The 57671-nt window shown below is 60.6% G+C and carries 52 protein-coding genes (2 of these 52 running past the window's edge); 22 read left to right on the top strand and 30 right to left on the bottom strand.

What is annotated here, in order from left to right; all coding sequences use genetic code 11:
* The 11 genes in view from DEH84_RS08800 to DEH84_RS08750 are tightly spaced (at most 17 nt apart) and all read left to right on the top strand, a layout consistent with a single transcriptional unit that may run on beyond the window.
* A protein-coding gene (locus DEH84_RS08800; RefSeq protein WP_109036517.1) for a nitrate reductase cytochrome c-type subunit crosses the window boundary here: on the top strand, positions 1-84 show its end. 381 nt of this gene lie to the left of the window's left edge; only the last 84 of its 465 coding nucleotides appear in the window; its start codon lies beyond the left edge, outside the window; the stop codon is at positions 82-84.
* Between the two features lie 17 nt (positions 85-101).
* The gene (locus tag DEH84_RS08795; RefSeq protein WP_109036516.1) at positions 102-683 is read left to right on the top strand and encodes a NapC/NirT family cytochrome c; all 582 of its coding nucleotides are present in this window, start codon (positions 102-104) and stop codon (positions 681-683) included.
* Entirely contained in the window at positions 683-1318 is a 636-nt protein-coding gene (gene ccmA, locus DEH84_RS08790) for a cytochrome c biogenesis heme-transporting ATPase CcmA (protein WP_109036515.1), read from the top strand. Before DEH84_RS08795 ends, ccmA begins: the two co-directional genes overlap by 1 nt.
* Positions 1273-1986, top strand: coding sequence for a heme exporter protein CcmB (locus tag DEH84_RS08785; RefSeq protein WP_109036514.1), 714 nt, complete (start codon positions 1273-1275; stop codon positions 1984-1986). The genes ccmA and DEH84_RS08785 overlap by 46 nt, the downstream gene beginning before the upstream one ends.
* Complete coding sequence (gene ccmC / locus DEH84_RS08780; RefSeq protein WP_109036513.1) at positions 1983-2723, top strand: heme ABC transporter permease CcmC; 741 nt, start codon at positions 1983-1985, stop codon at positions 2721-2723. Before DEH84_RS08785 ends, ccmC begins: the two co-directional genes overlap by 4 nt.
* Entirely contained in the window at positions 2720-2890 is a 171-nt protein-coding gene (gene ccmD / locus DEH84_RS08775; RefSeq protein ID WP_109036512.1) for a heme exporter protein CcmD, read from the top strand. Before ccmC ends, ccmD begins: the two co-directional genes overlap by 4 nt.
* Positions 2887-3333, top strand: a complete 447-nt coding sequence (gene ccmE / locus DEH84_RS08770) for a cytochrome c maturation protein CcmE (protein ID WP_109036511.1) — start codon at positions 2887-2889, stop codon at positions 3331-3333. The genes ccmD and ccmE overlap by 4 nt, the downstream gene beginning before the upstream one ends.
* Complete coding sequence (locus tag DEH84_RS08765; RefSeq protein WP_109036510.1) at positions 3330-5315, top strand: heme lyase CcmF/NrfE family subunit; 1986 nt, start codon at positions 3330-3332, stop codon at positions 5313-5315. Before ccmE ends, DEH84_RS08765 begins: the two co-directional genes overlap by 4 nt.
* Complete coding sequence (locus DEH84_RS08760; protein ID WP_109036509.1) at positions 5312-5851, top strand: DsbE family thiol:disulfide interchange protein; 540 nt, start codon at positions 5312-5314, stop codon at positions 5849-5851. Before DEH84_RS08765 ends, DEH84_RS08760 begins: the two co-directional genes overlap by 4 nt.
* A complete protein-coding gene (locus DEH84_RS08755; RefSeq protein ID WP_109036508.1) occupies positions 5848-6243 on the top strand; it encodes a cytochrome c-type biogenesis protein in 396 nt (131 codons plus the stop codon). Before DEH84_RS08760 ends, DEH84_RS08755 begins: the two co-directional genes overlap by 4 nt.
* Positions 6240-6926 carry a tetratricopeptide repeat protein gene (locus DEH84_RS08750; protein ID WP_109036507.1) on the top strand — a complete coding sequence of 229 codons (687 nt, stop codon included), beginning with the start codon at positions 6240-6242 and terminating at the stop codon, positions 6924-6926. The genes DEH84_RS08755 and DEH84_RS08750 overlap by 4 nt, the downstream gene beginning before the upstream one ends.
* Positions 6927-7280: 354 nt before the next feature.
* On the opposite strand, the gene DEH84_RS08745 is transcribed toward DEH84_RS08750, so the two are convergent.
* The 4 genes from DEH84_RS08745 to DEH84_RS19120 are packed head-to-tail and all read right to left on the bottom strand — an operon-like array spanning position 7281 to position 10984.
* Positions 7281-7910 (bottom strand): PIN domain-containing protein, encoded by a 630-nt coding sequence (locus tag DEH84_RS08745; protein ID WP_058087136.1) that lies wholly within the window; start codon positions 7908-7910, stop codon positions 7281-7283.
* Complete coding sequence (locus DEH84_RS08740; RefSeq protein ID WP_058087137.1) at positions 7885-9054, bottom strand: XRE family transcriptional regulator; 1170 nt, start codon at positions 9052-9054, stop codon at positions 7885-7887. Before DEH84_RS08740 ends, DEH84_RS08745 begins: the two co-directional genes overlap by 26 nt.
* The gene (locus DEH84_RS08735; RefSeq protein WP_109038293.1) at positions 9051-10397 is read right to left on the bottom strand and encodes a 7-cyano-7-deazaguanine synthase; all 1347 of its coding nucleotides are present in this window, start codon (positions 10395-10397) and stop codon (positions 9051-9053) included. The genes DEH84_RS08740 and DEH84_RS08735 overlap by 4 nt, the downstream gene beginning before the upstream one ends.
* A 20-nt stretch (positions 10398-10417) precedes the next feature.
* Positions 10418-10984, bottom strand: coding sequence for a hypothetical protein (locus tag DEH84_RS19120; protein WP_058087138.1), 567 nt, complete (start codon positions 10982-10984; stop codon positions 10418-10420).
* Positions 10985-11284: 300 nt separating this feature from the next.
* Here DEH84_RS19120 and DEH84_RS08725 point away from each other — a divergent pair, with 300 nt between their 5' ends.
* Positions 11285-12667, top strand: coding sequence for a serine/threonine-protein kinase (locus DEH84_RS08725; RefSeq protein ID WP_109036505.1), 1383 nt, complete (start codon positions 11285-11287; stop codon positions 12665-12667).
* Between the two features lie 264 nt (positions 12668-12931).
* Here the strand turns inward: DEH84_RS08725 and DEH84_RS08720 are convergent, their stop codons facing one another.
* Together DEH84_RS08720 and DEH84_RS08715 are read right to left on the bottom strand one after the other, a co-directional pair.
* Complete coding sequence (locus DEH84_RS08720) at positions 12932-13210, bottom strand: hypothetical protein (protein ID WP_058087140.1); 279 nt, start codon at positions 13208-13210, stop codon at positions 12932-12934.
* A complete protein-coding gene (locus DEH84_RS08715) occupies positions 13207-14250 on the bottom strand; it encodes a PRTRC system protein D (RefSeq protein WP_058087161.1) in 1044 nt (347 codons plus the stop codon). Before DEH84_RS08715 ends, DEH84_RS08720 begins: the two co-directional genes overlap by 4 nt.
* A gap of 1403 nt (positions 14251-15653) precedes the next feature.
* On the opposite strand from DEH84_RS08715, the gene DEH84_RS08710 reads away from it, so the two are divergent.
* Entirely contained in the window at positions 15654-16661 is a 1008-nt protein-coding gene (locus DEH84_RS08710) for a phage integrase N-terminal domain-containing protein (protein WP_245932727.1), read from the top strand.
* 61 nt (positions 16662-16722) lie between these two features.
* Here the strand turns inward: DEH84_RS08710 and DEH84_RS08705 are convergent, their stop codons facing one another.
* Entirely contained in the window at positions 16723-18774 is a 2052-nt protein-coding gene (locus DEH84_RS08705) for a ParB/RepB/Spo0J family partition protein (RefSeq protein WP_109036503.1), read from the bottom strand.
* A 279-nt stretch (positions 18775-19053) separates the two neighbouring features.
* On the opposite strand from DEH84_RS08705, the gene DEH84_RS08700 reads away from it, so the two are divergent.
* Positions 19054-22467, top strand: a complete 3414-nt coding sequence (locus DEH84_RS08700) for a DEAD/DEAH box helicase (RefSeq protein ID WP_109036502.1) — start codon at positions 19054-19056, stop codon at positions 22465-22467.
* Here DEH84_RS08700 and DEH84_RS19115 read toward each other — a convergent pair.
* The 6 genes from DEH84_RS19115 to DEH84_RS08675 all read right to left on the bottom strand — a co-directional run bounded on the left by DEH84_RS19115 (position 22420) and on the right by DEH84_RS08675 (position 27033).
* Positions 22420-22872, bottom strand: a complete 453-nt coding sequence (locus tag DEH84_RS19115; RefSeq protein WP_159098917.1) for a hypothetical protein — start codon at positions 22870-22872, stop codon at positions 22420-22422. The genes DEH84_RS08700 and DEH84_RS19115 overlap by 48 nt on opposite strands.
* A gap of 30 nt (positions 22873-22902) precedes the next feature.
* Positions 22903-23622: a hypothetical protein gene (locus tag DEH84_RS08695; protein ID WP_109036501.1), complete on the bottom strand. Its 720-nt coding sequence runs from the start codon at positions 23620-23622 to the stop codon at positions 22903-22905.
* A 21-nt stretch (positions 23623-23643) separates the two neighbouring features.
* A complete protein-coding gene (locus tag DEH84_RS08690; protein WP_159098916.1) occupies positions 23644-23877 on the bottom strand; it encodes a hypothetical protein in 234 nt (77 codons plus the stop codon).
* A gap of 184 nt (positions 23878-24061) precedes the next feature.
* Positions 24062-24955 (bottom strand): hypothetical protein, encoded by an 894-nt coding sequence (locus DEH84_RS08685; RefSeq protein ID WP_109036499.1) that lies wholly within the window; start codon positions 24953-24955, stop codon positions 24062-24064.
* 79 nt (positions 24956-25034) lie between these two features.
* Positions 25035-26054 carry a glycosaminoglycan attachment site gene (locus DEH84_RS08680; RefSeq protein WP_109036498.1) on the bottom strand — a complete coding sequence of 340 codons (1020 nt, stop codon included), beginning with the start codon at positions 26052-26054 and terminating at the stop codon, positions 25035-25037.
* Positions 26055-26067: 13 nt separating this feature from the next.
* Positions 26068-27033 carry a toll/interleukin-1 receptor domain-containing protein gene (locus DEH84_RS08675; RefSeq protein ID WP_109036497.1) on the bottom strand — a complete coding sequence of 322 codons (966 nt, stop codon included), beginning with the start codon at positions 27031-27033 and terminating at the stop codon, positions 26068-26070.
* A 188-nt stretch (positions 27034-27221) separates the two neighbouring features.
* Here DEH84_RS08675 and DEH84_RS08670 point away from each other — a divergent pair, with 188 nt between their 5' ends.
* The 5 genes from DEH84_RS08670 to DEH84_RS08650 all read left to right on the top strand — a co-directional run bounded on the left by DEH84_RS08670 (position 27222) and on the right by DEH84_RS08650 (position 31923).
* The gene (locus tag DEH84_RS08670; protein WP_109036496.1) at positions 27222-28319 is read left to right on the top strand and encodes an SH3 domain-containing protein; all 1098 of its coding nucleotides are present in this window, start codon (positions 27222-27224) and stop codon (positions 28317-28319) included.
* Between the two features lie 65 nt (positions 28320-28384).
* Positions 28385-29344 (top strand): sulfite exporter TauE/SafE family protein, encoded by a 960-nt coding sequence (locus tag DEH84_RS08665; RefSeq protein ID WP_218929773.1) that lies wholly within the window; start codon positions 28385-28387, stop codon positions 29342-29344.
* Between the two features lie 912 nt (positions 29345-30256).
* Positions 30257-30763 (top strand): hypothetical protein, encoded by a 507-nt coding sequence (locus DEH84_RS08660; protein ID WP_109036494.1) that lies wholly within the window; start codon positions 30257-30259, stop codon positions 30761-30763.
* A 172-nt stretch (positions 30764-30935) separates the two neighbouring features.
* Positions 30936-31166 (top strand): hypothetical protein, encoded by a 231-nt coding sequence (locus DEH84_RS08655; RefSeq protein WP_109036493.1) that lies wholly within the window; start codon positions 30936-30938, stop codon positions 31164-31166.
* A gap of 85 nt (positions 31167-31251) precedes the next feature.
* On the top strand, positions 31252-31923 hold the full coding sequence (locus DEH84_RS08650) for a hypothetical protein (protein WP_109036492.1): 672 nt from the start codon (positions 31252-31254) through the stop codon (positions 31921-31923).
* A gap of 26 nt (positions 31924-31949) precedes the next feature.
* On the opposite strand, the gene DEH84_RS08645 is transcribed toward DEH84_RS08650, so the two are convergent.
* On the bottom strand, positions 31950-32165 hold the full coding sequence (locus DEH84_RS08645) for a hypothetical protein (protein ID WP_109038292.1): 216 nt from the start codon (positions 32163-32165) through the stop codon (positions 31950-31952).
* A 390-nt stretch (positions 32166-32555) separates the two neighbouring features.
* Between DEH84_RS08645 and DEH84_RS08640 the strand changes: the two genes are divergently transcribed.
* Both DEH84_RS08640 and DEH84_RS08635 read left to right on the top strand, forming a co-directional pair.
* Positions 32556-33137 carry a JAB domain-containing protein gene (locus tag DEH84_RS08640; protein ID WP_109036491.1) on the top strand — a complete coding sequence of 194 codons (582 nt, stop codon included), beginning with the start codon at positions 32556-32558 and terminating at the stop codon, positions 33135-33137.
* Positions 33138-33323: 186 nt separating this feature from the next.
* Positions 33324-33629, top strand: coding sequence for a DUF5983 family protein (locus DEH84_RS08635; RefSeq protein ID WP_109036490.1), 306 nt, complete (start codon positions 33324-33326; stop codon positions 33627-33629).
* A gap of 21 nt (positions 33630-33650) precedes the next feature.
* Here the strand turns inward: DEH84_RS08635 and DEH84_RS08630 are convergent, their stop codons facing one another.
* The 14 genes from DEH84_RS08630 to DEH84_RS08565 all read right to left on the bottom strand — a co-directional run bounded on the left by DEH84_RS08630 (position 33651) and on the right by DEH84_RS08565 (position 51358).
* Positions 33651-36137, bottom strand: a complete 2487-nt coding sequence (locus tag DEH84_RS08630; RefSeq protein ID WP_109036489.1) for an AAA family ATPase — start codon at positions 36135-36137, stop codon at positions 33651-33653.
* 158 nt (positions 36138-36295) lie between these two features.
* Entirely contained in the window at positions 36296-37180 is an 885-nt protein-coding gene (locus tag DEH84_RS08625; protein WP_004629222.1) for a LysR family transcriptional regulator, read from the bottom strand.
* Positions 37177-38187 (bottom strand): phosphonate dehydrogenase, encoded by a 1011-nt coding sequence (locus DEH84_RS08620; protein WP_009238667.1) that lies wholly within the window; start codon positions 38185-38187, stop codon positions 37177-37179. Before DEH84_RS08620 ends, DEH84_RS08625 begins: the two co-directional genes overlap by 4 nt.
* 24 nt (positions 38188-38211) lie before the next feature.
* Complete coding sequence (gene phnE, locus DEH84_RS08615) at positions 38212-39009, bottom strand: phosphonate ABC transporter, permease protein PhnE (RefSeq protein ID WP_009238668.1); 798 nt, start codon at positions 39007-39009, stop codon at positions 38212-38214.
* A 12-nt stretch (positions 39010-39021) separates the two neighbouring features.
* Positions 39022-39882: a phosphate/phosphite/phosphonate ABC transporter substrate-binding protein gene (phnD, locus tag DEH84_RS08610; protein ID WP_046983516.1), complete on the bottom strand. Its 861-nt coding sequence runs from the start codon at positions 39880-39882 to the stop codon at positions 39022-39024.
* A gap of 2 nt (positions 39883-39884) precedes the next feature.
* Positions 39885-40703, bottom strand: coding sequence for a phosphonate ABC transporter ATP-binding protein (phnC, locus tag DEH84_RS08605; RefSeq protein WP_020200553.1), 819 nt, complete (start codon positions 40701-40703; stop codon positions 39885-39887).
* 378 nt (positions 40704-41081) lie between these two features.
* On the bottom strand, positions 41082-41786 hold the full coding sequence (gene kdpE, locus DEH84_RS08600; RefSeq protein WP_109036488.1) for a two-component system response regulator KdpE: 705 nt from the start codon (positions 41784-41786) through the stop codon (positions 41082-41084).
* Positions 41783-44542, bottom strand: coding sequence for a DUF4118 domain-containing protein (locus DEH84_RS08595; protein WP_109036487.1), 2760 nt, complete (start codon positions 44540-44542; stop codon positions 41783-41785). Before DEH84_RS08595 ends, kdpE begins: the two co-directional genes overlap by 4 nt.
* A 5-nt stretch (positions 44543-44547) precedes the next feature.
* Positions 44548-45513: a magnesium and cobalt transport protein CorA gene (locus DEH84_RS08590; protein ID WP_109036486.1), complete on the bottom strand. Its 966-nt coding sequence runs from the start codon at positions 45511-45513 to the stop codon at positions 44548-44550.
* A 29-nt stretch (positions 45514-45542) separates the two neighbouring features.
* The gene (gene kdpC, locus DEH84_RS08585; protein ID WP_109036485.1) at positions 45543-46190 is read right to left on the bottom strand and encodes a potassium-transporting ATPase subunit KdpC; all 648 of its coding nucleotides are present in this window, start codon (positions 46188-46190) and stop codon (positions 45543-45545) included.
* A gap of 15 nt (positions 46191-46205) precedes the next feature.
* On the bottom strand, positions 46206-48290 hold the full coding sequence (kdpB, locus tag DEH84_RS08580; RefSeq protein WP_109036484.1) for a potassium-transporting ATPase subunit KdpB: 2085 nt from the start codon (positions 48288-48290) through the stop codon (positions 46206-46208).
* 13 nt (positions 48291-48303) lie between these two features.
* Entirely contained in the window at positions 48304-50079 is a 1776-nt protein-coding gene (gene kdpA, locus DEH84_RS08575) for a potassium-transporting ATPase subunit KdpA (protein WP_109036483.1), read from the bottom strand.
* Between the two features lies 1 nt (position 50080).
* Complete coding sequence (gene kdpF, locus DEH84_RS08570; RefSeq protein WP_109036482.1) at positions 50081-50170, bottom strand: K(+)-transporting ATPase subunit F; 90 nt, start codon at positions 50168-50170, stop codon at positions 50081-50083.
* 708 nt (positions 50171-50878) lie between these two features.
* Complete coding sequence (locus DEH84_RS08565; RefSeq protein WP_159098915.1) at positions 50879-51358, bottom strand: TIR domain-containing protein; 480 nt, start codon at positions 51356-51358, stop codon at positions 50879-50881.
* Between the two features lie 594 nt (positions 51359-51952).
* On the opposite strand from DEH84_RS08565, the gene DEH84_RS08560 reads away from it, so the two are divergent.
* Positions 51953-55459 (top strand): PAS domain-containing sensor histidine kinase, encoded by a 3507-nt coding sequence (locus DEH84_RS08560; RefSeq protein ID WP_109036480.1) that lies wholly within the window; start codon positions 51953-51955, stop codon positions 55457-55459.
* Between the two features lie 53 nt (positions 55460-55512).
* Here DEH84_RS08560 and DEH84_RS08555 read toward each other — a convergent pair whose 3' ends face one another.
* Together DEH84_RS08555 and DEH84_RS08550 are read right to left on the bottom strand one after the other, a co-directional pair.
* Positions 55513-57363: an ATP-binding protein gene (locus tag DEH84_RS08555; protein WP_159098914.1), complete on the bottom strand. Its 1851-nt coding sequence runs from the start codon at positions 57361-57363 to the stop codon at positions 55513-55515.
* 26 nt (positions 57364-57389) lie between these two features.
* Positions 57390-57671 carry the end of an alpha/beta hydrolase gene (locus DEH84_RS08550; RefSeq protein WP_159098913.1) on the bottom strand. Its footprint extends 387 nt past the window's final position, so only the last 282 of its 669 coding nucleotides appear in the window; its start codon lies off the right edge, out of view; the stop codon is at positions 57390-57392.

Here is a 57671-nt window from a genome sequence, read left to right as displayed (position 1 = left end):
CAGAACCCCTTGGTGGAAAACCGCTTCATTGACGTCGACACCTTGCTGAATGCCCCTGCCGGCGCGGCAAGGCCACGGAAGTAAGCCACCGGAGCGCGCGCATGTTCAGACTCATACGGCGGTATTTCACCGTGTTGGGCCGGCCCAGCCGGTACATCAGCCTGGGTGTGCTCACGGTGGCCGGGTTCGTGGCGGGGGTGCTGTTCTGGGGCGGCTTCAACACCGCGCTGGAGTTGACCAACACGGAGAAGTTCTGCATCGGCTGCCACGAGATGCGGAGCAATGTGTACGCCGAACTGCAGGGCACCATCCACTTCACCAACCGCAGCGGCGTGCGCGCCAAGTGCTCGGACTGCCACGTGCCGCACAACTGGACAGACAAGATGGCCCGCAAGATGCAGGCCTCCAAGGAGGTGTGGGGCAAGGTGTTCGGCACCATCGACACGCCCGAGAAATTCGCTGCCATGCGCCGCCAGCTCGCAGAAAACGAATGGAAGCGCATGAAGGCCAACGACTCGCTGGAATGCCGCAACTGCCATGAGTTCGACTACATGGACTTCACGCGGCAGAGCAAGCGCGCCGCCGACGCGCACTCCACCTACCTGGCCAATGGCGAGAAGACCTGCATCGACTGCCACAAGGGCATTGCCCACCGCCTGCCCGACATGAAGGGAGTGCATTGATGCTGCAACTGGACGAGGTGACCTTGTTCAGGAACGACCGCACGGTGGCTCATGGATTGAGCCTGTGCGTGAAGGCAGGTCAGGCCGCGCTCGTGCAGGGCCCCAACGGCAGCGGCAAGACGACCCTGCTGAGGACAGTCTGCGGATGGCGGCCTGCCTATGCAGGCACCATCCTCTGGCGTGGTGCGCCCCTTCGATCTGCTCTGCAGGCACTGCGCGAGGATCTGGCCTACCTGGGGCATCAGGACGGCCTTCACGACGACCTGAGTGCCCGAGAGAACCTGCGCTGGCTGGCGGCCCTGGGCGGAGAGGCCAAGACCGACCTCGATCTGGATGAGGCCCTTGAGGGCATGGGCGTGCTACACGCCGCCGCGCAGCCGACACGCGCCCTGTCACGCGGGCAGCGCCGGCGCGTGGCGCTCGCTCGCTTTCTGCTGACCCGCAAACCGCTCTGGGTGCTGGACGAACCCCTGGCCGCGCTCGATGCAGAGGCCCAGCAGCGCATCCAGACCTGCGTGGCACGCCATCTTCAGGCAGGCGGCGTCGCCCTGCTCAGTTGTCATACGGCATCGTGGCCCGATCACCCTTCATGGCACAGACTGTCCTTGTCCGCCCGGCCCGGTCTCGCACACTGAGCCGGTCCCCTTTTGCGCTGGCGCTGGCTCGCGGTCTGAGCCTGGCGTGGCGGCGGCGCGTGGACGGCGGCGTCGCCCTGCTCTTCTTCCTCCTGGTCGCCTGGCTGCTGCCGCTGGTGCTGGCCCCCGCGGCTCAAGCGCTGCCTGCGCTGGCGCCCGCCGTGGTGTGGGTGGCTGCGCTGCTCGCCATGCTGGCCGGGAGCCTCCGGCTGTTTCAGGACGATGCTGCCAATGGGGCGCTGGAGCAGATGCTGCTCGCGCCCGGCGGCAACACCCTGACTGTAGCCGGCGTGCTGGCGGCCCACTGGCTGACGGTCGCCCTGCCCGTGCTGGCCGCTCTGCCACTCATCGGCGTGATCTACGGCCTGTCGTTGCTGCAATGGCAGTGGCTCGGAGCCTCGCTGCTGCTGGGCACGCCAAGCGTGTGCTGCATCGCGGCCCTGGCAGCCGCCCTGTCACTGGGTGCACGCGGCGGGCTGATGCTGCTCACGCTGCTGAGCGTGCCGCTGGCCTTGCCCGTGGTGCTGTTCGGTGTCCGGGCCGCGCAGGGCGACGCGGCGGGCGGTTGGGCCCAAGGCGCGGTGATGCTGCTGGGCGCCACCACGTTGACGGCCATCGCGCTCGGCCCGTGGGGCGTTGCCCGCGCACTGGAGGTCGCCCTCGAATGAACCCCATCCTGCGCTACGCGTCACCGGCGCTGTTCCATCCACTGGCCGGGCGCCTGTGGCCTCTCTTCGCTGCAGCCGCCGTGGTCTTCGCGTTGGTCGGGCTCGGCATTGCGTTCTTGGCAGCGCCCACCGATGCGCAGCAGGGCGAGGTCTACCGCATCCTGTTCCTGCACGTTCCCGCGGCATGGATGTCGATGTTCATCTACTTCGTCATGGCCGTATACGCCGCACTGGGTTTCGTGCTGAGAACACGCCTGTCGACCTTGATGGCCCAGGCCCTGGCCCCCACCGGCCTGCTCTACGGCCTGATCGCGCTGGTGAGCGGCGCCGTGTGGGGCAAGCCCACCTGGGGCACCTGGTGGGTGTGGGACGCCAGGCTCACGTCGCAGGTGGTGCTGCTGTGTCTTTACCTGGGTGTGATGGCATTGCGCACCGCGTTCGAGGATGCTGAACGCGGCGAGCGCGCTTCGGCGCTGCTCGCCATGGTCGGCCTGGTCAACCTGCCCGTCATCTACTTCTCGGTGGTGTGGTGGAACACGCTGCACCAGGGTGCCAGCCTGTCGGTGTCGGGCGGCGTGTTGATGGCACCGGTCATGGTGGCGGGCTTGCTCGCCATGACGCTGGCGTGCTGGTGCCACGCGATTGCGGTGTCCCTGGTCAGGGTGCGCACGCTGATCGAAGAGAAAGAAGCGGGCCGGACCTGGATGACGCGCCAGATGGCAGGAGCTCAACCATGACGATCGACTGGACATTGCTTTGGCACATGAACGGACACGGGCCTTATGTGTGGGCCACCTACGGTGTGGCGACGCTGTTGATCGTGGCCGAAGCGGGCGCACTGTGGCACCGCCGGAGGGCACTGCGAACGGGATACCCGTCAACGTCTGAAGGGAGGCGGCCTTGAGCCCGGCCAGCCGACGCCGCGCAGGGCGGCTGGCGCTGGTGGCGGGCCTGCTGGGGCTCGCTGCTGCCCTGGTGGTGGGCGCCCTGCGAGACAACCTGACCTTCTTCTACACGCCGTCTCAGGTGCACGAGCAGGGCCTGCAACCGGGACGCGCCTTCCGCATGGGCGGGCGTGTCGAGGCCGGCTCGCTCAACCAGCAGCCGGGCAGCCTGTCCGTGCATTTCGTGGTGGCCGATGGGCAACGGCGCGTGCCCGTGGTGTACGAAGGTCTGCTGCCGGATCTCTTCGGCGAAGACAAGGGGGTTGTGGCCTCGGGCCGACTCGACAGCCAGGGCGTGTTCCGGGCCGACCAGATCCTGGCCAAGCACGATGAAACCTACCAGCCGCCCACGCCGCAGGCGGGGCGCTCCAGCCGGCCGGCCTGGCTGGCCCGCACGCCATGACGGCCGAGCTGGGCCATTTCGCCCTGATTCTCGCGCTGTGTGCCGCGCTCGCGATGGCGTTCGCGCCAGCGGTCGAGCGTGTTGCAGGAGCGGACAACGCCCTGCGCATCCAGCGGCGCGGTGCGGGCTGGGCGCTGGGACTCTGTGTGATCGCCTCCACCGCGCTGATGGCCTGCTTCCTGGTCAACGACTTCTCGGTGCGCTATGTGGCCTCACACAGCCATTCGACGCTCCCTCCGGGTTACCGCCTCGCCGCCTTGTGGGGCAGCCATGAGGGCTCCATGCTTTTGTGGGTGACCACGTTGAGCGGCTGGGCAGCGTGCGTGGCCTGGCGCATCCGCGGGCTGCCGGACGAACTGGGCGTGCGCGTGCTGGCCGTGCTCGGCTGGATCACCACCAGCCTGCTGCTCTTCGTGCTGCTCAGTTCCAACCCGTACACGCGCCTGCTGCCTGCCCCGCTGGACGGTGCCGACCTCAACGCGCTGCTGCAGGACCCGGGCATGGCGTTCCACCCGCCCGCGCTCTACCTGGGCTACGTGGGGTTTGCCGTGCCGTTCGCCTTCGCCGTGGCTGCGCTGTGGGTGGGCCGGCTCACGCGCGAGCAACTCGCATGGCTGCGCCCCTGGGTGCTGATGGCGTGGGCCGCGCTGGGCGTGGGCATCGTCCTGGGCAGCAGTTGGGCTTACCGCGTGCTGGGCTGGGGCGGCTGGTGGTTCTGGGATCCGGTCGAGAACGCCTCGCTGCTGCCCTGGCTGGTGGGCGTGGCACTGCTGCACTGCCTGGCAGCATCCGTGCGCACCGACCTGTTCAAACCGGCCGTGCTGCTGCTGTGCATTGCTGCTTTCGGGCTCAGCCTCATCGGCACCTTCATCGTGCGCTCCGGCGCCATCACATCGGTCCATGCTTTCGCGACCGACCCGGCGCGGGGCGTCTTCATCCTCGCCTTGATCGCCCTGTCGCTGGGTGGGTCGCTGTGCCTGTTCGCGCTGAGGGCCGGCCGTCTGGCCAAGCCCTGGGCCTTCGCCCCGGTGTCGCGCGAGGCCATGCTGCTGTGCAATGCGCTGGTGCTGTCGGTGGCCGCGGCCACCGTGCTGCTGGCCACGCTGTATCCCATGGCGCTGGACGCGCTGGGGCTGGCCAAGATCTCCGTGGGACCGCCCTACTTCGAGGCCGTGCTTGCGCCACTGCTGACCCCGGCCGTGCTGCTCATGGGCGTGGCGCCGCTGGCGCACTGGCAAGGCATGCCACTGCCCACGCTGGCCCTGCGCCTCCGGTGGGCGCTGGTCGCCAGCGTGACGAGCGCCGTGGTGGCCCTGCTGCTGGGTCACACCGGGCCGATGGCCTTCTGGGGCATGTTGCTGGGCGCATGGGCCGTGATCACCGCGCTCATGCCGCTGTGGCGTCGGCGCCTGCCTCGCAACCTGGCTGCCTGGGGCATGGTCTGTGCGCACCTCGGGGTGGGCGTCTTCGTGCTGGCACTCACACTGCTCAAATCGCACGAAGCCGAGCGAGAGGTGCCTCTGTCGGTGGGCGAGACCGTGCAGATCGGTCCCTACCAAGTTCGGCTGGATGCCCTGGACGCCTTTCGGGCCGGCAACCACATGGGCACGCGGGCCACCCTGACGCTGCTCGACCAAGGCCAGCCCATCGGAACGCTGCGCCCGGAAAGCCGCAACTACACCACGCAGGACATGACCGTGGCCGCACCCGACATCGACACGGCCTGGTGGCGCGATGTGTACGTGGCCATGGGCCAGGCCATCGGCCCCACCACGTGGGCCATGCGGGTGCAATTCAAGCCGGCCATGGTGTGGGTCTGGGCCGGCTTCCTGATGATGAGCGTGGGCGGCGTGCTCGCGGCCTGGCGCGCGCCCCAGGGCGTTCAGGCGATCGATTCAGGCGGCGCCGCCCGCCCCTCCGCTCTGCCCGCCGGGGCCGTGGCCCTGCCATCCATGCAGCGCCTGAAGGGCACGCGCCAATGACCGCGCTGCGCCGCATCTGGCCCCTGCTGCCCCTGGCCCTGGCGCTCGGCCTGGTGACGCTGTTCGCGGCCGGGTTGCGGCACGATCCCCGCCAACTGCCGTCGGCCTTGCTGGGTCAGCCCGCCCCGTCATTCAGCGCCGCGCGGCTGGGACATGCCGATCAGGTCATTGCCTCCACCCAGATGCTGGGCCAGCCGTGGGTGCTCAATGTGTGGGCCTCGTGGTGCACGGCCTGTGCCGACGAGCACGAGGCGGTCAAGCAGCTCGCCGCCGGCGCTGCGCCCGTCTACGGGCTCAACTACAAGGACGCGGCACCGCAAGCACAGGCCTGGCTGGCCCGGATGGGCGATCCGTATCGCGCCTCCATTGCCGATCCCGACGGACGCATCGGCATGGACTTCGGCGTCTACGGTCTGCCGGAAACCTTCGTGATCGACGGCGAAGGCCGCGTGCGCTTCCGGCATGCCGGCCCGCTGACCAAGGAGCGGGTCGAGCGCGAGTTGTTGCCCCTTCTGAAATCGCTGAGGGCATCATGAAGCGACTGCTGATTGCGGTGGTGCTGTCCGTGGTCTGGCCCGCTGGGGCTGCACCGGATCGCCTTCACGCCCTCGCCACAGAGCTGCGCTGCCCCGTCTGCCAGAACCAGACACTGGCGGATTCCAATGCCGATCTGGCGCGCGATCTGAAAGCGGAAATCGCCCGGCAGATCGAACAGGGCCGAAGCGACGAGCAGATCCGGGCCTTCATGGTGCAGCGCTACGGCGAGTTCGTGCTGTATGAACCGCCGGTGCGCGCAGACACCACGGTGCTGTGGGCAGGCCCGTTCGCCTTGCTGGCCCTCGGCGCGGGGGCCCTCGGGTGGCGGCTGCTGCGCCTTCGGCAGCGCCCGCAGACTCACACCACCCCGACGCCGGAGCGCCAGACATGAATGCCGACATGGGGCTCTTCATCGCCGTGGCGGGCCTGGCCACACTGCTGGTCACCCTCTCTCTCTGCCGCCCGCTGCTCGCCCGCCAGGCCGATGCGGCCCCGGTGCCCTCAGGCGGACGTCGTACCGCGATGCTGACTGCGCTCGCCGTGCCACTGCTGGCGACCGGGCTCTATGCGGTGCTCGGCGCTCCGCGCGCCATGCTGGTGGAGACTGAATCACCCGCCCACCGCATGAACAGCGTGGACATGACGCAGGCCACGCAGCGCCTGGCGGAGAAGCTCAGGGCTTCGCCCGATGACATCGAAGGGTGGTTCGTGCTGGCCCGTTCATACCAGGCCATGGAGCGCTGGCGTGAATCCGCCGACGCCTACCGCGAAGCGCTGAGGCTGGCCCCCGACGACCCGCAGATGATGGCGGACCTGGCCGACGTGCTGGCCACGGCGCAGGGCGGCCAGTTGGAAGGCGAGCCCGCTCAGTGGATCGCACGGGCCCTCGCGCATGACCCGAAGCATGCCAAGAGTCATGCGCTGGCCGCCATGGCGGCCTACCGCGCGGGGCGCGCCGACGAGGCCATGTCCCACTGGAGGCAACTGGCGGCGGTGTCACCACCCGGCTCCGAGGGCGAGACGCTGGCGCGTCAGGGCATGGATCGCGTCAAGGCCTCGACAGGCCAGCCCTGAAGGTCACTCCCACTCGATCATTTCCGGCACCTTGAGAGCCGCATGAACACTAGGTTTTTGAAGTTCCAAGATTTCTTTCTACCGTCATTTTTACCGACGCTGGAAGGTGGTGATTGCAACGATGGTTGCCGGTCAAACGACAGCCATAACGCGGTTTCTAGTGTACACGGCGAGCCTGAAAACTGTGGGGGACAGGAACACCCCTCGGGTTGCAGCTTCCAGCACGTCGGGCATGAGAACCTAGCGGTTGGGGTGCCGCCTTGAGCCGCGCCAGTCTACAGAAAGAGTCAACATGCCCAGATGATCCTCGGCCACCCACTGCTCGGCGTGCGCATCTGGCAAAGTAGACGCAGTTCATTGGGCGGTGGTCACACGGACTCGCTTTGCAAGCCGCCTCAGGCTTGGGCATAAGGGGACGTTTGCAGGACCTATTTGCGCGACGACCCAATCAAAGTGTGGTTCCCATACCTGCATCCGCGCTAGGCGTAGCGCATCAAGAACTGTTTTAGACAGCCGCTCTTTGCCCAGCACCAGCCCTACAGGCGCATACGCGAGGATGTCGACCGTCGTTGCAATTGTCAGAGAACCGAAACTCTCACCAGCCACTCGCCTGGCCTTTTTTTCGTCGATTGCCGCGACCAGTCCATTGCGGTGAGCGAACGCCAGAGTGGCGGCCTCTCCGTCCCCAAGCGAGTCGGACGTTGAGCCCGACACAATAGAGATGAAGCTTTCGAGCGCTTCATTGTCCAACTCCACGACATCCAGTTTCCCGCTGTCGATGAGCTCAACGAGCTTCGCCGACTCCCCGTGACCATTCTCTGCACCCCCTTTGATTTCGCCGATCACGGTTTCGGTGACACAGGTGAGGCCCGGTAATGCCTGCAAAATCGCTTCTGCATGGCCGGTGGCCAGCAAGTTGATGATGATGCTGGAGTCGAGAACGAGAGTGGGCGATTGCTCAGTTAGGCAGCTTGAAAAGGTCATCTACCTCATCCTCTTGAGCCTCATCGAGTAGTTCTCGCACCATCTCACGGCTTAGCTTGAGCAAGTCCGACATCTGCCCCTCACTGAGCAGATCCCTCTTCCAAGCCTCGATGGCCAAGAGGTACAACCGCGACGATTGCTGTGGTTGGACAGCTGGGAACTCATTGCCATCCTCCCCTAGCACTTGGCGGACTTGCTCGTCGGTGATCCCGCCGTTGTCTTGGAACCAATCCCACGTTCCCTTTTTCGTTAGTCCAAGTTCTTCCAGCCTCATGACCATGGCCTGGCGCGACACGCTGAAGAAATTGGCCAGCAAGATGATGTGCCGACGCGTCAGGTGCGACGACCCAATCGTCACCTCCTTGAACTTCTCCATGACCGTTCTCGTTGGAGTCATAAATGCCCGCGCAAACGCATTGGCATATCGCTCCTCTCGCGAATTGTCGTACATCTCGTCCTGATAAATCTCAGGTCTGCGGCGAGTGGCAATAAAGTGCCCCAACTCATGGCTCCCTGTCTGATTGCGCCTATCTCGGCGGTGGGTCGAGTTGATGAGCATGCAGGCACCCACAGCATCGTCATAGGCGAACAACCCAGACACCTTGCCGTCAAGCTTGCGCGTGTACACCCTGATGCCTAATTGCAACTCCAAGATGACGTATAGGTCACGGATAGGTCCATCCCCCAACCCGAGCCAGTTACGCAGGTTGAGTGCATCCTGTTCGGCCTGTTGGCGCACATCTCCGGCCAGGATGCTCTTTTCGGCGGGATAGTTGTAGGTCTTTTGAACACCAAGAATGTTCTCAAGCTCGACCTCCGCCTTGACCAAGTCGTTGAGCAACCTTGCTGCCGTATCTATACATGGTTCGCCAGTTTCAGCGAGTGTGCGAAACCGAGGTACGAGGTCCACATGGACAGACTCACGACGCAGGATTGAATTGACGGACACGCCGTAGGACCTGCACAGGTCCTGCAGCTCCATGAGCTTGGCAGCGCGGTGCCCCTTCTCGATGGCCACCAACGTGGTTCTTGAAAGTCCGGCAGCCTTCGCAGCCACGTCTTGCGTCAGGTTAGCGGTCTCCCGCGCGCTTCTAAGTCGCTCGCCGAGCTCAAATTGGCTCAGTTCATAGTTCTCTTTAGTCATGATGCACTACTACGTATCCACTGCCTCACGAAAGACCTCGGTCCAAGGTCCTTCGTGAAGGCTGACCATTCCTTGGCGTGTTGCCGCAGGAGCCGGTCAAGCTTTTGCGACACGCTGACGGGGCTCTCCCCGAGGGACTCAGCCAGTTCAAAATTGCTTAGTCGTCTGGTCAGTTGGTAGTCAGACCTACTTTGAAGCCCTGCTAAGTGCTCGAAGTGGAGAACCCCGGCAACTGAGTACTGGCGCAAGGCGTTGGTAAAAAGGTCAAAGTCCTTGGACGCCCCCGCTTCCCAGGTCTTGGTGCTTAAGGACTCCCATACGTAGACATCCGTTGCCTCTTTCAGACCTGCCGCATGGACGCTCAGGCGCCGCAGTATGCATGCAGCGCAGATCCCGCATTGCCGCCTTGTTCCATTAAATCCAATTTGGCGCGAGGTTTGCCAACAAGAACGGGTCTTGTTCCACTTGGAGCCGCCTTCGCAGTTTTCGACGAACTCCCTCAAGGTCTCGCCTTTGGTCATCCACAGGCGCGGGAACTTGTACTTGAAACGGTAGCCCAGCAAGGCATACACGAAGCGCTCCATCCTGGCAGTGAAGGCCGGATGATTTCGATAGTCTTCGTAGCCATGTCCCACGGGCAGCAGGACAGGAGCAAGCGCGCCTTGCCCGCTCTCAGGAATGATGGCCACAGGCACGTCAATCAGGTACCCAGCCATTGCAGAAATCAGGCTGAACTTGAATCCTCTACTGCGCGCGCTGCTCTCACCATCCTTCTTCGCGATTTTCACTTTGTAGGGAACCGCATGAAAGGGCATCTCTTTTCGTTCTTGCCTTGAGATGTCGCGCTCGCTGGTGCCGATGCGCACACGCACTACCCGCCCGTTGAGCTTCTTGCCTTCGAGCGCCGCCACTGCTTGCGAATCCATGCCGTCGCTGTACGCCATGACGGCCTCCGCGTTCATCGGAAACTTCATCGTCTCCTGCGCTGGAGGAGGCACCGGGACCTTCCGCGTACGAAATACGATTTGCCAGTCGTCGCCAGTCAGCAGGTTCAATGCCTCCGTCAGCGCCCCGTGAGCGGCCTTGTCCGTCCACTTGTGAACATCGTGCACAGGCACATGGAGAATGAACTTACGGCCCCAGTTCATGGAACTGCGCACCAGGGTGCGGTCGCAGAACTCCACGGCGGCAGCGACCAGAAAAGCGTCATAGATGACTGGATCCCATCGATGGGTCGAGAAAGACTCTAGCGCCTCCGTTTTGAACCTGATGTCCCTGCCAATTCGACAAGGAACGGCGCCTCGCTTGCAAGCACTATCTTCTTCGAAGACATCGACGGTCATCTCTTTGGGCTCATAGATGGTCACAGTCGCACCCCTTCGTCCAGTCCGGTGCTTCTGGTCGTTGGCCGGATCCTGGTGGTACGTGCTTCGACAAGGATGTTACCCAGCGAACCAATCGACAACGAGTCGATAGCCTCTTGAAAGCGACGAACTACCTTGTTAGCCCTGAACTCGCTCGTCTTTTCGAGGTAGTGCTCGTGAAAGGCCCTCAAGTTGGCTTGACCGCGCATCTTCGCGGCCACGCCAATTGCAATGTTGAAGCTCTCGGGCTCTAACTTGCCCTCGCTGACTAGCATCTGGCTGCACTTGACAGCGTTTTGCCCAAAGACCGACCCAGCAGCGAGAGAACGAGCGAGGTTCAACTGGTACATCGCAATTTCTGGAGAGCCCAGAGAATTGCCCTCGCAATCGAAGACACGCTTGATGGCCTTAAGCAAGGCACCAGACACCTCATTGAAGTCGCTTACGAGTGCGCTGGTGGCTGCATGAGTGACCTCCGCTTGTGCGTATGCAGCGTTGTCGCAAAGCTTAGCCAACTGTCGCCATGGCTTCCTAAGGCCAAGGCTTCTGTGCGGTCCGTCACTCATTGGATGCCCTCCATTTGTCAAAGTTTATGTTTTTTTTCTAGACTTTGTCAAATGATTCGTTTGACTGAATACAAACCCGGGCTACCAGGGCATAGTCAGGGACACCTTTTGCAGGCGGTGCCCATCGATACATGAACTCGACCTCCCTTTGCTCGGGGCTAGCCTGCACTGCAGGCTATCGAGTTTTATTGGAAAGCCACATGGGCACCTCATCGGCCACTTGCAAACGACGAGATGCGCCTAAGCTAAGGGGCTGACGGGAGGGGTTCCCGGGCCATACGTGCTGAGGGAGGCGATGACATGTCAAGTGCAGGTTCTGTTGTAGACGGCAAATACAAGGTTACGGGGCTGTGTAGTTCTGCTGGAGGCATGGGCACGGTCCTGTTCGTCAGTCCACTCGCCTTGCCTGACACGCGGCTCGTTCTCAAATATTGCAACCACACCGACGACGACACGAAGAATCGATTTCGACGTGAAGTCCGGGTTATGCAGAGCTTCAACGGAAGCCCCTACGTTGCCCCAGTCCTGGATGCGAACCTAGAACACTCGCCGCCCTACTTTGTCATGCCGTTCTTCGAACATGGTGATCTGATGAATCAGGCTGCGCACCTTCGACAAGACCTGGCGGTGGCGGAGCAATACCTAAATAGGATGATCGACTGCATCGAGCAACTACACAGCAAGAACGTCTACCATCGAGACATCAAGCCCCAGAATTTCCTCGTAGGGAACGGCACCTTGGTGGTGTCCGATCTGGGCTTGTGCGTACAACCGAACGCGGCTACTGCGTTCACCCGCACATCCGTATATGGCGGCACACCCGGATACATGCCACCGGAGTTCTTCGCGGGAGGATTCCGCCATGCAGATGCCTCAGATGACATCTACATGTTAGGCAAGACGTTTTTTGTACTGCTCAGCGGCTTAGACACACCAGACTTGACGCCGGGGCTCCTTCCGCCCCCGCTTTTTGTGGTCATTGAGCGCGCCTGCGCCCCGGACAAAGCACGCCGCTACCCATCGCTTTCCGCCTTGCGCCAAAGTCTAACTCTGGCCTTTAGCGTAATCCTTGGGCGAGCCAATGGCTCCGGCGGAGTGTTGGGAACACAGCAGGCAATCATCGATCGATGGCAGTCCACGAACCAAACTGACTTACTTGAACTGGGGCAGTTCATTGACGAGTTGGCCATGCTCTCACCCAGCGAACGCCACCGGGTATGCATAGACATGCCCTCCGACTTGTTCTATGCGATTGCCGAAGCGCCGTTACCCCCTGGACGGTTGGCAAGCTTCATTCAGGGCTATCTTGAAATGTCGCAGCACGCAGAGTACGGTTGGAGCTTTGCCGAAACAGTCGCCGACAACATGTCCATCTTGTTTCACTCTCAGCATGTCTTTGAGTCAGACAAGGCAGACGCGCTGAAAGCCGCAATCATCGCCGCCGATCGGCAGAATCGCTTCGCTGCCATGGACACCTGCAAGGCCATGATTGCTTCGGTCCAGGACAGCGGTCTTGCTCACCGAGTGTATGAACTCATGTTGGAGCATCCCAGCTACTTCATGGAAAAAATGGACCCCTTGACTTGCCGATCCCCTGCTGTGCGGCAAGCCATCGCGATCCTCAAGGCCAATGCCGAAGCGGTCCAGCAGCAATCAACGATGGGCAACCCCTTCCCCTCGTAAAACATTTTTGATCGGCATAAAGCGATCAGATCAGCGGCAACACGACTAGATCCGTCTATTGATCGCTTGCTAAGCGTCCATATCCGTTGATAGGTTCGACGAGGTATGTGGCTACCTTCAGCAGCGGATCAGCAAGACAAGTCTGGCCAAGCTGAACACCAGCAAAGGCAGACCTTCATTTTCAAGCTACGCCGACCACCTCAGGAAGAACGCCTGACGCGCTGCGTGCCACCCATCGGAGAAACCTCTTCGACAGCTTTCTGATCAGTCCGCGATGGACGGCCCGAACAAATCGTTGGTGATCTGTTCCCCGCGACCTACCTCCTCCCCTTGCTGATCACCGCCTGAGCGAGACGCCACGATGGAAACGATGTGCCCGCTCTGAATGAGCAAGCCATCGTATGCAAGCACCCTCAGTCGATTGATCCTCTTGGTGCCCTTGGGGAACTGGATCAGATCGTCGTACAGCCTGGGGTGATCGGCACGCGCCAATTCAAACACCAGCCGTATCGGTTCCCCACTGACCTTGGCGTTGGCATTCATGGCTTGCTCCCCGACGGCGTCGCACCTTGATCAGCCCGTGGCGCGGCCATCACCGTTCGCGCATAGTTCTGCCCTGCCAGTTGAAAGCCCCGCACATTGGCAAACATGGGTTCCTTGACCTCATGGATCTTGTGATTCGGGAACGCAGCCTTCACCGCCTTCTTGAACAGGAAGGCACCGCCGCCAACCAGGATGATGTTCTGCAAGCTATGTGGCGATTCAATGTACTGCTTCATCGCCGACACAGCCTGCTGCGCCACCGCCTCAGCCATGGGCATGAACCTGGTGATGTCGTAGGACTTCTGAAAAATCACAGGCTGCTTGCCCGTTCGCAAGGCCAGATCGATGGCGTCGAGGTCGCGATAGGGGCTGCCGATGTCCTTGCTGATTTCGGCCGCGATCAGGCGCAGCACATCCGACATGCCACGGTTGAACGAATGGCTTTGCTTTTGCACCTGCCTCATGCCCCTGGCCACCAACCAGTCGAAGGTTCGTGAGCCTGGGTCGATGATCAAGCTCTGCTCATTGCCGATGGTGGCCATCTTCTTGTGCACCGATGCGTAATGAGCCAACGCCCCTTGAGGCTGCGCCACAGCGAGTGCCTTGACGACAGTCACCGTCTTGCCACCCCCAACTTCATGCGTTCCCGTCATCGCTTTCTCCAGCGCCGCCTTCTTGAGGTGCAACAAGGCCACGGGCAGGCCCACCACCAGGAGGTCGATGCGACTTTGCTTCATCAGATGCAAGGCGCCTCGGAGCAAGGCCATGTACTCGGGCGTGTCGGTGTACTCGTCGTGCAATTGGGTTGCACGCACGGAATCGGCCACCAGGTGGACATCGGGCCCGACCTCGTAGAACAAGTGTCCAATGGGGATGGACACGGTTTTGCGCCGCTCGGATGCCGACCAGGCCTGAGTCTCGCTGGCGCTCGGGTAGGCAATGGAAGGAAAGCTGGCGCAGCGGATCTCGGTGCCCTCCGTGCCAACGACGTATTTGGTGTTGCCTGATCCGACATCCACCGCTCTGACGATCAAATCCATGATGAGCCTCCAAGGCGTGGGTTCATGAGCGATCAGCATCAGCAAGCTGACACGATCCCGCCACGGCAAACCCCGACTCAGAACACATGATTTCGGCATCGGTGCAGATTCACTGTCAGCCTGCATGCGCCGCAATGACATTAGCCTGTTGCCAAACCCTCGCGCTCTTGGTTCTGGGGTCGCGTGTGTCACCACGTTCTCATTCGAATGACACTCGTCAACCCCTGTCGCCACGCCCGAGGCAGGCGCCATCGAGGTCCACCTCAGCCCATCGAGAACCTGTGTTGGGAACCAGAGGCAGGATTTTTTGATGTCAAGCCCACGGGCTGTCTGGCGCCCAAGCCATATCAGTAAATAAGCACGGCTCAAGGGCATGTTGCGCGTACCAAGTTCGCCACGCACAAGGCCCCGGCAATGGGGACCATTGCGGTTGCGGGCCTTGACCGAAAGCTTCCCGGCGAGTCCACTACAGATTCCCGAGAGCCGTCCTGGCTCTGCTCCTGATGGAGCAAAAGGCGTCGCAGTCGTTACCTGCCCTCCAAGCTCTGGTCCTTGAACCGGAATTCGCCATCGCCCCTGAGGTGATGGCCATGAGGTCTTCTTCGCAGTGCATGCACCGATGGCCCAGCCAACTCCCAGAGTTGGGCGTTCCTGAAACGCGCCACGGTCTTCGAGCACGCAGTCGGCACCCGATGCCGAACCGCTGTTCCCGCCATCCCTTGAGCACGCGCCTTTGCGCACCGCACGGTTGTGTTTGCCTCTTTAGGCTCCCCGTGCGACCTCGCTCATGAACTCGGCACCGTCCTGGACTTTCGGTCAGGGGGGGACCCATGCGAGTGGATGGCGCTCCGAATCCAGAACTGATCCACCACAGACGCGAAAGGCCAGACCTCCGCGCCGATGCTGCCCTTGCCCCTGAGGCAAACCGGCATCACCAACCCCATGGCTGCAGAAATGCACAACTGGGACGGATCACCCGTTTCGTTTTTAAGAAAGACCGAGTTGGCCGGTGTCGATGCATCACTGCAGGCACACCGACCGACAAACCTTTGGGTAGGCGCCGCACCCGTCGTGGTTGCGTGCGGCGCTGAATGCTTGACCACGAACCGATGGGGCGACGGAATCCGCACCATTGGCGATCTCCATGGGATTCCACCTTCACTCACGACCAACCCGCTGTTCGGGCGGCGGGCCCTTGACCATGGGCACACATCATGTCTGACTCATCCCCCCCTCGATCCACAACGCTCAGATCACCACGGCGCCGGGTTCAGGAAGCATCCAGCCCGGGGCGCTCAAGCCAGCACCAACCCGCACGCCGTCAAAGCTGGGCGGGCAAGTCGCCCCAGGACATCCTGGCCCACTACCCCACGGGCAAGACGCCACCGCTCAAGGTGCTGGAGGTGTTGATCGAACTGTTTAACACCCTGCACACCTCGATGGCCAAAACCGTCTCACACAAAACACGGCAGGAGCGCGCCCAATTCCTGCGCCGATTCTTTCGGGACTTGAAGACCAAGGCCGGGTTCAAGACGGTGCCTGACCCGCGCAACCTGGGGCAAAAGCACATCCGGGCCATGGTGCAGGTCTGGCAGCAAGAGCACCTGGCCCCGGCGACGATCCAGACCTACCTGAGCTTTCTGCGTGGGCTGGCCATGTGGATGGGCAAGCATGGCTTCGTGCGATCACCAGACCACTACGGCTTGAGCGTTGACGAATACCAGCGCCATGAGTACGCCAGCCGGGACAAGGGGTGGTCGGCACAAGGGGTGGACATCGACACTGTGATTGCCCAGGTCTGTGAGCACGACCGCTTTGTGGGGGCCTCGTTGCGGCTGATCCGCGCCATGGGACTGCGGCGCAAGGAATCGGTGCTGTTTCGGCCATTTGAGAGCATCGTGCCCTTCGAGTCCACGGGCCTTCCGCCCGTGGACAAGTCGGCAGATCGATACGCCAGGATCAAAGGCAAGGGAGGCCGGGTGCGTCACATTCCACTGGACAGCCCTGAGCGACTTGCCGCCGTGGCATTCGCGCAGGGCGTGGTCAGCAGCCAGGATGCCCACATGGGCAACCCTGCCCATGACCTTCGCAAGAACCTCAGGCACTTTGACTACGTGTTGACCAAGTTCGGCATCACCGTGCGAGAACGGGGGGTGACCGCACATGGCCTGCGCCATGAGGTGCTGATCTCTCACTATGAGGCCCTGGCCGGGACCGCGCCCCCGGTGCGCGGCGGGCAGATGGTGCCACCGGAGCTGGACCGTCAGGCCAGACAATCCGTGTCCCGTTTGGCCGGGCATGCGCGCATACGTGCTTCGGGGGCCTACCTTGGTGCGGTGCGGGTGCAGCGCCATCCAGGATCACTGGATGTGGATGGCAAGACCGAAGCGCCGCCAGAGGGGTCGTCTTGACAAACGCCAACGGCGCAGAGCCCTTGTCTGCGCCGGGTTTGGGGGAAAAGCTCTGTGAGCCTCAGGCCGCTGACTCCGCGAGTTCATCGGCCTCAGAATGGGAATCGTCCAGACTGGCCGTCCCGACTTCGCCTGTCGCCGCAACCGAGGCAGCTTGGCCCCTCAGGCATCGCGGCAACCAGCCGGAGCCCGCCAAGGCCAACTCAGCGGCTACCACGGCGGCATCCTTCTTCATACCGGCCAGCGGCGCTGCCACGTTGATGTCCCTCGCCTCGGTGACCACCTCCACCACGCGGCTCTTGGACACATGGTTCAGGTAGGAAGGGCCGTTGGCTGTCCACCAGCGGCGCATGTCCAGGCCCAAGGCCTGTGCCAGCACGTCGGTGCGTTGGGTCGGTGACTCCACGCCCTGAATGCCTGTGACTGAGCACGCCACCGCCACGGTCAGCAGTTGGAGCACTGTGGCTTGGTCTTGCGCCAGCAACCACGGGAACACGGCATCCAGATCTTGGGGCAGCTTCTGCGCCCAGGCGCTGCGCTCGGCCTCCATGCGCAGCCATGCCGGGCTGGCCTCGATGTCATCGGCAGCAGATTGCAGCGCAGACTGGCTGTCCGTGACCGAGACATCCAGCACCTGTGGCTGCTGGTGGTAGCGGTAGTCGCGGCTCAGGAACAGCTTCTGCGCCAACTGGGCCGTGAGTGCCACCAAGGCCACGTCCGGGCGCGCAATCAATTCGGCCTGCACGGCGGCGACCCGGTGTGCCGTCAGGCGGCGCATCAGCTTGTCAGAGTGAACCGGGCGAACCTTGGCCGATGGGCCAGACAGCATATCCCCTTGCCCACCGCACTCGCCTGTCTGCCCTGTGCCCTGGGTCAGGACATGGGCCACGGCACTGCGGTCCTCCGGACGGATCAGGCCACATTTCACCGTGGCCGCGCCGTTGTGCCCCACGTGGACCACGCACCCGGCCTGCGTCATCAGGTCGGCGGGCCACACGCTCAGTTCATCGTCGATGGCCTTGAGCCGCAATTGCAAGGCTGCTTGCTCGCTTTCAAGCTCCTGGTACACCGCGCCATCATCCTGATCGGCGTCATCGTCGTCCATGTCTTCCAGCGCATCCAGACGCTGTTGAACGGCCTGCATCGCGGCCTCCAGTTCCGCCAGCGCAGTGGCCTCGTGCTCGGTGGGTTCGCGTCGCACTTTGCGCAACTCGACGTGGCCGTTGTACTCGTCACGGTCATAGCGCACTCGAACGTCCACCCACTTCCAGCCCTCGGCACGCACCTGCTTGGCCTTCTTGCTGAGCTTGTCCACGGCCAGCCGCTCCAGCAATGGCGCGTCCAGCAGGTAAGCCTTCTTGTCATCGTCGCTGAACAGGTCGCGGCGTGTGGCCCCACCGGCCTTTTCGTATGCCTTGAGCGTCACGTACTTCGCCACCGGGTCACGGTCGGACTCGATGTCGCCCTGCGTCAGCAACTGACGCAAGTAGTCGGGGCGGCGGTTCCATTGGGGCAAGCCAGCCCAGGCCTGTTCCTGCTTTTCGTGGTCATCGACCGACGCCAGCACCATCAGGCATTCCAGGCTGATGTCATCCGCCCGGAACTCGTCCATCAGCTTGGGCGACACGCTTGCCAGCTTCATGCGGCGCTTGACCACCAAGGGTGTGACGCCAAAGGCCGCTGCCACCGTCTCGACGGACTTGCCCTCGCCCAACAGGCGAGAGAAAGCAAGGTACTCGTCGGCGGCATGCATGGGCACGTGAAAGATGTTCTCGGACAGGCTGGCCATCAGCGCCTTGTCAGCAGGCACGATGAGGATGGGCACAGGGTAGTTGTCGGGGATATCGCCGTTGCTCATCAGCAAGTTCAGCGACTCCAGGCGACGGCCACCGGCGCACACTTCAAACAGGCCACGCGGGTCCTTGATGACGATCAGGTTCTGCAACACGCCGCAGTCCAGGATGGACGCGGCCAACTCGGCGATGCTCATCTTGCTGGTGCTGCCGCCTGGGCGCACCTGATGGTCTGCCGACAGCACCAGCTTGTTCAAGGGGGCTGTGGTGCGGGGGGATGCCGCGATCACGGCATCGATCTCTGCCTTGGTGAATTTCATGAGGGGCTCCTGCACGGTTGAGGGACATGCCTTGTGCGCGTCCATGCATTCAGAATCTCATCCGCCCCTCTGAAATCAAGGTCGTGGACATGGCCGTCCACAGGCCCTCAATCCACTCCACCCATCGATCCACAAGGAACTTTGTGGCCGCAACCCTTCCTTGAAGCGCTGTACCATTTCCACTGTTTCGGTCTGGTTGCCACGCGCGCAGATCACCCACCCTTGATCGGTCAGGACACGCTGTAAGTACGCGCCGATATTCACCGACGAGGTCTTTCGTTGAACGCATCGGCTACCGCTCCGCTTTCTGTCCTGCGCTTCTGGCGTGACCTGGAAGTCTTCAACATCCCCACCGCACCATCGGCCAAGGACAGCAGCGACCAGGTCAAGATCGTCACGCTCAGGCGCGGCGATGTCCTGCCTTGGCAACACCCTCACTTTCAGCCAACACAAGAGCATGGCTACGTCCATGTCGTCTATGTGGGCGTGGCCGACACGGAGGACCTCTCCCGGTTGATGCTGCAATCGGTGTTCCCCGAGGAAGACCTCAGCGAGCGCGAACGCCAGCGCGCAACCGGAAACGGCTGGCTTGCTGCCTTCGTCGCCAACGAAGATGGCCACCCCAAGCTCGACAGCTACCTGCCTGCCAGCTTTGCACACGGGGTCGATGCGCTGTGGCATTCCGAGCCGCTGGAGAACGTCAACGCCCGACTGGCACGTGCCACCGATGAGTTCGGTCAACGACGCCACCACCTTCGGCCCGTCGCCACCGACGCGCAGCAAACACCGACCACTGGCCAGCCGGACACCCCACCAGCGCCAAACCCCTTGACCTGGGGCGATCTGGACGAAGAGTTGCGCGCCGTGTGCAAGCTGCTGGGCCCAGGGGCCGATGCGGCTGATCTGGACTGGCGTGTGGTGGTTCGGGTGTCACGGGTCAAGCGCCGTTTCCTCGACGACAGCCTCAACGCCGCCATCGACTACCTGAACTCCTTCTACCTGGATGACCTCAACCGCCTGATCACTCAGGGGGGCAAGAACAAGCCTTTTGGCAAAGCCCTGAGCACTTTTCTGGGCGCGCCCATAGCACCCGAACAACGCATCGACATCCTGAACGACCACGCGGCCATGGGTGAACTGGTGAGCGTGGCCCGCTTGCCCAGCGCTCGTTGGCCAGCCTCACCAGAGGCCCCGCTGGTGCTGGCTCAGCAGGCCGCGGTGGCCCAGGTGCTCAGCACCTTGGGACGCGATGGCGGCACGCTGGGCATCAACGGCCCACCGGGCACGGGCAAGACCACCTTGCTGTGCGACGTGATCGCCGAGGTGGTCACAGAGCGCGCACGCAAGATCGCCGCGCTCAGCCGCCCCATCGAGCTGTTCGAAGACAGCGTGAGCGTGGCGGGCAGGAATTTCTTCCCCCTCAAGGCCAAGGTGGTGGGCGGCTCGTCCATCGTTGTGACCAGCACCAACAACAACGCGGTCAAGAACATCACGCAAGAGCTGCCTGCACGCGAGAAGGTGCACAGCGACTTTGCCTCGGCCACCTACTTTGACGAGGTGATCCGAGAGGTGTTCGCGGCCCAGAAGGTGGTGGACGACGACAAGCAACCCATCGACTGCTGGGGCCTGGTGGCTGCCGCATTGGGCAACGCCGGGAACCGCCGATCTTTCGCCCGGGGATTTTTTCGGGACGAAGCGCGTCAGGCACCCAACACCGAGACGTCATCGCCCGGCAATGCACAAGTAGACGATGCCCCAGGTGCGGCCGCTCAAGCTAGCACGCCTGCGCCCGCCGATCCGTTGCCACCGTCGATCAAACAACTGCTGGAAGCGGCCAGCAACGACTACACGCGCTATCAGGGCGAATGGCATGCGGCCAAGAAGTCCTTCCTGGCGCTGCTGGATGACTTCGATGCCCGCCGTGGCGTCTTGCTTCAAGCTGAAAAAGCGGCTCAGCGGATCGATGCCTGCCAACTGCGGGTCAATGCCCAGCGTGATGCCGTGCAGGCCCTGGCCGAAGCCATCGACCAAGCCAGCCGCCACCTCAAACAGCTTCAGGACAACAAGGCCATCCAGCATGCCTTGGTCGATTCCCGCCGGGCCACGCTCGACCAGGCGCGTTCACAATGCCTGCCCAAGCTGTGGGACAAGCTGTGCGCTTTGTTTGGGCAGGACACCGAACGCATGAAGACGCTGCGCGCCACGCTGGTCGAGCCCACGCTGGCCTTCGCACAATCCACCGAAGCGCTGGCCCAACTGGCGCAGGATGGCGCCATGGCCGAGGCACGGCTTGAGCAACAGCGCGAGGCGCACCGCACCCAGGTCTTGACACTACAGGGTTCCGAGCGCGAACTGCAAGGCCACCAACGTGCGCTGAAAGCCGGACACGACGCCGGGGCGCGGCACTTCCCCAACGCCAGTTTCTGGCAACTGCCCGCCGATCAGCGCCATCGCGCGTCGGTGGCGGTCAGCCCCGCGCTGGACGCACTGCGGGCTCGCATCTTCCTGCAAGCCATGGAGCTGCACCGACTGACAGTGCTGGCCAACGCAGGCAAGTTCATCGGCAACCTGCGCGCCGTCAACGGCATGCTCACCGGTTCGCTGAAAGACAAGCTGTCCTTGGAGCAGCGCCCCCTGTTGTGGGACGCCTTCTTCTTCATCGTGCCGGTGGTCTCGACCACCCTCGCCTCCTTCGACCGCCTGTTCGCTGGCATGGGTCAGGACAGCCTGGGCTGGCTGCTGATCGATGAGGCAGGACAAGCCACCCCGCAATCTGCAGCAGGTGCCATCTGGCGCAGTCAGCGGGCAGTGCTCGTGGGCGATCCCTTGCAGATCGAACCCGTGTTCACCGTGCCCCTGATGCTGGTCGAAGAGTTCCGCCGCCGCCACGCCGTGGACCCCTTGTGGTCACCCAATGACGAATCGGTTCAGACCCTGGCCGACCGTGTCACCCGGCATGGCTCCTGGGTCGCATCCCAAGTCACGGGCACCGTCGTAGATTCGGAGAAGGCTCAGCCCATTTGGACAGGCATGCCCTTGCGCACGCACCGTCGCTGCGACGATCCCATGTTCAACGTGGCCAACCGCATCGCCTACGCCGAACAGATGGTGCATGGCCGTGTGGACGATCAAGGCCAGCCTGAGAAAACGAAGTTCACCTGCGTGCTTGGTGACAGCGCCTGGCTGGACGTTCGCGCCACCCGCGCCAGCCATCCGGTCGTCGAAGACGAACTCCATGTCCTGGTGAACTGCCTGCGCCAACTTCAACAGCAACCGGCGTTCACACCTGCCAGGAAGGCCGGAGGCAAGGACAAGGCCGCCAAGGTGTTCGTGATCTCGCCGTTTCGCAAGGTCAAGAACGCCTGCATCAAGCGGATCAAGGATTCAGGGTTGGGCCAGATCGAATGCGGAACCGTGCACACCTTCCAGGGCAAGGAAGCAGAAATCGTGTTCCTGGTGCTGGGCACGGCCCCTGGTCAGGCCGGGTCAGGAGCGCGTGCCTGGGCCTCGGGCAAGCCCAACCTGCTGAACGTGGCCATCACGCGGGCCAAGCATCGCCTGTATGTGATCGGGGATGCCTCGCAATGGGGTGGACTCAACCACTTTGACCAATTGGCCGAAGACATGCCTGCCCGACAAACCCCATCAACGCCCCGGTCGTTTGACGCCATTGCTCATGAAGCCCGCCTCTAGATGTTCAAAGCGTGTCCATGTGTCTTTCTTGAGGAAGGACACCGTCGCATCGTCATCCAGCCCTTGGCGAAAATTCATTTCCTCCTGAATGATCGCATCGGCAATGGCGATGCACCACTCAGGCGCGTACTGGGTTTCGTCTAGAAGAACGTTGTCTTGGCGCCCGGAATTCACCGCCAAGCAGGCTTTGTCCCACCAACGAATCACCCTGAGCAGCTCGTCCTTCAGACCAGGCTTCTCTGGGAGTTTCCCAGCTATGCACGATGTGCTGAGGGCATCAATGGCTGAGCGACGAGCGAGTTGCTTCAGCCGGTCCTCCTCATGATGCGCTTCACACAAGCCTCCCAGGAACGGAGCCTCCTCACAGCCCCATCGTCTGCAGGTCAGCGTTTTCTTTCTTCCCACGTTGTACCTTTCGTGTTGACACCAGTTGCGTCAGCTGCGCAATCCAAACACATCATTCGCAGCAAACAACAATGTCGGTCCCGGGCACCATGCCGCCTGGTCATCCGACGGCAGTTCATGGGGAAACGGCACCATGTTGAGTTCGTAGAGGTGCAGCATGCCTTCTATGGGCATGTAACTGCCATCCAGCTTTGAACACGTTGGGCAAGCATGGCGTGAGCCGACGGCATGCACGTCATGGTTCTTCAACATCCTGGATCGCCGCAACACCTCATAGTTGCGACTGAGGGCCCGAACGAAGCCGCCGACAGCTAAGTTGTCGCAAACCCCCATGAGCGCGTCCAATCCTTCGTTGGCGACCCGATAGTCAGGTGATGACGCCATGAACAGTGCGTCCACAATAGGCATACAGCCCAAGGTAAGACCTGCCAAATCCGGCATGAAGCTCACTTCACTGAGGGTTGGCAAAAAGCGGTTGAAATCGGGGGCACTCATGTGATACCCATTGAGCTCGATATCCCGTTCCTGCGCGATCAAGCGGTTGGCAGCATCGACCCGGTCTTGCTCCATCTGGAAAGGGGACCGTCCTGCCTGACGCGCCTGGACGATCTGAGCCAGCGTCTCCGCCTCCACCTTGTCCATCAGACGTTTGTAATCAGGCTCGGTCAGGGTCAGATACGCGCCGACAAGTCCATTGATCTCAGTCCTGATCTTTTGCTTGTACCGCTCTTCCTCAGGTGTCAGATGCATATGCCTTGTCCACAGTCCGCGTCAATCGCTGACGCTGAAGTTGATGGCGCTGATCGGGATCCGAGCGTGCAGGCATTCTGGATCTGTCAGCCACTGTGGCAACAAGGACAGCTCAAGATGGATGGGGATGGAGGCATCTTCCATGGTCCCCTTTGTCAGGGCATGGACCAGCGCCTGGCGATCACGGGAAGACAGGTGAAAGTTGAGCATCGCGCCATCGGATCGATGGCGAACGTAGATTTCAATACCGCTCATGTTCGGCGCCTACACACACGTAGGTGTTGATTGTGCCCACGGTGCAGGACAGGTGTCATTCACCCTGGCGGGCAAATTTATCCACAGAAACTGGGGATAACTTACCGCATTGGAGGGCAATTGTCCGCCTGCCCATAGCAGAAACCTCGGGCTGCTCCTTTTTGGGGCAACCCTTGCCAAGGGCTCAACGCGCCCAACCCAGATCACGAAGCACAAACCCAAGGGCCTCGATAGCGAAGGCACCATCGGCGTCCGTGACGTCGCGGGTGCCCAGACGCTGCTGCTCATTGGACTTGCCCCTGGGGTGGAGCTTGCAGACGACATCTGCTGCTGCACGAAACAGCTTTGATTCCGGTGGCAGCTTCGCAATCAACGCGCCAAGGTCCTTTTCAATGACCTTCGCATCCTCCCCGGCATCCAGATGAAGGTGCGCGGACAAGATCACGCCCATCGCATCTCGGCAGAGGTCCACCACAGTGATGCCACTAGATCGATGCGCGCCGTCTACCACCTTGATGACGGCGGCGCTCACACGCTCTCTCGCTGCTGACGGAATGGCATCCAAGACCAGATCGGGCAGAAAACCGAGGTTCGAGCGGGCACGCATTGTCACCACATCCTCGTCGTTGCCCGACCGCTCGACTGAGACGATGTTCCAGACTGTGACTGCCGCCCCCGCACCTAGAACGACCAGCGTGCGTGGCGTGGTCACCAATCGCTGACTCACATTGCCCATTGGGCTGAACGAAATGAGCGACTTGGTGAATCGCCCTTCATGGGCTTGGTGACCGACATCCTCGGGCAAGACCGGGTGCTTGTGGACCCACCACTGATCAGGCTGTTGCCGCCCCGCCACCTCGTAGAACCGGCCCCGCCTGATGCGACTGACAGGGTCGAAGTAATCTTCCCTGAAGACGCACATGGCGCTGCGAAGAGCACCGCTGCAGGGCACTTTGCGCCAGTCGGCCTCAGCCTGAACGAAGGTGGCAACAGAAACCATCGGGGCTGGTGAGACGCCATGTCCGTGGTTGGACAAGCCTTCGTACATCAGCCAGGTGTTGGGGTCGAACGCAATCATGTGTTGGCGATTGAAGAAAGTTGCTCAGCAGGCCATTGAGCCCAGGAAAGACGAGACAAATGCATGAACCTACCGCCCTTCAGGCGCGCTCCCTGACCGACATGAGCGTGCGCACCAACAGAAAGTCCTCAGGGGCATCAATGAGCAGCTCGCCGTCGGTCGCCACATGTACCTCTGCAACCCGCGCGTGAGAAAGCATGCCCTTGGCAATCGGGCGACGTGCAAATGGGTTGTGCAGCACGTAGGCGCCGTCGAGCAAGTGCTCCTCGTAAGCAGCCTTCAACGTGGCCTTGATCCTGGGCTTGATGTCATCGCCATTGGGGTGATAGGTGGTGTAGACCGTCTTTGCCAACGGGTTGTCCGCCAACGCACGCACTTTCCCCCAGGTAGCCAGGGAGCTGTACACGACAGCGGAGACTTCAGCATATTGGTCGTCGCAGAACAAGCCGAGCGGGATGTCAACGGTTTCCGACTTCGCAGCAGAACTGACGTTGTAGCTGACAACACGACGCGCTCCTCTCGGCGTTGCACTTTCATCGTGGTACAGACCATAGAGTGCAGCAAAGATTGGACGACTGGCCGCGAAGTGCGCAAGCGGGCGATCAAAAGCGCCAATGCCGATGACAAAAGGCTTGTCAGCGACATGGGGCAAGGTCGAGTAGTAATTGCGATAGCGCCTGACTTTGGCATTGAAGCTATTACAAATCCGCAAAGCCGCCTCTCTGTTGAACTCAGTGAAATCGTCTGGAATGTCTGCGATCGAATATCCGATGGGGGCCTTCCCGCCTTTAGCTGGCGCGGCAATGGCCGCCTCGACGCACAACGGCATCGGTTCACCAACCACAAAATCGGGAGAGGCAAAGGACATATCGGGGGACAGCCCCCAGCCCCTCAAAGCGGCATTGAGATACAACTCCCAAAGACCTGACTCAAAAGTCATCTGAAATTCCTGTACGAACTTCCCGTCGCGGTCTTCAAATCCTCTAGCCCAAGCATTGAGCACGGCACGCTCAGGCGCGTACTGTTCGTCCAGCAGCATCCTGAAAACCTGATGCTGCCGGGCCGTTTCCACTTGCGGGGTGAACAGATCGAATGTCATTGTTCCCTTTGGCCTACTGCAATTGCTTGATCAACAGCTCCCAGAAGAACTCAGCGAGTCCCTCGTGAGAAAGCTTGTCATCCCTTCCCCTGTGCATCGCCATGCCCAAAGGTTTGAAGTACATGGCCTGATCGTCCTTGTCCACAGACACCATCTCGTTGTAACTGCCTGCCGGTGCAGAAGGATCTGACGAATAGGTGATCCCACCGCTGCGGAACCCCAAAGCACCAAGACGGATACCGCACTGGCTAACTTTCTTGCCGTCACGGTAGATCACGCCACTGAACGCATTGGCGTCTATCCGACGAAAGACGCCTTCGACGCCCGTCGTTCTGGCTTGCAATTCAGCCAGAGATCCTTCAAAAAAACGCGCCAGGTAATCAAATGCGGCATGCAGGAATTCATCCTGGTCACGCTCGGTGAACTCCTTGCGCATGCGCAGGTTGCTGGATCGAGGCAGCGACACCTGTTCTGCTCGAACAGGGCTGGCCACTGCAGGCGGCTGAGCCCTGCTGACGGTACCCGCGTCATGAGCACGCCCGCCCAGTTGCGTCACAACAGCCCGGATACTGCGCGCCACGTCGGTGTAAGCCTCGTCGTGGTTGGCCCACATGGTGATGGCCTTGCCATCCTTGGGTACCGCCATCAAGCCACTGAGGGGCGGTTGCTGCCAATCGCAAGGCCGAACGATCACCGGAATGACTTGCGCTTCCCCCCTGCTCTGGCGCTCCAGCGCACGCGCCATTTCAATGGAATAGCAGTAGCGCGAGGACAAAAAACTCGCACTCACCAGCAGCAAGATCACATCCGCCTGGTTCAACTGATCGTCAATGACCTGGTTGAGGTCGGCGCCCGCCAGGATACGACGGTCATGCCAGGATTCGATCAGCCCCTCATGTCGGAGCAACGCCAGGTGTTTCTCCAGTTGGTCCCGGTATGCCTCATCGTCATGCGAATAGGAAAAGAAAACCTTGGCCATGCGTGTCTGTGGATTCGTTGAAGTTTGGGACAGGGTTTGCCCCTCATTGGCACTCGCGCACAACGAGTGCCAAACACTATATCTAGTTATTCTCGCGCACTCAAGCGCTACATGTAGTGCCCACCTCAGAGGCCGCTCCTTGACTAGGGCAAACACACGAGCAGCTTCATCAGTCAAAATGCGTGTCCATGAACGAGACAAAAAACTTGGCTGACATCGACAAACTTGGTGGCGTGGATTGGCGACGTCACTTACCCGACACATTGGTGCAGTCCTTGGTGAAGGCTTCCGACGTCACAGCAGGCTGGCGCAAGCATCTGGACGCGCTTGGGCCGGCGGCGGACCTCCAACGCATCATGCGTCAGCACGAGGGGCTCAGCGCGCATGCTGCTGCAATCCGCGTAGCGCAGCTGAGTCAGCAGCAGATGCTGGGCAAACAATACGCGGACATCCTTGCCTCGGCCGCCCCCTTCACAGGAAACGCGGCGTTGTTTGGCGATCTTCAACGGCAAATTGACGCCGCGTCGAGCAGCGTTTCAGTTGAGTTGATGCGCATGGTTGACGACATGTCCAAGGGCTCCGCATTGAGGGCGGCCATGGACATGGCCAAGGCTTGGCAAGACCCGTTCGAAGACATCCGAAAGAGCCTGCTGGGATATCAAACGCCGTTTCAAAGACTGACCGAAAAGGCACTCGTCGATTCCATCGCCAAGTCAGGCTTGCACGCCAGCCTCAAGAGCACAGATTTCAGCGCCGTTTGGCAAGAGTTAGACGCCAAGCTCAAGGCGCAGGCATCCGTGGCGATGCGGACCATCGCACACGAGGCGGCCGAACAACCGACCCCGGAAGCCGCTCTTGAACAAATCTTGGCAGCCATTGCCCAGACAAGCGAGCCCAAGCTGCAGAAGGTGCTGTGGCTCATTGTTGTGCCCATGGTGTTTCTGCTGCTCAATGCGTTCTTGGCGCCTATCGGCGACTTCTACGTCAAGAGGTTGCTGGAAGAAAAGCCTCGCCAAGAAGCCCACAAAGCTGTCAAGCAAGCTGCTTCGGACACCGTCGGAGACCTGAGGCTCTTGAGCGACTACCGCTACGTTGCCACGAACTCCCTGATGGTTCGCTCAAGTGCATCGGCCCGGTCCCCAGTCATAGGCCAGCTTCACTTTGGTCAGACAGTGCATGTTCTACAGAAAGACAAGGACTTCACACTCGTTTCGTGGACCAGCCCTGACCACACATCCAGCGTTCAAGGTTGGGTCTTTTCTCGGTATTTGAAGCGCTTTGAATGATCTGCATAACGGAAAAATAGCTATCGCACATCGTCAATCGCTTCATCAGACTGGACACAGTCTCTTTGCCATTCCAACTGCACGCACCAACGGCGTACGCATTCAGCAAAGTCGCCCTGACGCTTCTGAACTCGCGAATTGATGAAGGGGTCAAGCCGAATTTGCATATGCCAATTGCATATAAAAGGCTGAGTCAGAATGGCCTGATGTACTTTCATACGTCTGGTATCGCCGTATCGCCCGTCATCCCGTTTGGTGCAGCCTTCGTCGTTTCCTTCCTGACCTCAATGGTAGGCATTTCCGGAGCATTTCTGCTCGTGCCTTTTCAAATTAGTGTGCTTGGCATCACTTCGCTCTCGGTGTCAGCAACCAACCTGGTTTTCAATCTGGTCTCCACACCTGGTGGCATCTGGCGTTTTGCACGTGATGGCCGACTCGACGTCCGACTGGGTCTCCTGATTGCAGCTGGAACACTACCAGGCCTGTTCATCGGATGGTGGGTTCGAACGCATTGGCTCTTCGACCCCCACAGCTTTCGGCTCTTCGTCGGCGGCGTGTTGTCTTTGCTTGCCGTACGCATGTTGCTGCCCCAGAGGGCAGGACGTCGGCATGTCGTTTCGCCGCGGTTTACGGAGAAGACCGTCTCGACTGTTGCTGCACTGGCATTAGTCGTCGGGGTCATCGGCGGCACGTATGGAATCGGTGGGGGCGCGCTGATGGCGCCCGTTCTCGTGGGATTCCTAGGCCTGCGTATCCCTGCCGTCGCTGGTGCAACACTGCTAGCAACATTCATCACCTCGATAGCGGGCGTCAGCATCTACAGCTTGCTGCCAGGTCCCGACGGTGCACAGTCCTCACCCGATTGGCCCTTGGGGCTGCTATTGGGGCTTGGTGGGCTCGTCGGCACCTACATCGGCGCCTTTGCTCAGAAATATCTGCCAGAGGGAATGCTACGCGTGGGCTTGGCGCTGCTGATCGCGGTCCTTTCGCTCACATATTTCTTGCAGTCGCTGCTCGCGCGATGACCGATGGGTTGCCGAACGCTTGTCAATGGGCCACGGCCAAGCGATGCCATTCACCATGCTTTGTCGATGGCGTTCCCTGCCTTCCTAGCCTGATCTATTGAGCAAAAGGCAGGGGAAATCCATACTGCAATGGCTACCTGTGGACATCGCGTTCACGAAGCCTTCAATGGAGATTTCGGTCTCCCTGAAGTCCAGCCATGCTGGCGTCGCAGTCGTGACCTGCCTTGTAGAAGCTGAACCTCGGTTCAGCTAGGCCATGTCAATGGCCTTGTGCCTCGTTCAGCCCTCATGCTGAACACCGTGTCATCGGCGCACCTCACCGTGCCGCCGCCGAGCCGCTTCAACCGCCAAGGTTGAAGCATCCCAAGTTGGGGAACCACCATGTTCCCCATCGGGACGAGGCGTTCCCCTTCACACCCTGAAGGAGAACGTCATGAACGCATGCCCTCATGCGACAAGGGAAACGCGCGCCATTTGCGTGCTGTTGGGTGGCTCCGGGCTTGCCCGCGAGCCTGTGATCCGTCCTGCAGTGCTACCCGCATTGCTGAAGCCTGCGCCGCCTGTCTCGCGACAGGTCGAACAGGTCATGGCTTACCGTGCTGCCGCCTGAACCACTTGACTGTGGTACAGCGTCAGCACATTGACACCGTGGCGATTGACCTCGCCTGCAGTTCGGGTCGAACACGAAATGACGCGCAGACCTCCCCGGTCTCGCCCAACTTGTGTTCACCCGCGTTCGCATCCCATTGAAGTCAAACCCGATTGATCGGGAGCCCTCGACTTCATGGGATGTGAACCGTCTTTCATGTGCCTCAGCCATTCGGCTGTGCTGCACTTCCACGCAACCCTTTGGGGAGTCCACCGTCTCCCCGCCGGGATAGGTGTGCCCTCATCCTTTCTGGAGTTCACACCATGAATCATGAAGCGTCTCGCGCTCGCTCCAAACGCACCTGTGTCGAGATTGAAGAGTCCCGTGCCTGGATGGGCTTTTACCGCCGTGTGGGTCAGGACCCCGTCATGGCCGCCGAAGTCATGGCCCAGTTGGAGGCTGATCCGCTGATGAAGCGCAACCACCTGGCCCTGTACCTGTGCTGCAAGCAATCCTTGCGGACACACAAAGCCACAGCCGCACGCAACAGGCGCATCGGTCAGTTCGTGCGTTGGCTGTTCCATGGCGTTTTTGTTGCGCCAGCTTTGGCACTTCGACAAGTGCTGCGCCAAGGCGGCGACATCGCCGTTGAATGCCTGCCACCTACTGCCAACGAACCAGCTGCAACCCAGGTCAAGCGCCTGAAGAAAGCGCCGGAGTTTGCGCAGGCTCAATCGTCTTTTGAGGTCCAAGGTCCTGTGCCCAAGGACGTGCCATCCGCCACGTCGGGCGAGCTGTCAAAGCCCAATGCTGTGCCTCAAACAGCCTGATTCCCCGCACGTCAAGACCACCGCGTCTTGACCGTGCCGGGGCCAGCGCCCTGGCCCTGCCCAGATCGACCCACGCGCCTGCCCACCTGCTGGTGGTGCATGCCGCGTCCTCCCCCATTTCGCCCGAATCTGCCCGAGTGGCAGTGCGGCACACCCACGGAAGGAATTTCCCATGACCACTGCAACCGACGCCTTGTGCGCCATCGAGAAGCGTGCCCACCGGGCCATCGTGCAGGAACTGCGCTTGCTGATCAAGGAAGTGCAGGCCCTTCAGCCTGGCCTGGCAGGTGATGACCGCGCACATGCCCATGCACTGCTGCTGAAGCTGGAGCACCTCCGACAAAGCCAAGTGGTGGACAGCGTCTGCGATCAGCCCCCCATCCGGTTGGCCGCGCAAGGCTGATCCCGACCTGATAGCGACACAACACGCCTGCGGGGCCACGGCCCGAGCGGCGGTGCGCCCCAAGGCTTCCACACAAGGAATCCTCATGACCACGGTCACACTCAACTTGGAGCAAAAGCTCTATGTCATCACGGAGCGATCAGGCCACAGTTGCTTTGGCTTTGACAATGCTCGCGATCATGCCAACCAGATCGCACAGCAACTCGACCAAAGCCACCTGGCCTTTGCGCCAGGCGACTATGCCACGCTGGCGGGCTATCAGAAATACCTGATGGCCACAGCCGCATGGGGCCGCTCCCCACAGAGCCAACGCACCTACTTTGCGCCCGGGACCGATCCTAGAGCGGCCAAGGTGCTGGAGTCCTATCGCCGAACTGGCGAGAAGATCCGCCTGATACTTGGCGACCTCGCCACGGGTGAACCGTGGCTTGATGAGCATGGCGTGGTCGGCCGCATTGGCCGATCTGGCGGCATGCTCAAAATCCCCCTGCTGGTCGAGCCCGGCCAGTCAGGTGGCGGCGCCATCTTGACCGACTGCATCCTGTGCCTGGTGGACTGGCAGACCGGCAACACGCCGTATCGGCATCCAGCCTATCGCGAGGCCAACTTGAGCCTGTCGCCCAATGAAAGCCCGAACCTGCCATGGGCCGTGAGGCGAGGCAGCGATGCCATCGCTTGTTTCGCGGACATCGGCAAGGCCGCTTCCTACCTGGCCTTCATGCGCGGCGCCACCATCGAGCCACGTGTCTTTGCTTGATGAACCGCCAGGCTGCGTGCGCATTGCTACGCCACTGAGCGGCATTGCTGGTACTCGCGGTCGATCAGCCAATGCAGAAACTGGGTGTCCCTGGAGACGCCCCAGTAGTGCGCCTTGCATTGCGCGATGTAGGCATCCAGGTCAGCCAGCGTGCGGATGCCGACTGGCTCCAGATCGGTGATCAGCTTGAAGCGCTCAGTCTCTCGCCGAGTGAGCCGGATGTGGGGGCCAAAACGGATCATGGTCGTGCTCGTTGCATGGATTCGAGTCGCCATCTTGGCGAAATTTCAGGCCCGTGTCACGGCTTTGGCCACCCACTGAAACAAGATTTCTGTACTGAACTTCAGGTGATATTCAGCTATCACCCAGGCGTGCACTCAACAATGACCCGGTTCCATGGGGCCTTGTCCATGGCATGCAGCGATCAAGGCTTGAACGCTTCTGACCATCACGACACACTGCCCACCGCTACATGCATTCCATCGCGGAATGCGCTCCGACCTTGAGTCGGCGTCGCAGTCGTCACCTGCCTCATTGACCGTGCTGACCTCGCGTCAGCACATCCCGAGCGGGAACATCCATCCCCTCGGGACAGGACGTTCCCGCTTTTCCTTTTTGTGAAGGAGAAATCCGTGAATGTCACCCACTTGTCCAGTGCCGAACTGGTCAGCGAGTTACTCGCCGCACCTGTTCGCCAAGCTCCCCTCCCTTTGCCCTGCGCCTGCGATGCAGCAGCGACATACCAGGCCGTTGAGCACGCTCCCCCTGAGCTGGCCCACAAACTCAGCATCGCACGTGAGCTGCTGCTGCGAGACATGCGCGCCAAAATGCTGGATGGACCGGTCATGGCGTCACCCAAGGTTGTCAAGGACTGGTTGTGCATGTACTGCGCCGGTTTGGAGCACGAGGTGTTCCTGGTGCTGTACCTTGACGCCCAGCATGTTCTGATCGAGGCCGAAGAGATGTTCCGGGGCACCTTGACCCAAACGTCTGTTTACCCTCGTGAGGTCGTCAAAAGCGCGCTGGCCCACAACGCGGCATCCGTTTTGTTGGCCCATAACCACCCGAGCGGTCAATTGTCGCCAAGCAGTGCAGACGAACTCTTGACCCAGACGCTGAAATCCTCTTTGATGATGGTGGACGTGCGCGTGCTCGACCATTTCGTCGTAGGAGGCGACCGCATCCTGTCTTTTGCGGAACAGGGCTTGCTGTGAATAGGGCAGCCACATCCTCCCAACAGCCACCACCTTGTCATGCATATGATGGACAAGGTGTCTTGTTGGGCTCACTGGGCCGCTTGCGTTGGTTCCGCTGTCGGAACTGTGGGATGGACTTCCAACGCCCGTCCCGCAAGACTGTGCGTGAACCGAGTCCCCGCTCTCGCCAAGAAGGAGTTCGCCTTGGATAAACTCATCGTGACCAGGCTGTTGGAACTGGTTGAGCCTCTCGTCGCCCTGTCGATCAGCCACTTGACGGCGACCACACGCCAGAAGCTGGCCAATGATGACTTGTCGGTCAACGTGTACCCGAACGACCATGGTGGCTTCGTCTACGTAGGTGCCCCACCCTACACGGTGCCCGCTGAGAACGACATGGCCACGATCTTCGAAGCAGCCAGATTGGCTGGCATCGTCTGGCTCAAGTTCGACAGCGATGCAGCCATCGTGGACGGGCTGCCGATTTTCGAAGAGACCGATCCCCTTTGACCCCCACCGGGCGTCGCGCCATCAGGCCGACGCCCATTTTTTTGCGCCATCCACGTTCACCCCGTGACCGCGCATCGCATCCAGGTCGATCACGGCGTCGGCCATGGCGGTCAACTCCGGCGTTTGCGACACAAAGAACTCCCGCTGGTAGCCGCCCACGCGCAGCACCTCGCGCTTCATGGCCATGAACATGCGTTTGCGCTCGGGGTCAAGCGCCCCATCGGCTTCGTCAGAAAACAAGGCGTCGTAGCGCCGACCTGCATGCTGCGCCAGGTACAGCGCCACCGCCCGCGTCAGGCACTCGTTGACCCACACGCGCTCCCCTCCGCTCATCAGGCCCAGGCTCTTGCTGTCCCCCGACTCGCCGTCATGCACGACGATGTCAAAGCCCTCGCGTTGCTCGCCCTTGCCTGTCTCCACCAGCGTGAGGATGGACACGGAAAAGCGTGGCCCATAACAGGCCAGCAGCAAGTCATTGGCCAAGCCAGACAAAGCTGGTCCTGCATCGTCAATGGCCAGGGCGATCAGGCCATCGTTGCTCATGCATCGGGCAAACAGGTTCCAACTTCCCAAGCTGTCCTCCGCTCGGGCCATGCGAGACTGCACCTGCACACGCCGATCAGCCAGGGCCCGCGCCTGAGCCATCAATTCAATCCTGGACTGGGCATCGCGCTCGGCGGCCAGGTGGGCTTGCTCTGCGGTGGACAAGGCCAGGCGCTCTTGGGCCTCAGCCTGGGCGGCAGCGGCCAGCATCTGATGGTCAAAGGGCGTTGGCAACCCCTGAAGCACCGCATCCAGGCGATTGAGCGCCTCCCGAAAATGCTGCGCCTGTTGCACCAGCGCCTGCGCGATCCGCTGTCGTGTTGCCTCGATCTGTAGGCGCTCGGCCTGCTCTTCGGTCGTCTCGTTGCCTTGGGTCCGGCCAAGCTCTGCCATCAATGAGGACAGTTCAAGCTCAAGGGTCTGCAAAGCGGTGCGGGCTTGGCTGATCTGGCCTGCCCTGGTCGCCAGCAGCGACAAGCGAGACACCCGTGTTCGAGCCATATCGACCAAGCGTTCGACCCGGGCCAGCGCTTGCGGCGCCTGGGCCAGCTCTTCGTACCGATGGCGGATCAGGGAGAGTTCCTGTTCTGCCAGGGACTTGTCCTGCGCCAGGCGACTGATCTGGCCTTGTGCGCTGGGCATCAGAGACTGGGCTTCATGCGCATCCCCCAGCAGCTTGCATTGCCCTTGCAGATCAGTGCCCGCACAAGGCACCTCACCGACCAGGCCAAAGCGGTGCGCCAACTCCTGGGCCTTCAAAGCCGCCCTGCCTGCCTCCAGTTCGATGCTGGCTAGCTTCTGCACTAGCAGTCGTTCCGTGGCCTGTGCATCCCTCATCGCCTGCACCTGCTGTCGGCACACAACGATCTCCTGTTGCCTGGCACTCAGCACCAGTTCAGCCAGAGGCAGGCGATGTGCCGCACGCTGGACCGTGTCAGCTTCTTCCAGCACGTTCAGGCACTGGCGACGTGATTGCATGAGCGCGCTTTGCCGAGACTGCGCTTGCGTGCGCCTACTGTTGATGCGTTGCGCCAAGCGCTCCAAGCCTTGCAAGGCATCCTGCTCTTGAGCCTTGAGCCCCTCGATGGCTCGCGTGCCGGCAACGATCAACGCCTTGCGCTCCTCAAGCAACTGCGCACGACGCGCCTCGGTGCTCTGTGACTGATCCCGTTGTGCCTGCAAGCGGGCATGGCCAACCCGATGCCCATCCAATGCCTGCTGCGCTTGTTCTCGCTCAATCAAGGTCTGCGCAACTCGGTCGGATGCACCTTGCAAGCGATGCAGTCCCGCATCCAGGCGAGCATGCTCCGCATCTAGGCCGGCCAACTCCTGCCTGATGGACGACAGCCCGGCCTTGATCAGTTTGGCGGTGTCATTGGCCTTTTGCCCCAACGCTCGGATTTCTTCCTGGCCGAGCAAGTCGGACAGCAGGCTCTTGATCTCGGCATTGCGGTAGGTGCTGAGTTGGCGCTTGCCCTGCGCTGAGAACGCGGAGGTGAAGAAGGTATCAGCGCTGCCACAAATGGATTCCACACAGCGGCTGTAGGTCTCGACCTTGCCATCGGACACCAGACCATCGTCGAGACAGACGGGGCGCCATTGGCCCTCATCACTGAGTGCATGCAAATAGGCCTCGGTCTTGCGGCGCCCGTTGAGCCGGATCACCACTTGGGATCGATAGCACCTGCCTTCATGTGACCAGGTCAGATCCTTTTCGTTTTCCGGTAGACAGACATGGTCGTAGTAGGAAAAGCCGCCGGGGCCGCTCAAGGCCGCCCGTGACGGCATCGTCAGATAGGGGTGCATGTTGTCCATCAGCGTGGTCTTGCCCCGCCCATTGGCCCCTGCAATGGCGACGAGTTCAGCGCCATCGGCCAGGCGCTCGAAGTCCAGGGTCAACACGTCTTGCCCCAGGCCATAACGGATGCCCCGAAAGCCTTTGAGGGTGAGTTTCAGTGGTTGCATGGTTGGCTCCAGCGGTTTGCTGAAACCAGTTTCCGACGTGATGTCACGTTGTCAACGTCTGCCTGTCAGTACGGTGAATGCCAGCACTGCAGCGGTTGCGGTCAGTAAGATGCGCGCAGAGAAGGTCAGCTCTCGGCCAGAAGCAGACATTCGTTTTGCTATTTATATTCTATTGAGCCTAAATCCGGAGAATGGAGAATCAAATCTGCAAGGCTTGCCACCGGACCGCTTAACGAAGTTTCTGAGCGATGTACGAGATAAAGATCTTTGTAAACATCTTCTTCAATCGGAATTGCATGTAACCATCCGCTTGCCTGTTCATGCTTGACCGCGCTTTCCATCACAAGCGAGATTCCTAGCCCTGCGTGGACCGCGTGTTTGACCGCCTCGGTGCTACCTAACTGCATACCCACTGTGAACTCTGCCGAGTCGGCACCGGCATATTGTTGTAGTAGGCGCCCAGTTCCGGTAGCCGCTTCGCCTCCAAGCAAGTTCTGGGATTTTAACCACTTAAGTGGAATGGTCGACTCGGCAGCCCAAGGATGGCCGGGGCGAACAATGACAACCATCCTCTCGCGCCGCCATACTGTTGAGACGAACCCAGGACGTGAGTCCCACCACTCCATTACCGCTACATCCACTTCAAGCGTTTCCAGCAAAGCGGCAATCTCGATATTTTTGCCGATCCTCACATCGATCTTGTTTGCTAATTTATCTTGGAGCGCCTTGATATAGGGTTGTAAAAGATAAATGCCGATATTGGAGCTTGCACCAACGACCAGGCTTTTATTGTGGAGGGCTGCCGTAGCCTTATGGCTAGTACGGAGCAATTGTTCCGCATAGGGGAAAAAAATCTTTCCCTCCAATGTCAGGCTTTGCGGCATTGTTGCGCGGTCAATCAGCCGGGCCTGCAAAGACTGCTCCAGCCGCTTGATATGCTGCGTTACTGTTGGCTGGGACAATCCAGTTTGCTTCGCCGCTTCGCGAAAGCCCCCGCATTTGACGACGGCAATGAACGTCGCCACACGCTCCAGATCTATCACGCCGCCTTTACTCCCGGATACGGCTGATTAATCGCGCCCATCGGTTTTTCACCAGCGAGTGCCTGGATGATGTTCATCGCTGCCTGCCGCTCGATTTCAAGCCGAACTTCCTTGACCGCCGATCCCAAATGCGGCGTAAAAAACGTTTGTGCCGTATTGTCGAGCAGCGCCTTGGGGATAGCCTGCGGGCGATCAGCGCGTATCCATTCTTCCATCTCGAAGACATCGGCTGCATATCCAGCTAGTTTTCCAGACGCCAGTGCTGCTATCACCGCATTCTCATCCACGACCGAGCCGCGACATGCATTGATCAGGTAGCTACCGGTTTTCATCTTGGCCAACGCGGTGGCATCGATCAGATGCAGTGTCTCTGCGGCCATCGGAACCATCGGCACGACATAATCACATTTTTCGAGCAGTTCATCGAGCGTGACGCGCTGTACGTGCCAAGCCTTTTCTTGTTCGGCATTGAGCGGAATCGGATCGCAATACAAGAGATTCATTTCAAAGCCAGCCAAGCGCTGGGCGATTGCACGGCCGACCGCCCCCATACCAATGATGCCAAGCGTTTTTCCTGTCAAACCAGAGCCATATAGTGTCGGCCGCCAGCCTTGGAAGTGTCCGCTACGGATTTGCCTATCGCCTTCCAGCATATGCCTTGTCAAACCGAGAAGAAGGCCGATAGTCAGTTCAGCGGTCGGGATCGTAAGCAAATCCGGCACAATCGTAAGCCATACACCGTGGCGTGTGCAGGCGTTGACATCGAAGTTATCATAGCCTTTAAGCGCGGCGCCGATGACACGCAGCTTTGGACATTCCTCGAGAAACGCGCTGTCGATGCTGTCCGGCATGAAAGCCATGAGTGCATCCGCATCTTTGGCTCGCGCAATTACCTCAGAACGCGGCAAGGTTTCCCGTGTGGTGTTGGGGATAACATCGGCGCTAGCGGACAACAATTCGATGATTTCCGGGTGCACCCAGTGGGTGAGGACGACTTTGGGCTTCATAAAAACCTTTGTAAGCTTTGGGAGTTATTTGAACTTGCGACGCAGGAAGGAGCTGAAGGCGTCGACGAGGGTAACCATGCCTAAAATAACCAGCAAAATAGCCGAGACATCCTGGTATTGCATGATGCGCAGAGAGCCCATCAGCTCGAACCCGATTCCACCGGCGCCGACCATGCCCATCACGGTCGAAGCACGGAAGTTGTATTCCCATCGATAGATCGCGGTATCGGCCATTTGCGGAAGCACTTGGGGAAAGATCCCATGAAAAATCACCTGCAATGGCGTGCAGCCCGCTGCATGCGCGGCTTCTACCGGTGCCGGATCGGCATGTTCGATCGATTCCGAAAAAAATTTGGCGATCATGCCAACCGAATGTAAGCCTAGGGCTAAAACACCCGGCAATGCGCCGAAGCCAACGGCTGCCACGAACAGGATGCCCATGATCAGTTCGGGTATCGATCGCAAAGCGTTTAACAGGCCGCGTGTGGCTTGATACACGAGTGGATGAGGGCTAGTATTCCGCGCGGCGAGCACTCCTAAGGGAATGGATAGCAATACCGCGATTGCCGTGCCGGCGATACTCATGGCCAAGGTATCCAGTACCGGTTTGACCCAGGTGCCAGCCTGCGAGAAGTTCGGTGGGAACATCTCGCCGGCAATTTTTACCAGGCTTGGCATGCCATCCTTCAATCGCTCGGCATCAAATAGGCCGACGTAATACCAGCAACCGATCACAATCGCCAGCACAACGGCAAACTGCAGTATCGTGCGGTTCCATACGCGCTGGCGCTCGGCCAGAATCAAACCAAAATCAGCTTGCATGCTGTCGCTCACTTAGAACTTCGACAGATCGAGCTTGAGCAGTGTGCCAAGGCTGCGCACCACGTCATAGTCTTTGTCGCTGATCGGGCCGAAACCATCGGCTTTGAAAGGTTTCAGGACTTCCGGATCTTTGAGATTCAAGAAGGCTGCACGGATCTTTTCCTTCAGTTCCGGCTTCAGATTGCTGCGCATGGTCCACGGGTATTGCGGATATGGCTTCGATTCGGCAAGAACTTTTACTTTGTTGGGATCGACCAGTCCGCGCTGAACCAGGGATTCAAAAATCGGCTTACTCAAGCCGCCAGCCTGCGCGTGACCGTTTTGCACGGCCATGGCCACCGCGTCATGCGCACCGGCAAAGTGTTCGCGATAGTTTTCGCCGGCTTTCAAACCGTTTTCCGCCAATATCGACTTCGGAATCAAATGGCTGGAGGTGGATGCCTTATCACCGTAAGCGACATTCTTGTTGACGATATCACTGATTTTGGCGATGCCGGCGCCAGTATTGGCGATCAATACGGACTGGTAGGTAGTGCTACCCTTTTGCTTCATCGCTGCGAATGGCTCGATGTCGCTCTTTTGCTTAGCCAGCACATACGACAAGGGGCCAAAATATGCCATGTCGATACGGCCGTGACGCATGGCTTCGATCATTGACGAGTAATCAGTGGTAACCACCAGCTCAATTTTCTTTCCCAGCTCTTTTTCCAGATAGATTTCGAGCGGCTTGTTGTTTTTAATTACGGTCGATGCGTTTTCGTCCGGCAGCAGCGCAACTTTGAGCGTTTCTGGATCGGGATTGGATGATGCATGGCCAATGCTGCAGACGGCGGCAAGCAAGACAGACAATAATGCGGATGCGAGTTTTTTCATAATCAATCCTTTACGGTAGCAAGTTGCATGGGAAATGAAGTATCGATAAGCCGTTCCTCTCGAGCGTCTTGTGGAACGCTCAAAGAAGAACGGGGTACTTGTTCATACAGCGTGTCGTAACTGGCTTGATCCAAAGTCTGCGGGGCGGCATCAAAAATGACTCGGCCATGGGACAGGCCAATAATACGGTCGGCATAACGTTGAGCGAGGTCTACCTGATGCAGGCTGACGACCGCCGAAATCCCGTCCTCTTTACAAATGCGGTGCAGCAGACTTAGCACTCGCTCTGCAGTAGCAGGATCGAGGCTGGCTACCGGTTCATCAGCCAACACCAGTTTAGGTTGCTGAGCCAGAGCCCGGGCAATACCGATGCGTTGCTGCTGGCCGCCGCTCAATGCGTCGACACGGCTTAAGGCTTTGTGCAATAAGCCGACTCGGTCCAGACTTTGCAGGCATATGGATTGATCCTTCGCCGGGAGGGGGAATAGACTGCGTAATGCCGTGTGGTAGCCCATTCGGCCCATCGAAACGTTTTGCAAAGCCGTCAGTCGGCCAATCAATTGATGCTGTTGAAACACCATGCCAGTCTGTCGGCGATGCATGCGCAATGCACGCGAGTTCGCCAAATTTCCTAAGCCGGCGACAATGGTGGTGCCGCGCTGCGACGCATGCAGCGAATTAATACAGCGAAGTAGCGTGGATTTTCCAGCGCCGGAAGATCCGAGCAATACGGTGAACTGTCCCTGATGGAGTTTGAGAGTGGTGGGATACAGTGCAATCGCATCACCATAACTGACTGAGACATTCTGTAGTTCGATCATGACACCTCCGGCAGATTTGAAATCGTAATCAAAAATGATGACCTGATTACGAATCTGAATTGCAGCGATGGTAATGTCGTGATATGACACCCTGATGACTCGTTGATGTCATTTTTGAGACATGGTCGCGGGTGCCTGTGAGGGAAATAAGTTGTGCTATCTATGCCAAATATAGACGTCTGCTATCGGTCGATAGCCGCCGATCCAAGCGCGCAGCACGAGGGGCAGCTCTCAGCCTACAGCAGACCTCGTGAACTACGGCTTTGCCCCGCAAGAAGGTGGTAACCAAGTTGCGTTCATCCGCGCGGTGACGTCAGCCGGATTAAATTCGGTAAGGCCACATGGCCGATGCGTGGTTGCTGTTCGCGCTGCGCGGCATCAGAGCATCAGCCTGTAGCCCACCGCGGTCTCAGTAAGCAGATGGCGAGGTTGGGCTGGCTCGGCCTCCAGCTTCTGACGCAGATTGCGCATGTAGACGCGTAGGTAGTGGTTAGCCTCTAAATGGCTGGGCCCCCAGACGGCCTTGAGCAGTTGACGGTGAGTCAACACCTTTCCGGCGTTGCCGATCAGATGGGTGAGCAGGCGGTACTCGGTGGGCGTGAGGTGAACGACTTGGCCGTCGCGCGACACATGGCGCGCCGCCAAGTCAACCTCAACTGCGCCAAAGGCGAAGCGGCTCACCGGGACTTGCCCCCCCTGGGCTGCTACGGCCTGAACGCGGCGCTGGGCCACGCGCACCCTTGCCATCAGCTCACCCACCCCGAAGGGCTTGGTAAGGTAGTCGTCAGCTCCGGCGTCTAGGGCAGCGATCTTGTCCTGCTCATCGGCGCGGGCCGAAAGCACGATCACCGGCACGGACGACCAGCTACGTAGGTCCTTGAGGTAATTGATCCCGTCGTCATCGGGAAGGCCGAGGTCTAGGATGATGAGGTCAGGGTGACGTGTACCGGCATCGATCAGTCCCTGACGTACCGTCTCGCACTCATGTACCACCCATCGCTCGGCTTCCAAAGCCATGCGAACAAAGCGGCGGATGCTGGGTTCGTCTTCGACGATCAGGACGGAGGGTTTTGGTTCACTCATAACCGGGCAGCCTCCTCAATCCCCTCACGCGGTATGTCCGGAGGGCGCCCCAATGGCAGGGTGAGGACGAAGGCAGCCCCCCCCAGCGCGGAACGTTCAGCCCAGATGCGGCCGCCATGCGCCTCCAGGATGTTGCGGCAGATGGCAAGCCCCAGGCCCACGCCGGGAATGCTGCTCTCTCTCTTAGCGCGGGTGAATTTTTCGAACACAGCATCTTCTCGGCCGGCTGGCAGACCGGGGCCGTCGTCGGCTACGGTCAGCTGAAATTCCCCGTCCTTAACCTCGGCCAAGATCTCGATATGGCTATCCGCCGGCGTGTACTTGGCGGCGTTTTCCAGGAGATTGGCAAGCACGCGCTCTATCAACGCAGCATCTATCTCGACCAGGGGTAGCTCTGGCGCCAGCTGGGTCTGGACACGATGGCCGGCCAGCACGCTTTGCATGGATTGCAGCGCGGTACCGAGTACCTCATCAATAGGCAGCCATTCCCGACGCAAACGAACGGCTCCACTCTGCAATCGTGCCATGTCCAAGAGGTTGTTGACCATGGCAATGATGCGCTGAGACTCCTGGCGCAAGGCACCGGCCATCTCCAGCCCCTGGCGCGGCAAGCCCGGCAGCGTCGTCAAGGTATCCGCAAGTCCATAGACCGCCGCCAAGGGGGTGCGCAAATCGTGCGAGAGCGCCGAGAGCAGGGAGTTGCGCAATCGCTCCGACTCGATGTGCACCAGGGCGTTCTGCGCCACCTCCACGTAATGCACTCGTTCGAGCGCCTGACCCACGATGCCGGCCATGGTGTCGAGCTGGGCGCGGCGCTCGGGGCGCAGCACGGCGTCCAATCCGCTCGGGCGAAGGCATAGCACGCCGCGTGGCCGCATGGGTGCGGCCAGCGGCAGATAGAACCAGGGGTTGCCTGGTAGGGTGTCAGTAGCGAGGCCCGCAGCCCGACCATGGTCGAGGGCCCATCGCGCTGTGCCCAGATCGGGCGCATCATTCGCCCCCTCCCCCGTTGGGGGCAACGGCAGAGGCGCGTGCAGCTGCTCGTCTGAGCCCAGCACCAAAATCTGCGCACGGCCATGGAGCTCCCGCGCCAGACGGTCCTGAGCGATCTTCGCCACCTGCTCGGTCTGGAGGGCACCGGAGAGCTCTCGCGTGAGGTCAAACAGGGCTCGAGAGCGTGTCTCGCGCTCGGCCGCCACCTGGGCCTGATAGCGCAGATGGGCTGTTAGCTGACCGACGATCAGGCCCACCGCAAGCATCACACCGAAGGTCAGCAGGTACTGCACGTCAGACACCGCAAAGGACAGATGCGGTGCAACATAGAAGAAGTCGAAGAGCGCCACGCTCAGGAAGCTGGCCAGCACCGCCGGCCCACGTCCCAGACGGAGTGCAACAGCCAGCACCGTCAGCAAGAACAGCATGACGATATTGGCCTCGTCGAGCAGGTTCTGCAGCAGCCACGCAAGCGCCGTAGTGAACGCGCACGCTGCACATGCCAGACCATACTGAGTAGCCTTGCGGGTCGCCCCCCCCCACTTTGCCTGCGCAGGCAAGGGCTCGACTCGGTGGCCAACGGCTGGTGGCAGGCCGACCTCAATCAGATCGACGTCCGGCAAGGCTATCGCGAGTTGTTCGTACAAGGGACGACCGCCCATCAATCGACGCCAGCCGGGGAGAGCCGGACTGCGTCCGAGCACCAGCTTGGCGAGGTTGTGCTCGCGCGCATGTGCAGCCAGCGCTGTCGCGGTGTCTTGGGCCTGGAGCACTGCGGTGGCGGCGCCCAGGTCCTGGGCTAGTCGCATCTGCCGGAGCACGCGCTCGCGCCGTGCATCAGGCAAGCGCTTCAGCGCTGGCGTCTCGACATAGACCGCATGCCACGAGACGCCAAGTTGCTGGGCCAGACGTGCGCTGCTGCGCAGGACATGTTCGGCGCGCGGTGTCGGCCCGACCGCACAGAGGATGGCAGCCTCGGTACTCCAGACTTGAGCGATCGCTTCGTTGCTGCGCCAAGCCTGGACATCATCTTCCACACGATCGGCCGTGCGGCGAAGCGCCAGCTCGCGCAGGGCAATCAGATTGCCCTTGCGGAAGAAGTGCTGAGCCGCTCGCTCGGCTTGCGCTCCCATGTAAACCTTGCCGGCCTTAAGCCGCGCTAGCAACTCGTCGGCCGGGGTATCGACCAGAAGCACCTCGTCGGCAGCATCAAAGAAGCGGTCGGGCAGGGTCTCCGTGACACGTACGCCAGTGATGCCGCCCACCACATCATTGAGGCTCTCAAGATGCTGGACATTGAGGCTGGTGTAGACGTCAATGCCATTAGCCAGCAACTCCTCCACGTCCTGCCAGCGCTTGGGGTGACGTGAGCCGGGTAGATTGCTGTGCGCCAGTTCGTCCACGAGCATCAGCGGACGCGGCTGCCCGTCCAACACGACGGGTTTGAAGCGTTCCAGCGCCGCATCTAGGTCGAACTCCGGCAGGCGATGACCGCGGTGCTCAATCAGGCGCGGGGGCAGCAGGGGCAGGCGCTCGACCAGGGCCTCTGTCTCGGCCCGGCCATGGGTCTCCACCACGCCCACCAACACCTGACGGCCCTCGGCCAGCAGCTTGTGCGCGGCCAACAGCATGGCGTAGGTTTTGCCCACGCCAGCCGAGGAACCGAAGTAGATGCGCAGCTTGCCCCGCGCGGCCTTCTCTTCGTCCCTCCGCAACTGCTCGAGCAGCGCCTCGGGGTCGAGACGCCCGTCGTTTATCGTCATTGTCTTTAGATCCAGCCGGCGCGGCGAAAGCGATACCACAGCAAGCCAGAGACTGTGGCGATCAGGCCCAGCGCCGCCGGGTAGCCCCAAACCCACTTGAGTTCGGGCATGTGCTCGAAGTTCATGCCCCAGATGCCCGCAAAGGCGGTCGCCATAGCGAAGATGCCGGCCCAGGCCGCCAGGCGTTTGGTCACGTCGCTGTCCTCGATGGCCACCATGGAAAGATTGACCTGGATGGCGGTGGCGATGGTTTCACGAACCGCCTCGATGGCGCCGTGGATGCGCGCCAAGTGGTCTGCCACGTCGCGGAAGTAATGCTCGGACTTGCTGCAAACCGGCGGGACGCGACCTCCATGCAGCTTGGACAGCATTTCGAGCATGGGTGCCACCGCGCGGCGCAGTTGCATCAGCCGCCGTTTGAGGGCATACAAGCGCTGGATGTTGTCGCGCGCCGCGCCGTTGGTGAAGATGCTCTGCTCAATCTCCTCCAACTCGGCCTCCAGCAAGTCCACGACCGGGAAGTAGCGGTCCACTACAGCATCCATCAAGGCATAGAGCACGAAGCTAGGACCCTGGCGCAGTAACTCGGGCTCGCGCTCGGCGCGCTCACGAACGCCCAAAAAATGCTGGGAGCTATGCTGACGCAGCGAGAGTACATAGCCGGCGCCAACGAAGACAGCCACTTCTCCACGCTGAATCTCTGCACCTCCCCAGTCGACCAGATGCATCGAGACGAACAGATCGTTGCCGTACTCGTCGATCTTCGGCCGCTGCTGGCCTTTGAGCGCGTCCTCCACTGCGAGCGGGTGCAGCTTGAAAAGATGCTGCCATGGCTCCAGTTCAGCGGCGTCGGCGTCACGCAGCGCCACCCACACGAAGGTATCGGACTGGTCCAAATAGGCCCCCACTTCGCCTGGAGTCAGATCCGCCAGCTTGTGGCCCTCGCGATAGGCCGCGCAGTTGATTAGCATCGCCGCATTGTGACCTCATGTGCCCAGGTTCAAAAGCTGCGGTGTACGCTCAGAGCCAGGCCCTTGCCCGGGTTCTTGACCTCCTGACCCGCGAAGTTACCGCCGTCTAGCGCCAGATTGAGCTTGAGCACGTTGACACGCGGCTCGCCCAGCACGTGCAGATCGCGGTCAGCGGTATTGGACTCGATCAGGGACTGCACTGCGTCCAGCGGCAGGCCCCGCTCGCGGGCCACGCGCGGGGCCTGGTATTGGGCGGAGGCAACGCTGATATGCGGGTCGAGGCCGCTGGAGGAAGCTGTCACCAGGTCGATCGGTACGGGGGCCATATTGGTCGGATCGGCCGCACGCAGCGCCACTATGCGGGTCTTGACGGCATCGGCCAGAGAAGGGTTCAGCGGGCCTTGATTCGAGCCACTGGACAGCGACGCGTTGTTGGACATCGGACCGGTTGCAGAGGGGCGCCCCCAGAAGTACTTGCGTGAGCTGAAACTCTGGCCGATCAGCTCGGAGCCGACGGTCTTGCCGTCCAACTCGATCAGGCTGCCCGCCGCTTGCTTGGGAAACAAACCATGTCCAACGATGGTCACCGCCAGCGGATAGAGCAGGCCAGTAATGGCCGAGAGAAGCACCAGGCTGACGAGTGCCGGTCGGAGAGATGTAAGCAAATGGGCCTTCATGATGAGTCAGCCTCCTTAAACGAGATGCAAGAGCACCAGCAGCCAGTCAATGAGCTTGATGCCGATGAAGGGCACGATCAGGCCGCCAATGCCGTAAATCGCCAGATTGCGGCGCAGCAAGGTGGCGGCGCCCACGGCGCGATAGGGCACGCCCTTGAGCGCCAGGGGGATCAGCGCGACGATGATTAGGGCGTTGAAGATGACCGCAGAAAGGATGGCCGAACTAGGGCTATGCAGGCCCATTACATTCAGTGTCCCCAGCTGCGGGTAGACGCCCACAAACATGGCCGGGATGATGGCGAAGTACTTTGCGACATCGTTGGCGATGGAGAAGGTGGTGAGCGAACCGCGGGTCATCAGCAGTTGCTTGCCGGTCTCCACCACCTCTAGCAGCTTGGTGGGGTTCGAATCTAAGTCCACCATGTTGCCGGCCTCCTTTGCAGCCTGAGTGCCGCTGTTCATTGCCACAGCCACATCGGCCTGGGCCAGGGCGGGGGCATCATTGGTTCCATCGCCGGTCATGGCTACCAGGCGGCCCTCGGCTTGGTAGTCGTGGATCAGCTGGAGCTTGGCTTCTGGCGTGGCCTCGGCTAGGAAGTCATCCACCCCGGCCTCGGCCGCGATGGCTGCCGCGGTGAGCCGGTTGTCGCCGGTGATCATTACGGTCTTGATGCCCATGCGGCGCAGCGCGGCAAAGCGCTCTTTGATCCCGCCCTTGATGACGTCCTTGAGTTCTATCGCGCCCAGCACGCGGGCACCATCGGCGACGACCAGGGGCGTGCTGCCACGGCGGGCGATTTCGTCCACGACAGCTGCGACCTCGCTTGGGAAGCTGCCCCCCAGACTTTCTACATGCTTGCGGATCGCGTCCTGCGCACCCTTGCGGAGCTGGCGGCCGCCGCTCGCCAGGTCCACGCCGCTCATGCGGGTCTGTGCCGTGAAGGGCACGAACTGCGCGCCGAGGCTGCCGACCTCGCGCTCGCGCAGACCGTACCAGCTCTTGGCCAGTACAACGATAGAACGGCCCTCGGGCGTCTCATCGGCCAGCGAGGCGATCTGGGCGGCGTCTGCCAGTTGGGCCTCGCTCACGCCCGGTGCAGGCACAAAGGTGCTAGCCTGCCGGTTGCCCAAGGTGATGGTGCCGGTCTTGTCCAGCATCAGCACGTCCACATCGCCAGCCGCTTCCACGGCCCGGCCCGAGGTGGCGATTACATTCGCCGCCATCATGCGGCTCATCCCCGCCACACCAATGGCCGACAGTAGCCCGCCGATGGTGGTCGGGATAAGACACACCAGCAACGCGGTCAGCGCAGTGACCGAGACCACGGTGCCGGTATCTGCCACTTCGACGCTGAAGACCGAAAACGGCAGCAGCGTCACTGTGACCACCAGGAAGACCAGAGTCAGGGCAACCAGCAGGATGGTCAGCGCGATCTCGTTGGGCGTCTTCTGGCGCTTGGCGCCCTCCACCATGGCGATCATGCGGTCCAGAAAGGACTCACCGGGGTTCACCCCCACGCGCACCACCAACCAATCCGAGAGCACGCGGGTGCCACCAGTGACAGAGGAGAAGTCTCCTCCGGATTCGCGGATGACGGGCGCCGACTCGCCAGTGATGGCGCTCTCGTCCACCGAGGCCACACCCTCAATGACCTCACCGTCCAGCGGGATCAGGTCGCCTGCCTCGACCAGAACCACATGACCTTTGCGCAGTTCTTCGGATTGGGTGGGATGCCACTGCGCGCCGTGGCGCGGCTCATGCAGCTTCTTGGCCCACGTTTTGGTCTTGAGTCCGCGCAGCGAGGCTGCCTGGGCCTTGCTACGTCCCTCGGCAAGGGCCTCTGCGAAATTGGCAAACAACACTGTGAACCACAGCCACAGAGCAATGGCCAGCATGAAGCCTGATCCCTCGGGACCGGCGAGCGCGGGGTTGCCGAAGCTGGCGGCCCACAAGCCCGTGGTCAGCACACTGCCCGCGTAGACAACGAACATCACTGGATTGCGCCACTGTACGCGGGGGTCCAGCTTGGTGAAAGCCTCCAGCCCGGCCTGCTTGACCAGCCGAGGTTCAAGTACGAAGTCTTTGGTGTTCTTGCTCATGATGGTTTGCCCCTCACTTCCAGAGCATCAAGTGCTCAACGATGGGACCCAGGGCCAGTGCGGGCACATAGTTCAGCAGGCCCACCAGCAAGACTGTGCCGATCAGCAGCACGACGAAGAGTGGACCGTGGGTGGGCAAGGTACCGCTGCTCACCGGTACGCGGTTCTTTCCAGCCATGGAGCCGGCGATAGCGAGCACCGGGACAATCACGCCGAAGCGACCCAACCACATCGCGAATCCCAGCAGGGTGTTGTAGAAGGGTGTGTTGGCCGAGAGACCCGCAAAGGCCGAACCGTTGTTGTTCGCCGCAGAGGTCAGGGCGTAGAGGATCTCCGAAAAGCCATGGGCGCCAGGATTTGCTACCCCCACCTTTCCCAGTGGACTCAGTACCGCGATGGCCGTGCCGACCAACACCACAATAGGCGTGACCAAGATGGCGATGGAGCTCATCTTCATCTCGTAGGGCTCAATCTTCTTGCCTAGGTATTCGGGGGTGCGACCAATCATCAGACCAGCGATGAAGACCGCCAGCAGGGCAAAGACCAGCATGCCGTACAGGCCCGTGCCCACGCCACCAAACACCACTTCGCCTAGCTGCATCATCACGAGCGGTACCATGCCGCCGATGGGCGTGTAGGAATCGTGCATCGAATTCACTGCACCACAAGAGGCCGCAGTGGTCACCACTGAAAAGAGGCTGCTCGCATTGATGCCGAAGCGGGTCTCCTTGCCTTCCATGTTGCCGGCAGCGGCATCCACGCCCTGCGCATGCAAAAGCGGGTTGCCGGCCTGCTCGGCGGTGGTCGCGATGACCACGGCGACCAAGAACATGGTGCTCATTGCCGCCAGGATGGCCACACCCTGGCGCTGGTCACCGACGATGCGACCGAAGGCAAAGCACAGTGCCGCCGGAATCAGAAAGATGGCCAGCATCTGTACGAGGTTGGACATCGGGGTCGGATTCTCGTAGGGATGGGACGAGTTGGCATTGAAGAAGCCGCCCCCATTGGTGCCCAGCATCTTGATGGCCAGTTGGGAGGCCACCGGCCCCATGGCGATAAGCTGGGTGTCCGTCTCCTGGTCCTCCATCACAGACTGGCCCTGCGCATTCTTCAGTGGCTGTCCATGAGCATCCAACTTCGGCGTCTGGTAAGTGGTGGTCTCGAGGGTCTGTACGGCCTTGTAGGGGTCGAAGTTCTGTGGCACTCCCTGCCCGACAAAGAACATCGCCAGCACGAAGCTTATGGGCAGGAGCACCCACAGGGTGATGCGCGTCAGGTCGACCCAGAAGTTGCCCACGTCGTTGCTGAGCTTGCGTGCGAATCCGCGCATCAGCGCAAACCCCACTGCGATGCCGGTGGCGGCCGACAGAAAGTTCTGAACCGTAAGCGCCAGCATCTGGGTCAGATAGCTCATCGTTGCTTCACCAGCGTAGCCCTGCCAATTTGTGTTCGAGACAAAACTCACCGCGGTGTTGAAGGCTGAATCCGCCGTCACGGCTGGCATTCCTTGTGGGTTCAGCGGCAGCACATGCTGAAAGCGCTGCAGCGCATAGACGGCTAACAGGCCCAGCATGTTGAACAGGAACAGCGCTATGGCGTACTGCTTCCAATGCTGGCCCTGCTCAGGCCTCACACCGGCCAGCTTGTACAGAGGGCCCTCGACCGCGACGATCATGCGCGGCAGTCGTCCATCGCAAACAACTACAAGCCACTTGGCCAGAGGCCATGCCAGTAGCAGCAGGAGGCACATGAACAAGGTCAAGTTGATCCATGCTAGGCCGTTCATGTCAGAACTCCTCGGCGCGGACCAGAGCCACGAGCAAGTAGACAAAGAGGCCGGCTGCAAGCAGGCCGCAGATCCAGTAAAGGAGGCTCATTGCTGTCCCCCCTGCAGGCGGTGACTTGCGCCGGGCAAACCGAGTACCAGTCCAGAGAGCGTTAGGCTAAGACCCACAAACATCCAATCCATACTGTGCAACTCGCAATCTATGTCGATGCGAGCAGCTTAGGTAGGGAGGCATCAGGGTGTCGTAGAAGCTAGCGTCAAATGCATCAAGAACGTATAAAGATCGCGTCTCAAGAAAATGCCAGAATTGAGCACAAGCCATCCAAATCACCGCCCCGGACAACTAAGTGGGCGCAGGGGCTTGAGAAAGATCTTGCGGCGTCGACCGGCTGAGGCTTGCGGTACCGTCGTTTCTACTCTGATGCGCGCTCGACAGATAGTCGCTGTTAGATACCCGCCGTGTTCGCCGGAGAACCGTAATAGCGAACCAGTGGAATACAGGTCGTCTCCTTAGCATCGAGCTTGCTTGGGCGGTACCGCCTTGGCGCTCGGCAACTGCTCCTGGAAAACCGTTCTACCGGCACCTGTTCAAGGTTCCACCCCGAGCTGGGGAGCGTCCGTCGCCAGACCTCTAAAGTCGCTTGGCGCAGGCCGACGAAACCTGCAAACGCTTCCTTCCTTGGCGCGAGCCCACCACCCTGCTCGCCCCTGCCTTAGCGAATGAAAATGCCGACGTGGCACGGTGAGACATCTACGACCTTGATTTAGGCCTTGAACGTGTCTTGCATTATGTTGGTCCCTATTTTCCCAACCACGCTCGAACAATGTCGAGGCTACCTCCGGGTGGACAAAGCGAAGATCGTAGCCCGATCTCTTTCACGGCCTCCTGCAATGAACAAGATGCGTCCGAGATCGCCGCATTGATATCGCGGCGATGCCCGTCGAAATAGAACTTGTGAATTCCTAGGCGATGAGCGACGGCAGCGGGAGCTCCCGCCTCGTCAGGCATGACCCAGAAAACCCTGTTCGGACCGAGCGCCCCTACCATGAGCCCGATCAGAAACAGAGTCTCCTCCGTTCTAAGACCGGCTTCCCTGTTTGGTGTTCGAAGGCACGCCACGTCCGCAGGGGACGAGACGAAAACTGCGATGTCGGACGTTGAAATGAGCGTTTTCGCGCGGTCGATGGAGAAGCGATTCATGTTGCCGACATCCCAAGACCATAAGGTGACACCGAGCGATGTTTCCAGCTTGCGATGCAAAGCCAAAGAAACGGCCATCCCTTCACTGGTGGACGCTATGAACATGCCACTTCCTCAACATTTCCCGAAGGCGTCAAACTTCTCAGCATATCGGCAACCTTCTACCCTGGCAAAGAAGGACATTCTGAAGACCGACATGCCGCGCCTACCTTTCGTCATTAGTCGACTGAATGATTGTTGTGCCGGGCGCTTCGGCCTGTGAAGGGCCTGCCATGGCTTTCGTTCGCGCAGCCTCTAAGCTCCCACGGAGCTTGGCTACTGCCGAGAGCAGCAGATGTGCACGGACGTCATCGTCATCGCTTACCGCTTGTGCGTCAGCCCAGCCAAATGGCGCAAGGAGGGAGATCAAGGCGCTCACCTCCTCTGCGCTCAAAGCACAACTGAGTTCCCGTTCGCATGAAGAATGTACTGTCACTTCACCTCCTTTGACGGAGTCAATTTTGACGCCAAGCGGGTCACCTCGGCGGTCGAACAGCGTGGCCCTTCGTTCAGGGAAGCGCACAACCGATTTCATCGAGTGAAACAATCTTTAACTGTGTGTATCGCCATCATGAGAACGTTGTTAATCTGACGGACCTGGTCAAACCCGATTCACCGCCGAATCCCCATCACATGCCAAGTCAACTCGACGTCCTGAACACGATGTCGCTTCCCGAGATGGAGATGCGGCGAGCGGCTGCGCTGCAAGACTTGCTTGTTCGTGGGCAGTCGCTTCTGTGGGAGACCGACGCCAAGGGGCGAGTGACCTCTTTCACCGCACATGGACATAGCGCCTCCGGCTTAGATACAAGCACTGTACTCAATACCGATTGGACATCGTTCGTAGATCCCCTGGACCAAGTCCAGGTGCTCGCGGCGTGGTCCGCAGCTCGGGCGGCAGGAACGGTACTGACATGTGAAGCACGCATCTTGACCGGCGAGGGCCGCTCACGGTGGCACAGAGTCAGCGCTGCCCCCGTGTGCGACATTCGCGGCGAACTCGTTTCCTGGGTTGGCACAGCGGGGGACATCCATGACCAAAAGCTCCGAGACGCTGAGTACAGCAAAGCGCGAGAGGTCCTCGACGCGCTTGAGCGGTGTGGAGACGGCCTTCTGTATCTAAAGGACCGGGAAGGGCGGCTCGTGTGGTGCAACGACGCCGTGCTCGATGTGTTGGGCAAGGACCGTATCGAGGCCCTCGGTCGCCTTGCCACGGCCTACATGCGCGAGGATCGGGACGCCCAGCATGTCACGCAGCATGACCTGCAAGTGGTCAATGAAGGTCGGGCCCTCTTAACCGAAGAGATCTTGCACGATCCGCACCGCGTCTATCTTTCCTGCAAGGCGCCGTGGCGGGACCGGACAGGTTCCGTTGTTGGGCTTGTCGGCGTGTCGATCAACGTCACCAACGAGAACCGCATTCGTTCTCAATGGACCCGGGATTTCGCCCTACTGCACCATGCGACGCCAATTGTCGTCAGCCATTTTGACAAGGACCTCAGGCACCTCTATGTGAGCCCAGCGATAGAGACGATCACGGGCATGCCGCCGGCGACATTTTTCGGGAAATCGAACCGGGACCTCGGGATGCCGTCGCACCTATGCGATCAATGGGACAACGTGATGCACGCGGTCCTGGCAGATGGATGCCCCCGCGAGATCGAATTCTCTTACGCAGGGCCAGACGAGAAGCAGCGTGTCTTCCGCTCCCTGCTCAGTGCAGAGAAGGATGGGCACGGCAAGCCGTCGACCTTAGTGGCTGTGGCATACGAAGTGACCGAACTCAAAGCTCAGCAGGCCTTGGTTCGCGAGCGAGAGGCCCGGCTTGCGGCTGCATTGAGCGCCGGGAAGCTGCAGACATGGACTTACCTGATAGGGGAGAACGTGTTTCTGGTGCCCGTCAGTACGCGCCGGCAACATGCGATAAGGGGTGACTCGGACAGGGTCTGCTGGGCTGATGCTTTTTGCGGCATTCACCGCGACGATGTCGAACGCGTTCAACAGAGTCTCCTTCGATGTGCGCACGATAAGGTCGACTACGACGAGACCTATCGGGTTCAGGACGATAGCGGACACTGGCGTTGGGTCAGAGCTGCGGGGCGGCATGTCCCACATGACACAGTAGACGGAGGAGCCTCGCACATCGCTGGGGTCACCTTTGATCTGACCGAAGAGCGTAAAGCTCAGCAGCGCTTACGAGACAGCGAAGAGAGCTTGCGACTTGCAGTGGACGCAGTGGACGCTGGTCGATATGACTGGGACCTTGCGACTGGAGAACTCAAGTGGGATGCTCGAACCCGTGCGTTGTTTCATTTGCCCGCAGGACAGGAGCCGTCGTACGACCATTTCTTGTCCCGGCTACATCCGGACGACCGCGTGCGGCTTGCAGCAAGGGTGGGAGCGCAACTGGATGGTTCTCAGTCCGACGGAATATGGTCTGAGCGCTATCGCGTCCTTCAACCGGATGGCACCCTGCGGTGGCTGGAGAGTCAGGGCCGGGTGATGTTCACTGAAAACGAGACCCCCCGCAGACCCATGCGATTTATCGGGCTCGTCACCGATGTAACCGCGGAAGTCGAAACCGCGGAGCGTTTGGCGGCCAGTGAGGGAGCGCTGCGAAAAAGCCTCAGTGCTTTGGCGGAAAGCGAAGAGCGAATGCGGCTGGCCATGGAGTCATCATCGCTCGGGTGGTGGGACATGGATGTCCCCAGTACCCGCATCGTCTGGAGCGGCAGCGCGCGACGCCTGTTCGACATGCCGGAGGAGGGGGATGTGCACCTCGATGAGGTGCTGGTACGCGTCTACAAAGAAGATCTGCCCCGAGTGCGGCTTGCGATCGAGTCAGCGATGGCTTCCCACGCGGACGGTATCTTTCATGAAAGCTATCGCGTCCTATGGCGGGACGGTTCGCTTCGCGATGTGGAAGCCATTGGCAGAGTCAGGTTTGAGCATCGAGACTCAGGTCGCCAAGCCACTCGATTCAGCGGCGTTCTGTGGGACACCACCGAAACGCGCACGATGTGGCGAACGCTCCAGGACAAGGGCGCATACGTCGAAGCGCTACTGCGGACTGCACCGGTGGGCATTCTGAGTGTCGACGAGGCTGGGCACATCACCCGCTCAAATCCGCTCATGGACTCGTTGTTCGGACCTTTGAGGCGCGGCGCTCAAGTTCGCGATGAGTCACAACGGTGGGAAAGCTACTGCGCGGATGGAACACGACTTGCACAAGCTCGGTACCCTGTACTTCAAGTCCTCGACGGATCGATTCGCTCCGAGGTCGAAGTTCAACACGTCACAAGCCGCGACGGACGCAGTCTATGGCTCCGTCTGATCGCCTCCCCTGTTGTGCAGCAGGACCGGCCTGCCGGAGCGGTGATGGTGTGCGTCGACATTGATGCGGAGCGCCGCACTTTGGAGGTCCTGAAAGAGGCAGACGCGAGGAAGGAACAGTTCTTCGCCATGCTGGCGCATGAAATCCGCAATCCGCTCGGGGCCATCTCTAACGCCAACCACATCTTGTCGCGTGACGCCCATCTCAGTGAGCCCTCGATTTTTGCTCGAGGCGTGATCACGAGGCAAAGCAAGCAATTGCAATGTTTGGTCGACGACCTGCTCGAGGTGTCTCGGATATCCAGAGACAGCTTTACTCTGAAGACTGCGCCGACTTCGATCCGCCAGGTACTGCTCTATGCGTGTGATCCCGCCCTGATCCGAGCCCAGGCAAGACGGCAACGTCTGACGATCAATGTTCCGGAGCAAGACGTTGTTGCCAATGTGGACCCCACACGGTTGTCTCAAGTCCTAGACAACCTGCTTGGCAACGCGATCAAGTACACGCCGGAAGGGGGCACCATAGAAGTCACATTGACCAGCAGCGCGGAGTATGCGGAGGTCACCATCTCCGACAACGGGATGGGTATCCAGGTCGACGAACTCGATAAGGTATTTGACTTGTTTCACCAGCAAAAGACTCAGGATCGACACGCCGCCCTGGGGTTCGGCATCGGTCTTGCGATGGTGCGACGTCTGGTCGAGCTGCATGGGGGTCGAGTATGGGCCGAGAGCCAAGGCCCGGGCACTGGAGCGAAGTTCGTGGTTCAGATTCCATTGGGCATTGGCGCCCACAATGCTCATTGACGCTCCACTCACACGTCCTCGAAGGACGCCGAATCGTTCCAACGAGGACGGGGTTACTGTTGTGACGCGGCGCCTGCACGAGGGGATCGCGCAAGGCATTCAATCAGCAGCGTGGCGAGATCTTCGAATGAGCGTTCCTTGGGGAAGACTTCGCATATCCCGGCCTCCTTCGCTGCCTTGCGAAGCTCTTCGGAAATGAGTCCCGTACTCAGCACGATCGGCAGATCGACACCACGCGTTCGCAAGATGTTGGCTACTTCTACGCCCGAGAAGTCGGGCATGTTTTGATCGGTGACCACGATATCGAAGTGCTGTGTCAGCAGCGCTTGAAGCGCTGACTCCGGATCAGCGAAGGTGGTCGTGACGAAACCTCGAGTGTTCAGGAGTTGCTCCACCATGACACACACCACGGGATCATCGTCAATGTAGGCCACCCGTTCGGAGTGCCCCTTATGAGTCGGGAGGGACGAAGTCGTGGGATCGCTATGGTCGTCGTCGCATGCTGGGATGAAAACGTCAAAACGAGCCCCCTCTCCTTCCGCCGCGGTTACCCGTATCCCGCCCTCTCTCGCTGACGCGATTCCTGACACGACGTAGAGACCCAGGCCGGTCCCCTCACCGCGTGCTTTCGTCGTAAAAAAAGGCTCGAACAGGTGTGCCCGGACGTCGGGGCTCATCCCGGCTCCATCGTCCTCTACCGTCAACATCACATAGGCCCCGGGCTGGAGGACGCCAGTGTCAACGGGCATTTCCTGTTGAACGTCAACATGGCTCACATTGACGTGCAAGTGCCCTTTCCCGTTGGGCATCGCTTGCCACGCGTTGGTGCACAGATTGACGACGATCTGCTGTACCTCAGACGGCAAGATCCGGGCGCACACCTCCTGACCATCAAGCTGGGCATTGAGGCGCACTGTGGTTGGCAATGTGGCTTTGAGCAAGTTCACACTCTCTCGCGTGAGCGCTTTGAGAGGCTGCTTGTCTGTTTCCCCGCGGGATGAGCGACTGTAGGCAAGAATGCGCCCTGTGAGGTCTCGTGCGCGAGAAGCTGCCACCCATATCTCATCGGCATGCAGGCGGGCCGCGTGGTGAGCGTCCAGTTTTTCCCGGAGCATTCCTGCGTGGCCGATCACCGCGGAGAGGACATTGTTGAAGTCATGAGCAATTCCGGCCGCCAGCGTGCCGAGGGATTCCATGCGTCGCCCCTGGCTCAATTGCCGCTCGAGGTCTAGCTTGGTCTCCTCGACCTTTTTGCGCGCCGTGATGTCTTGGACAAAGACGCTCAGGCCCTCGGTACAGGGAAAGATCCGCACGTAGAGCCACCGGTCAGAATCCGAGTTCCAGCATTCGATCTCGCTTGCTTGCCCGTTGGCAAGCGCGCTCAGCAACTGAGTCCGGATGGCTGGCAGCTTGAAGACCCCACAGCGCGTCCAGAGGGACTGTCCCAACAACGCGCTGTCAGGGAAGCCGCTAAGGCGCTCAAACGCCAGATTGCAGTGGAGGATTTCCCAACCATGTCCGACGAGCACAAATGCGTCGGTGACGAAGTCCAGCGTCCTCGCCAGTATGTCCGGAGGCGGTATCGTTACACCCTGAGGCGATGTGTCTTCTTGACAAGCCTCCGCGCAGCGTCGAACGGCTGCAACATCCAACGGCGGCAAGAACGGGTTGTCATCGCGTCGAGCGAGCACCGTGTAAGGTTTGCCGCCAAGGTCGACCTGCTGCACCACTTCGGGCTCTGCAGCGTTGGTCGGATCACCCCGGCTGGCAACGAGCGCTTCACGACTCCACAACTCGGCATACACGCACAGACCTTCTCGCAGCAAGTTATCGAGAAAGTGTTGCAGCGCGAATCGCACCGGGGAGTTGGGCGTCATAGAAGAAGGCAAATCGGAGTCGATCAAGAAACCCGCACAGTTCGGAGCAAATTTCACTCCTTGCGTGACATCGCGTCGCCCCACGGAAGTTCATCGCCCAGCTCGCGTAGGTACGTGGGCCACTTCATGGGCCAGCAGCACTGATGAGCCTCGTCCTTGATCACGAGTCTTCCGCGTACCGGGGCGATTCTTTTCAGGAAGGACTCGGAAATGTTAAGGGGAATGACGGAATCTCGGTATCCCGCGAAATGAATCTGTGGCAATACACGCAGGCGGTCGCCTTGCTCCGCCGGATTCACGCGGTCCTTGAATGCGGGGAACCCATGTGCCTTCGC

It is taken from the genome of Aquabacterium olei, from assembly GCF_003100395.1.
Classification (GTDB): Bacteria; Pseudomonadota; Gammaproteobacteria; order Burkholderiales; family Burkholderiaceae_C; genus Aquabacterium; species Aquabacterium olei.
This window is presented reverse-complemented; position numbering and strand designations above follow the sequence as displayed.

Coding starts and splice junctions, on each gene's coding strand:
- DEH84_RS08595 (WP_109036487.1), bottom strand. CDS start 44,542: ATGACGATAAACGACGGGCGTCTCGACCCCGAGGCGCTGCTCGAGCAG.
- DEH84_RS08785 (WP_109036514.1), top strand. CDS start 1,273: ATGGCACAGACTGTCCTTGTCCGCCCGGCCCGGTCTCGCACACTGAGC.
- DEH84_RS08650 (WP_109036492.1), top strand. CDS start 31,252: ATGACCACGGTCACACTCAACTTGGAGCAAAAGCTCTATGTCATCACG.
- DEH84_RS08765 (WP_109036510.1), top strand. CDS start 3,330: ATGACGGCCGAGCTGGGCCATTTCGCCCTGATTCTCGCGCTGTGTGCC.
- DEH84_RS08645 (WP_109038292.1), bottom strand. CDS start 32,165: ATGATCCGTTTTGGCCCCCACATCCGGCTCACTCGGCGAGAGACTGAG.
- DEH84_RS08795 (WP_109036516.1), top strand. CDS start 102: ATGTTCAGACTCATACGGCGGTATTTCACCGTGTTGGGCCGGCCCAGC.
- DEH84_RS08745 (WP_058087136.1), bottom strand. CDS start 7,910: ATGACCTTTTCAAGCTGCCTAACTGAGCAATCGCCCACTCTCGTTCTC.
- DEH84_RS08725 (WP_109036505.1), top strand. CDS start 11,285: ATGTCAAGTGCAGGTTCTGTTGTAGACGGCAAATACAAGGTTACGGGG.
- DEH84_RS08655 (WP_109036493.1), top strand. CDS start 30,936: ATGACCACTGCAACCGACGCCTTGTGCGCCATCGAGAAGCGTGCCCAC.
- DEH84_RS08680 (WP_109036498.1), bottom strand. CDS start 26,054: ATGACATTCGATCTGTTCACCCCGCAAGTGGAAACGGCCCGGCAGCAT.
- DEH84_RS08695 (WP_109036501.1), bottom strand. CDS start 23,622: ATGCATCTGACACCTGAGGAAGAGCGGTACAAGCAAAAGATCAGGACT.
- DEH84_RS08740 (WP_058087137.1), bottom strand. CDS start 9,054: ATGACTAAAGAGAACTATGAACTGAGCCAATTTGAGCTCGGCGAGCGA.
- phnD (WP_046983516.1), bottom strand. CDS start 39,882: ATGAAAAAACTCGCATCCGCATTATTGTCTGTCTTGCTTGCCGCCGTC.
- kdpF (WP_109036482.1), bottom strand. CDS start 50,170: ATGAGCCTCCTTTACTGGATCTGCGGCCTGCTTGCAGCCGGCCTCTTT.
- kdpE (WP_109036488.1), bottom strand. CDS start 41,786: ATGAGTGAACCAAAACCCTCCGTCCTGATCGTCGAAGACGAACCCAGC.
- DEH84_RS08565 (WP_159098915.1), bottom strand. CDS start 51,358: ATGGCCGTTTCTTTGGCTTTGCATCGCAAGCTGGAAACATCGCTCGGT.
- DEH84_RS08705 (WP_109036503.1), bottom strand. CDS start 18,774: ATGAAATTCACCAAGGCAGAGATCGATGCCGTGATCGCGGCATCCCCC.
- phnE (WP_009238668.1), bottom strand. CDS start 39,009: ATGCAAGCTGATTTTGGTTTGATTCTGGCCGAGCGCCAGCGCGTATGG.
- DEH84_RS08675 (WP_109036497.1), bottom strand. CDS start 27,033: ATGGCCAAGGTTTTCTTTTCCTATTCGCATGACGATGAGGCATACCGG.
- DEH84_RS08750 (WP_109036507.1), top strand. CDS start 6,240: ATGAATGCCGACATGGGGCTCTTCATCGCCGTGGCGGGCCTGGCCACA.
- ccmD (WP_109036512.1), top strand. CDS start 2,720: ATGACGATCGACTGGACATTGCTTTGGCACATGAACGGACACGGGCCT.
- phnC (WP_020200553.1), bottom strand. CDS start 40,703: ATGATCGAACTACAGAATGTCTCAGTCAGTTATGGTGATGCGATTGCA.
- DEH84_RS08620 (WP_009238667.1), bottom strand. CDS start 38,187: ATGAAGCCCAAAGTCGTCCTCACCCACTGGGTGCACCCGGAAATCATC.
- kdpC (WP_109036485.1), bottom strand. CDS start 46,190: ATGAAGGCCCATTTGCTTACATCTCTCCGACCGGCACTCGTCAGCCTG.
- DEH84_RS08755 (WP_109036508.1), top strand. CDS start 5,848: ATGAAGCGACTGCTGATTGCGGTGGTGCTGTCCGTGGTCTGGCCCGCT.
- DEH84_RS08685 (WP_109036499.1), bottom strand. CDS start 24,955: ATGATTGCGTTCGACCCCAACACCTGGCTGATGTACGAAGGCTTGTCC.
- DEH84_RS08560 (WP_109036480.1), top strand. CDS start 51,953: ATGCCAAGTCAACTCGACGTCCTGAACACGATGTCGCTTCCCGAGATG.
- DEH84_RS08630 (WP_109036489.1), bottom strand. CDS start 36,137: ATGCAACCACTGAAACTCACCCTCAAAGGCTTTCGGGGCATCCGTTAT.
- DEH84_RS08760 (WP_109036509.1), top strand. CDS start 5,312: ATGACCGCGCTGCGCCGCATCTGGCCCCTGCTGCCCCTGGCCCTGGCG.
- ccmC (WP_109036513.1), top strand. CDS start 1,983: ATGAACCCCATCCTGCGCTACGCGTCACCGGCGCTGTTCCATCCACTG.
- DEH84_RS08670 (WP_109036496.1), top strand. CDS start 27,222: ATGAACGAGACAAAAAACTTGGCTGACATCGACAAACTTGGTGGCGTG.
- DEH84_RS08590 (WP_109036486.1), bottom strand. CDS start 45,513: ATGCTAATCAACTGCGCGGCCTATCGCGAGGGCCACAAGCTGGCGGAT.
- DEH84_RS08715 (WP_058087161.1), bottom strand. CDS start 14,250: ATGGATTTGATCGTCAGAGCGGTGGATGTCGGATCAGGCAACACCAAA.
- kdpA (WP_109036483.1), bottom strand. CDS start 50,079: ATGAACGGCCTAGCATGGATCAACTTGACCTTGTTCATGTGCCTCCTG.
- DEH84_RS19120 (WP_058087138.1), bottom strand. CDS start 10,984: ATGAGTGACGGACCGCACAGAAGCCTTGGCCTTAGGAAGCCATGGCGA.
- ccmA (WP_109036515.1), top strand. CDS start 683: ATGCTGCAACTGGACGAGGTGACCTTGTTCAGGAACGACCGCACGGTG.
- DEH84_RS08690 (WP_159098916.1), bottom strand. CDS start 23,877: ATGAGCGGTATTGAAATCTACGTTCGCCATCGATCCGATGGCGCGATG.
- kdpB (WP_109036484.1), bottom strand. CDS start 48,290: ATGAGCAAGAACACCAAAGACTTCGTACTTGAACCTCGGCTGGTCAAG.
- DEH84_RS08660 (WP_109036494.1), top strand. CDS start 30,257: ATGAATCATGAAGCGTCTCGCGCTCGCTCCAAACGCACCTGTGTCGAG.
- DEH84_RS08720 (WP_058087140.1), bottom strand. CDS start 13,210: ATGAATGCCAACGCCAAGGTCAGTGGGGAACCGATACGGCTGGTGTTT.
- DEH84_RS08735 (WP_109038293.1), bottom strand. CDS start 10,397: ATGACCGTCGATGTCTTCGAAGAAGATAGTGCTTGCAAGCGAGGCGCC.